At 44.5% G+C, this 57671-nt stretch carries 50 protein-coding genes, 1 other RNA gene and 1 riboswitch (1 of these 52 running past the window's edge); of the genes, 22 read left to right on the top strand and 29 right to left on the bottom strand.

The genetic code is table 11. The features are described 5' to 3' along the window. From csdE to AB4180_RS11040, 4 genes are all read right to left on the bottom strand, one after another. Positions 1–149: the start of a cysteine desulfurase sulfur acceptor subunit CsdE gene (gene csdE / locus AB4180_RS11055; RefSeq protein ID WP_009848361.1), read on the bottom strand. 280 nt of this gene lie to the left of the window's left edge; the window shows 149 of its 429 coding nt (coding positions 1–149); it begins with the start codon at positions 147–149; its stop codon lies beyond the left edge, outside the window. A 37-nt stretch (positions 150–186) separates the two neighbouring features. Then, on the bottom strand, positions 187–996 hold the full coding sequence (tcdA, locus tag AB4180_RS11050) for a tRNA cyclic N6-threonylcarbamoyladenosine(37) synthase TcdA (RefSeq protein ID WP_102250040.1): 810 nt from the start codon (positions 994–996) through the stop codon (positions 187–189). Between the two features lie 113 nt (positions 997–1109). After that, complete coding sequence (mltA, locus tag AB4180_RS11045; RefSeq protein WP_009848359.1) at positions 1110–2222, bottom strand: murein transglycosylase A; 1113 nt, start codon at positions 2220–2222, stop codon at positions 1110–1112. Between the two features lie 81 nt (positions 2223–2303). Further along, complete coding sequence (locus tag AB4180_RS11040; protein ID WP_102250039.1) at positions 2304–2777, bottom strand: DUF2850 domain-containing protein; 474 nt, start codon at positions 2775–2777, stop codon at positions 2304–2306. Positions 2778–2938: 161 nt separating this feature from the next. Between AB4180_RS11040 and argA the strand changes: the two genes are divergently transcribed. Both argA and AB4180_RS11030 read left to right on the top strand, forming a co-directional pair. Continuing rightward, positions 2939–4276, top strand: a complete 1338-nt coding sequence (gene argA, locus AB4180_RS11035; protein ID WP_012603356.1) for an amino-acid N-acetyltransferase — start codon at positions 2939–2941, stop codon at positions 4274–4276. A gap of 278 nt (positions 4277–4554) precedes the next feature. Then, complete coding sequence (locus tag AB4180_RS11030) at positions 4555–4746, top strand: hypothetical protein (protein ID WP_008223046.1); 192 nt, start codon at positions 4555–4557, stop codon at positions 4744–4746. A 101-nt stretch (positions 4747–4847) separates the two neighbouring features. Here AB4180_RS11030 and recD read toward each other — a convergent pair whose 3' ends face one another. From recD to AB4180_RS11010, 4 genes are all read right to left on the bottom strand, one after another. Then, positions 4848–7073 (bottom strand): exodeoxyribonuclease V subunit alpha, encoded by a 2226-nt coding sequence (gene recD / locus AB4180_RS11025; protein WP_102250038.1) that lies wholly within the window; start codon positions 7071–7073, stop codon positions 4848–4850. Further along, positions 7073–10747, bottom strand: coding sequence for an exodeoxyribonuclease V subunit beta (gene recB / locus AB4180_RS11020; RefSeq protein ID WP_102250037.1), 3675 nt, complete (start codon positions 10745–10747; stop codon positions 7073–7075). Before recB ends, recD begins: the two co-directional genes overlap by 1 nt. A 423-nt stretch (positions 10748–11170) precedes the next feature. Further along, positions 11171–14647, bottom strand: coding sequence for an exodeoxyribonuclease V subunit gamma (gene recC, locus AB4180_RS11015; protein WP_102250036.1), 3477 nt, complete (start codon positions 14645–14647; stop codon positions 11171–11173). Between the two features lie 127 nt (positions 14648–14774). Then, on the bottom strand, positions 14775–15770 hold the full coding sequence (locus AB4180_RS11010; protein WP_198592265.1) for a TDT family transporter: 996 nt from the start codon (positions 15768–15770) through the stop codon (positions 14775–14777). Between the two features lie 161 nt (positions 15771–15931). Here AB4180_RS11010 and AB4180_RS11005 point away from each other — a divergent pair, with 161 nt between their 5' ends. The 6 genes from AB4180_RS11005 to dapD all read left to right on the top strand — a co-directional run bounded on the left by AB4180_RS11005 (position 15932) and on the right by dapD (position 21515). After that, on the top strand, positions 15932–16828 hold the full coding sequence (locus AB4180_RS11005) for a LysR family transcriptional regulator (protein ID WP_004735186.1): 897 nt from the start codon (positions 15932–15934) through the stop codon (positions 16826–16828). Positions 16829–16917: 89 nt separating this feature from the next. Beyond that, positions 16918–17211, top strand: a complete 294-nt coding sequence (locus tag AB4180_RS11000) for a YebG family protein (RefSeq protein ID WP_004735185.1) — start codon at positions 16918–16920, stop codon at positions 17209–17211. A 153-nt stretch (positions 17212–17364) separates the two neighbouring features. Further along, a riboswitch (Fluoride riboswitch) is annotated at positions 17365–17448 on the top strand. A gap of 194 nt (positions 17449–17642) precedes the next feature. Further along, a complete protein-coding gene (locus tag AB4180_RS10995; RefSeq protein ID WP_102250034.1) occupies positions 17643–18335 on the top strand; it encodes an iron-sulfur cluster assembly scaffold protein in 693 nt (230 codons plus the stop codon). 23 nt (positions 18336–18358) lie between these two features. Next, positions 18359–19348, top strand: coding sequence for a GGGtGRT protein (locus tag AB4180_RS10990; RefSeq protein WP_102250033.1), 990 nt, complete (start codon positions 18359–18361; stop codon positions 19346–19348). A 229-nt stretch (positions 19349–19577) separates the two neighbouring features. Beyond that, positions 19578–20219, top strand: a complete 642-nt coding sequence (locus AB4180_RS10985) for a MarC family protein (protein WP_009848347.1) — start codon at positions 19578–19580, stop codon at positions 20217–20219. Between the two features lie 264 nt (positions 20220–20483). Beyond that, entirely contained in the window at positions 20484–21515 is a 1032-nt protein-coding gene (gene dapD, locus AB4180_RS10980) for a 2,3,4,5-tetrahydropyridine-2,6-dicarboxylate N-succinyltransferase (RefSeq protein WP_009848346.1), read from the top strand. 98 nt (positions 21516–21613) lie between these two features. Here the strand turns inward: dapD and AB4180_RS10975 are convergent, their stop codons facing one another. Together AB4180_RS10975 and purL are read right to left on the bottom strand one after the other, a co-directional pair. Next, complete coding sequence (locus AB4180_RS10975; protein ID WP_041472747.1) at positions 21614–22147, bottom strand: DUF3332 domain-containing protein; 534 nt, start codon at positions 22145–22147, stop codon at positions 21614–21616. Between the two features lie 252 nt (positions 22148–22399). Next, positions 22400–26296, bottom strand: a complete 3897-nt coding sequence (purL, locus tag AB4180_RS10970) for a phosphoribosylformylglycinamidine synthase (protein ID WP_102250032.1) — start codon at positions 26294–26296, stop codon at positions 22400–22402. Between the two features lie 329 nt (positions 26297–26625). On the opposite strand from purL, the gene mltF reads away from it, so the two are divergent. Further along, positions 26626–28194, top strand: a complete 1569-nt coding sequence (gene mltF / locus AB4180_RS10965) for a membrane-bound lytic murein transglycosylase MltF (RefSeq protein ID WP_041472746.1) — start codon at positions 26626–26628, stop codon at positions 28192–28194. Positions 28195–28486: 292 nt separating this feature from the next. Further along, on the top strand, positions 28487–28621 hold the full coding sequence (locus tag AB4180_RS10960) for a hypothetical protein (protein ID WP_009848341.1): 135 nt from the start codon (positions 28487–28489) through the stop codon (positions 28619–28621). A 61-nt stretch (positions 28622–28682) separates the two neighbouring features. On the opposite strand, the gene tadA is transcribed toward AB4180_RS10960, so the two are convergent. The 7 genes from tadA to AB4180_RS10925 form a co-directional block, all read right to left on the bottom strand. Next, on the bottom strand, positions 28683–29321 hold the full coding sequence (gene tadA / locus AB4180_RS10955; RefSeq protein ID WP_009848340.1) for a tRNA adenosine(34) deaminase TadA: 639 nt from the start codon (positions 29319–29321) through the stop codon (positions 28683–28685). 76 nt (positions 29322–29397) lie between these two features. Then, on the bottom strand, positions 29398–30687 hold the full coding sequence (locus tag AB4180_RS10950) for a hemolysin family protein (RefSeq protein ID WP_009848339.1): 1290 nt from the start codon (positions 30685–30687) through the stop codon (positions 29398–29400). A 230-nt stretch (positions 30688–30917) separates the two neighbouring features. Next, complete coding sequence (locus AB4180_RS10945; protein WP_012603342.1) at positions 30918–32480, bottom strand: AbgT family transporter; 1563 nt, start codon at positions 32478–32480, stop codon at positions 30918–30920. Positions 32481–32777: 297 nt separating this feature from the next. Continuing rightward, positions 32778–33227 carry a prepilin-type N-terminal cleavage/methylation domain-containing protein gene (locus AB4180_RS10940; RefSeq protein WP_102250031.1) on the bottom strand — a complete coding sequence of 150 codons (450 nt, stop codon included), beginning with the start codon at positions 33225–33227 and terminating at the stop codon, positions 32778–32780. Next, the gene (locus AB4180_RS10935) at positions 33217–34527 is read right to left on the bottom strand and encodes a hypothetical protein (protein WP_102250030.1); all 1311 of its coding nucleotides are present in this window, start codon (positions 34525–34527) and stop codon (positions 33217–33219) included. The genes AB4180_RS10940 and AB4180_RS10935 overlap by 11 nt, the downstream gene beginning before the upstream one ends. Next, entirely contained in the window at positions 34524–35156 is a 633-nt protein-coding gene (locus AB4180_RS10930) for a PilW family protein (protein WP_012603338.1), read from the bottom strand. The genes AB4180_RS10935 and AB4180_RS10930 overlap by 4 nt, the downstream gene beginning before the upstream one ends. Continuing rightward, positions 35137–35643, bottom strand: coding sequence for a GspH/FimT family pseudopilin (locus tag AB4180_RS10925; RefSeq protein ID WP_017098042.1), 507 nt, complete (start codon positions 35641–35643; stop codon positions 35137–35139). Before AB4180_RS10925 ends, AB4180_RS10930 begins: the two co-directional genes overlap by 20 nt. 51 nt (positions 35644–35694) lie before the next feature. Here AB4180_RS10925 and AB4180_RS10920 point away from each other — a divergent pair, with 51 nt between their 5' ends. Beyond that, complete coding sequence (locus AB4180_RS10920) at positions 35695–36177, top strand: type IV pilin protein (protein WP_009848333.1); 483 nt, start codon at positions 35695–35697, stop codon at positions 36175–36177. Between the two features lie 216 nt (positions 36178–36393). Here the strand turns inward: AB4180_RS10920 and dnaJ are convergent, their stop codons facing one another. The 4 genes from dnaJ to grpE form a co-directional block, all read right to left on the bottom strand. Beyond that, entirely contained in the window at positions 36394–37539 is a 1146-nt protein-coding gene (dnaJ, locus tag AB4180_RS10915; protein WP_102250029.1) for a molecular chaperone DnaJ, read from the bottom strand. Between the two features lie 306 nt (positions 37540–37845). Beyond that, positions 37846–39759 (bottom strand): molecular chaperone DnaK, encoded by a 1914-nt coding sequence (gene dnaK / locus AB4180_RS10910; RefSeq protein ID WP_009848331.1) that lies wholly within the window; start codon positions 39757–39759, stop codon positions 37846–37848. 337 nt (positions 39760–40096) lie between these two features. After that, complete coding sequence (locus AB4180_RS10905) at positions 40097–41371, bottom strand: dicarboxylate/amino acid:cation symporter (RefSeq protein ID WP_009848330.1); 1275 nt, start codon at positions 41369–41371, stop codon at positions 40097–40099. Between the two features lie 388 nt (positions 41372–41759). After that, on the bottom strand, positions 41760–42341 hold the full coding sequence (gene grpE, locus AB4180_RS10900; protein ID WP_009848329.1) for a nucleotide exchange factor GrpE: 582 nt from the start codon (positions 42339–42341) through the stop codon (positions 41760–41762). Between the two features lie 143 nt (positions 42342–42484). On the opposite strand from grpE, the gene nadK reads away from it, so the two are divergent. The 3 genes from nadK to bamE all read left to right on the top strand — a co-directional run bounded on the left by nadK (position 42485) and on the right by bamE (position 45854). Continuing rightward, the gene (nadK, locus tag AB4180_RS10895) at positions 42485–43369 is read left to right on the top strand and encodes an NAD(+) kinase (RefSeq protein ID WP_009848328.1); all 885 of its coding nucleotides are present in this window, start codon (positions 42485–42487) and stop codon (positions 43367–43369) included. A gap of 293 nt (positions 43370–43662) precedes the next feature. Further along, positions 43663–45327: a DNA repair protein RecN gene (recN, locus tag AB4180_RS10890; protein ID WP_102250028.1), complete on the top strand. Its 1665-nt coding sequence runs from the start codon at positions 43663–43665 to the stop codon at positions 45325–45327. Positions 45328–45494: 167 nt separating this feature from the next. Continuing rightward, positions 45495–45854, top strand: coding sequence for an outer membrane protein assembly factor BamE (gene bamE / locus AB4180_RS10885; RefSeq protein WP_009848326.1), 360 nt, complete (start codon positions 45495–45497; stop codon positions 45852–45854). A gap of 156 nt (positions 45855–46010) precedes the next feature. On the opposite strand, the gene AB4180_RS10880 is transcribed toward bamE, so the two are convergent. Together AB4180_RS10880 and AB4180_RS10875 are read right to left on the bottom strand one after the other, a co-directional pair. Then, positions 46011–46322 carry an RnfH family protein gene (locus tag AB4180_RS10880; RefSeq protein WP_009848325.1) on the bottom strand — a complete coding sequence of 104 codons (312 nt, stop codon included), beginning with the start codon at positions 46320–46322 and terminating at the stop codon, positions 46011–46013. A gap of 3 nt (positions 46323–46325) precedes the next feature. Further along, positions 46326–46754 (bottom strand): SRPBCC family protein, encoded by a 429-nt coding sequence (locus AB4180_RS10875; protein WP_004735157.1) that lies wholly within the window; start codon positions 46752–46754, stop codon positions 46326–46328. 119 nt (positions 46755–46873) lie between these two features. On the opposite strand from AB4180_RS10875, the gene smpB reads away from it, so the two are divergent. The 3 genes from smpB (at position 46874) to AB4180_RS10860 (ending at position 49210) form a co-directional block, all read left to right on the top strand. Beyond that, on the top strand, positions 46874–47359 hold the full coding sequence (gene smpB, locus AB4180_RS10870) for an SsrA-binding protein SmpB (RefSeq protein ID WP_004735156.1): 486 nt from the start codon (positions 46874–46876) through the stop codon (positions 47357–47359). 66 nt (positions 47360–47425) lie between these two features. Further along, positions 47426–47792, top strand: a transfer-messenger RNA (tmRNA) gene (gene ssrA, locus AB4180_RS10865). Positions 47793–47968: 176 nt separating this feature from the next. Beyond that, complete coding sequence (locus AB4180_RS10860; RefSeq protein WP_102250027.1) at positions 47969–49210, top strand: integrase domain-containing protein; 1242 nt, start codon at positions 47969–47971, stop codon at positions 49208–49210. 98 nt (positions 49211–49308) lie between these two features. On the opposite strand, the gene AB4180_RS10855 is transcribed toward AB4180_RS10860, so the two are convergent. Next, positions 49309–50031, bottom strand: a complete 723-nt coding sequence (locus AB4180_RS10855) for a hypothetical protein (protein ID WP_102250026.1) — start codon at positions 50029–50031, stop codon at positions 49309–49311. A gap of 434 nt (positions 50032–50465) precedes the next feature. Here AB4180_RS10855 and AB4180_RS10850 point away from each other — a divergent pair, with 434 nt between their 5' ends. Next, positions 50466–51950 (top strand): hypothetical protein, encoded by a 1485-nt coding sequence (locus AB4180_RS10850; RefSeq protein ID WP_102250025.1) that lies wholly within the window; start codon positions 50466–50468, stop codon positions 51948–51950. 575 nt (positions 51951–52525) lie between these two features. Next, the gene (locus AB4180_RS10845; RefSeq protein WP_102250024.1) at positions 52526–52789 is read left to right on the top strand and encodes an AlpA family transcriptional regulator; all 264 of its coding nucleotides are present in this window, start codon (positions 52526–52528) and stop codon (positions 52787–52789) included. Between the two features lie 44 nt (positions 52790–52833). Here AB4180_RS10845 and AB4180_RS10840 read toward each other — a convergent pair whose 3' ends face one another. The 5 genes from AB4180_RS10840 to radC all read right to left on the bottom strand — a co-directional run bounded on the left by AB4180_RS10840 (position 52834) and on the right by radC (position 55790). Next, entirely contained in the window at positions 52834–53121 is a 288-nt protein-coding gene (locus AB4180_RS10840; protein WP_102250023.1) for a hypothetical protein, read from the bottom strand. A gap of 379 nt (positions 53122–53500) precedes the next feature. Next, the gene (locus tag AB4180_RS10835; protein WP_241909274.1) at positions 53501–54274 is read right to left on the bottom strand and encodes a hypothetical protein; all 774 of its coding nucleotides are present in this window, start codon (positions 54272–54274) and stop codon (positions 53501–53503) included. Between the two features lie 82 nt (positions 54275–54356). Then, positions 54357–54803 (bottom strand): DUF2787 domain-containing protein, encoded by a 447-nt coding sequence (locus tag AB4180_RS10830; protein ID WP_102250021.1) that lies wholly within the window; start codon positions 54801–54803, stop codon positions 54357–54359. Positions 54804–54897: 94 nt separating this feature from the next. Beyond that, positions 54898–55329 carry a DUF2787 family protein gene (locus AB4180_RS10825; protein ID WP_017100148.1) on the bottom strand — a complete coding sequence of 144 codons (432 nt, stop codon included), beginning with the start codon at positions 55327–55329 and terminating at the stop codon, positions 54898–54900. Then, the gene (radC, locus tag AB4180_RS10820) at positions 55326–55790 is read right to left on the bottom strand and encodes a DNA repair protein RadC (RefSeq protein WP_102250020.1); all 465 of its coding nucleotides are present in this window, start codon (positions 55788–55790) and stop codon (positions 55326–55328) included. The genes AB4180_RS10825 and radC overlap by 4 nt, the downstream gene beginning before the upstream one ends. Positions 55791–55952: 162 nt before the next feature. Here radC and AB4180_RS10815 point away from each other — a divergent pair, with 162 nt between their 5' ends. The 3 genes from AB4180_RS10815 (at position 55953) to AB4180_RS10805 (ending at position 57186) form a co-directional block, all read left to right on the top strand. Beyond that, a complete protein-coding gene (locus AB4180_RS10815) occupies positions 55953–56222 on the top strand; it encodes an AlpA family transcriptional regulator (RefSeq protein ID WP_017081608.1) in 270 nt (89 codons plus the stop codon). After that, a complete protein-coding gene (locus AB4180_RS10810; RefSeq protein WP_102250019.1) occupies positions 56212–56868 on the top strand; it encodes an inovirus-type Gp2 protein in 657 nt (218 codons plus the stop codon). The genes AB4180_RS10815 and AB4180_RS10810 overlap by 11 nt, the downstream gene beginning before the upstream one ends. A gap of 153 nt (positions 56869–57021) precedes the next feature. Continuing rightward, positions 57022–57186, top strand: a complete 165-nt coding sequence (locus AB4180_RS10805) for an AlpA family transcriptional regulator (RefSeq protein ID WP_102250018.1) — start codon at positions 57022–57024, stop codon at positions 57184–57186. The last annotated feature ends 485 nt before the right edge of the window (positions 57187–57671 follow it).

Genomic DNA, 57671 nt, shown 5'->3' with positions numbered 1-57671 from the left:
TTCAGTTCATCAGGCATGCTAGGCAGTTTCTTACCCCACTGAATCACCTGGCGATAACGATCTTCCCAGCCGCTGAAAGTCTGCATTTTTGCGACAATATCATCACTGGTAATTTCTTTGCCGAATGGAAAGCTTGGGAATGTGGTCATTTTAATATCCAGTCGATTGTTAATTGAGAAGAAGACGTTACTTAGCGTGCTTTTGAACGATCTTTTCTACGATACGTGAAACCGCCACAAAACCAAAGGTAGCCGTGACAACCGTTGCTGCACCAAAACCCGTCGCACAGTCCATGCGTTTTGGACCTTCCGCTGTCGCTTTCGCAGCACATACACTGCCGTCAGCTTGTGGGTACTTAAGTTGCTCAGTCGAGAACACACAATCGATACCAAACTTACGCGCAGGATTCTTAGGGAAATTATGATGACGACGCAATGTGTCTTTCAATTTCTTCGCTAACGGATCTTGAATCGTCTTAGTCAGATCAGCCACTTTAATTTGAGTCGGGTCAACTTGCCCACCCGCGCCACCCGTAGTGATCACTTTGATTTTGTTGCTACGGCAATACGCCAACAACGAAGCCTTAGCTTTCATGCTATCAATCGCATCGAGCACAAAGTCGAACTCTTTCGATAGGTATTCAGCCTGATTATCTGGCCCGATAAAGTCATCAATCAGGTTCACTTTACACTCAGGGTTAATCAGCTTAACGCGCTCTGCCATCACTTCGATTTTGCTCTTGCCAACCGTACCCGACATAGCGTGGATCTGACGGTTGATGTTCGTCACGCACACATCATCCATATCGATCAATGTCAGCTCACCTAAACCAGTACGAGCAAGCGCTTCAACCGCCCATGAACCGACACCGCCAATACCGATCACACACACGTGTGCAGCTCTAAGTATATCTACTTCACTATTGCCATACAGGCGACGAGTGCCACCAAATCGTTGGTCATAGTTTTCTGAAGCTGGAGTGGTCAATTCACGCATTGTTGCCGCCAATTTATTTCTGAGAAAAAGAAAAGAGTGCGTTTTATACGCACTCTTGAATTAAAAGTCTAGGGGATTAGCGATTCGCTTTCAATGCCCCATTTTATTGTTGTTTACTCGACCTTTTCAGGAGGCAAAGCCCAAGGCGCTTCGGTTGCGCTGCCATCTAGACCTAGCTTCCACACCCGACCAAAATGCTTGTAATGACCCGCTTCAGTTCCTGCTCGTGGGCCCATACCATGGTAGAGGTCCAAATGATTTTGCTTAACCGCACCACCGGTATCTAAAACCAATAGTAGTCTTAGTTGGTGCGCGCCGCTCCAAGTACCATCAGCATTCAGTAACGGAACCTCAGCCAGGATAGGTGTTCCCATTGGTAAGATAGAGCGATCGCCCGCTACCGCCGCCATCGGTAATAGAGGAATGCCAGCGCTACCCATTACGGATAGATCATCTCTCGCGCTAAAGAAGACGAAAGATGGGTTTTGCTCAAGCAGCTCTTTTACCACTTCAGGATCGTTCGCCAATACCCACTCTTTGATAGCTTTCAATGACATTTTTTCTCGTGGCACTAAACCTCGTTCGATCAAAACACGACCAATACTCACGTAAGCTTTATTGTTCTTACCCGCGTATGCAAAATACTGCAGCGTGTCATCATCTCCGAAATGCACAAAGCCGCTGCCCTGTACTTCCATCATAAATGGGTCGATACGGTTTGCTGAATAACCTAATTCAAGACCTTGGCCTTCTAATGCACCGTTGTAGATCTCTTCGCGTGTTGGACACTCTTTATCACACTCTGGAAGCCCATAAACAGGGAATCGGTATTCTTCGTTTGCTTCATGTCGTAGTTCCATTACAGGAGAAAAGTAACCCGTGAATAAAACATTACCTTGTTTATCACCACCACCTAATTGAGCAGTTTGAACGCCAAAATTAGCGAGTTCACTCGGCTCTCCACTCAGCACCGCCCATTCATTGAGTTGCTGATAAAGCGGCTCATAGATTTTAGCCATCGAAGGGGATTTAGAAACCACCATCTCAGCTTGCTCTGCAAATGCGGTGAAGTCTCTTGGTTTATTAGATTCAACCAAATCGACCTTATTTAAGGTTCGGGGAAATTCACCGTCAAGGTGTTGTTGGGCAAGATCAGTGGGTTGAGCACAGCCAAATAAGAAAGAGGCAGCAACAAGGGGAAGCCATTTTTTAATCACAAGAGTCATCCTAAATATTCTATGCATCGAGGATGACAAAAACGATCAGATAACACAATCTTAGATTGTAAATGTTTACAGTAAGATAACCTATCGAACTGAGTTATCGATATAACCTTTAAGGCGAAAGACTGGATTATAGTGATTATCCGATACAAGCATCATTTCTGTCTTATCAGAATTCGTTAGGCGAAAGCGATACGCTTTATTGCCTGCCTTATATTCGAAGTACTTACCATCAAAGTCAAAATGAGTCGATACAACCGAGCCACGTACTGACACACCATTATCATTCAATACAAACTCGTCCGCAGCATAACGAGCGACATCTTGCTCTACCCAAGTGCCATATAGCAGTGTCTCTGGTGTCACCGCATCTTGTACTCGAGAAAACACATCGGCGAACAAGGAAGCGACGGCAAACGAACCCACCAAAGCTAAAACCATTAAACTGCGTTCAATGAGCTTACGTCTCAATTTAGGTTTGTTGCGCTGCTCTGCTCCACTGTAGAGACCTTTTGCGATCTCATCAATCTTACTCTTTCTTACTGGATTTTTTTGCATTCGTTTACGACTCATAAGGATGCTGTACGCATTGTACACTGAGACAGTTTATAAAACGAAGCCTAGATGAGAATAGTTTGCGCTTGATTCCAAAAAGTTGTTGTTCAGATTTGAATTTAAATGCTAAATTATCGAATAAATAAACAAGAAAGGCTTATTCTGTGAAATTAAGAAGTACGGCGCTAGTCAAAGGCTTTAGGCAATCGACCCCTTATGTAAATGCTCACCGTGGTAAAACCATGGTGATTATGTTGGGAGGTGAAGCCGTTGCCGATAGAAACTTTGGTAACATTATTAGTGATATAGCCCTGCTTCATAGCCTTGGGGTTAAGATTGTTCTCGTTCATGGGGCAAGACCACAAATCAACCAACTGTTAGAGAAGCAAGACTGCCATACGCCTTACCATAAAAATATTAGAGTCACAGATGAATATTCTTTAGGTGTTGCAATGCAGGCGGCTGGACAACTGCAACTTGCGATCACCGCTCGCCTTTCAATGAGTTTGAACAACACCCCAATGGCAGGAACTCAACTCAATGTGATGAGTGGTAACTTCATTACCGCTCAACCCTTAGGCGTCGATGATGGTACGGATTACTGCCACAGCGGACGCATTCGTCGAATAGACATCGAAGGGATCAATCGCACCCTTGACCAAGGTTCCATCGTCCTTCTTGGGCCTATTGCCAGTTCAGTCACCGGCGAAAGCTTTAACCTGCTTTCGGAAGAGGTCGCAACTCAAGTGGCCATTCGTTTGAAAGCCGACAAACTGATTGGCTTTTGTTCTGAGCAAGGGGTGACTGACGAAAGCGGTAATGTACTCGCCGAACTCTTCCCTAAAGACGCCAAGCAAATTCTTGAACGCTTAACGGAATCCCAGAACCCCGCCGAAGACATGAGCACCGGAACACTGCGCTTCTTGAAAGGAGCGATCTCCGCTTGCCGAGCAGGCGTGCCTCGTTGTCACTTGATCAGCTACAAAGTCGATGGCGCATTGATCCAAGAGCTATTCTCTTTTGATGGTATTGGAACCCAAGTGGTCATGGCGAGTGCCGAACAAGTCAGACAAGCTCAGATTGATGACATCGGTGGTATCTTTGACCTCATTCGTCCTCTTGAAGAACAAGGCATTCTTGTTCGTCGCTCAAGAGAGCAGTTAGAACAAGAAGTCCATCGTTTTACCATCATCGAAAAAGACGGTCTGATCATTGGTTGCGCTGCGCTATACGCTTATCCAGAAGATCACATGGCAGAGATGGCCTGTGTCGCCATTCACCCAGACTACCGAGATGGCAACCGTGGGCAGATACTGCTGGATTACATGCGTCATCAGTCCAAATCTCGTGATATCGACCAGATCTTTGTTCTTACCACACACAGCCTTCATTGGTTCCGTGAACAGGGTTTTTATGAGATTGCTGTTGATGAATTACCAATGGAAAAACAAGGTCTGTACAACTATCAAAGGAATTCCAAGATCTTAGCGTTAAACGTGTAAATTAAATTTGGAGTAAAACCTCACTTTAATAAGGAATCTATTGCAAATGTAATCGTTTTTCATGTGAGATTTATTAAATATGCACTTTCATTCACAGTTGTAATTGTATAGAATTTGCACGCTTTATGAATATCGACAAGCGTTTTTATTGGAATGCCGCCGAATGTTTAATCTATGACATTTAGGAGGTCACTGCACGGATTGCTATACCCGTTAACGATCAGCATGCTAGTAGTCAGTCTGCTCGTTAATATAAACAGCAAAAGAGCAACATTGATATGAGAACCATTGTTTGTAACTCGCTGCAAAGTTTTTGGGATATGGCTGATAACCAATTCTTAGAAGGGTTAGACGTACACTGCGTGTTCCCTGTGAGCGAGAACCTAAAAGAGTTTATTTTGAATTGCCAAGCAAAGTACAAAATAAACCATATATCGTTTACTCGAGCGTTTTTAGGCACGGATTCCTAATAACGTTCAGAGCAACCACGGATGGTTGCTTTGTGTATACGATTTACCCTGCTATTTCGTAGCTTTACTTCCAGTAACACCTCCACTAAAACCACTGACTGTCAGTTAGTTAATCGACTTCCTAAACCACTCACTCGCTCTGTTTTTACCTTAATACCACGCTTCAAGACATTGGTATCACTGAACATCATCAGTCGTTTCTTAGCACGCGTGATACCCGTATAGATAAGTTCTCGCGTTAAAATAGGGCTGAAGTCTGGCGGTAAGATCATTAAGGTCAGATCAAATTCACTGCCTTGAGATTTGTGTATCGTCATTGCATACGCGGTTTCATGATCAGGCACTCGACTTGGTAGTACAGCTTTTACACTGCCATCGGGCAACTCAAAATACACCTTCAATCGAGGGGCAGAGTTATCTTCAGTTGAAGAAGAACTATTTACATCAGCTTCGAGCATACAGATGCCAATATCACCATTGTATAAACCTAAGCCATGATCATTGCGCGTTACCATTACTGGTCGCCCGTGATACCACAATTCATCGTTGTGCGGATTCACCAAGCGTCTTGCGGCAAGTGCCCTTTCGATTCTGTGGTTGAGGCCTTTAACACCAAAGTCACCTTCACGAATGGAACACAGCAACCGACACTGGCTGAACAAATCGAGTACCGATTTGGCTCTCGCTTCTTGCGTTTCTAGCTCTTCCAATGGCACATTCATTCGGTTCAGATACGCACCATACTCATTGACTAAAGTACGTAGCATCAAATTATAGCTGTCACTCGACAGAGGGTGATTTTCAATATCACCAAACCCTTTGCTGAACACTTGATCTACTTGATTCGCAGAGCCGTTATTGATCGCCTTTGCCAACTGTCCGATACCTGAACGTGCATCAAAACGGTAACTCTTCTGCAGCATACACAAACTATCTGCAATCGCAGGAGGGTTAGCCGATCCTGTTTTGACCTGTCTGGGTTTAGCTATCGCATCAAAGCCTGTCATTTCCGCAATCAAGTTACCTTGCGCTGTGCTGTAGCCTGTTGAATTAAACGAGCAGATATCACCCAACACGGCACCAGCTTCTACTGAAGCGAGCTGGTCTTTATCACCAAGCAGAATCAACCTTGCGTGTTCAGGGAGTGCATCCACCAGCTTATACATCATGGATAAGTCGACCATCGATGCTTCATCCACCACCAAGATATCAAGGTGAAGTGGATTACGTCGGTTGTGTCTAAACTCCGCTCGATTGGGGATCGCACCAAGTAATCGGTGCAAAGTGCTCGATTCCGTCGGTATGTTGGCCTTTACTTCAGGCGCCAGAGGTAATTGTTCAATCGCTTTACCAATCGACTCAGTTAAACGCGCCGCCGCTTTACCTGTCGGAGCCACCAGCTTGATCGTCGGTATTTTACCTTGGCTGAGTGATTGCTCGACCATCGCCGACAGCAACTTAGTTACCGTGGTCGTTTTACCGGTACCCGGCCCACCAGAAATCACCGCGAAGCGACGACTTAACGCCACCGCTGCCGCTACTTTTTGCCAGTTCAAACATGCTGATAACGGTACCAAGGCGTCTAGAACATCTAGGTCTGTCACTTGCTTAGCTTGTACGATCACTTGATCAATTGCGCCCCAATCCAAAGCCTGTTCATCGACGATATCTAGATGGTCACACACTAACTGCTGACGTAATACCTGAGAGGTTTGTTGGTTTGCTTCAGCCTTGGTTAAGGCATTAAACAGGAAGTGATAACTGCGTGCAAAAAGCTGATTGAGCGTCTCAGTCAGTGCTTTTTTCTGCTCAATATTGAACTCTACTGGCTTACTTAAACGGTTTAGAGTTTCAGCCAACACAACTTCGTAGTTCCAATAACGCTGTAAGTAGACACGCTGCCCATCAAACATCAGCGGCTTAACGCAGTCATTAGTTGTTCCAACTAGGTTAGATGATTGCAGAACCGTCACCCAATCAATACCCAACAGTTTTTGGTTCAATTGCAGTGCCGTTTCACCGTACAAACCAAGCAACTGGGCTAGATCTGTCGTTTGTTCAGGGCCTGCCTTATGCTGCTGTATAAGCTGAGTACAAATATGCCCCTTACCTAATTCATGGCTTACAACGCCAGCTAGAAACCCGATCTCTTGAGAATGACTCGTCGCTTGCTGAGCAATAAAACGGGCAAATTGATAATCCAACTGACGAATTGAACCTTTGTCCGCTAGGAACTTGAGTACATTCATGAGCTGCTCAGGGATAAGTGAAACTGGCTTTAGCGTGTTCGCAGCTTCTGTACTGGTATTAGTGGTCGTTGTTGTCATTATAAAAGCCCCATCTGTCCAGTTTCATTGTCATTCAATTGTGCTGAACGTCTGTCTATCACTTTACCGTCAATCAATTGATCCATTTCATCGAGCAAAGCCAATGTAGGTTTCGCCGAGAAAATACCTTGTTGAGATTGGCCGTCCATTCCTCTTAAAAACAAGTAATAGACCCCACCAAAGTGCTGATCATAGCTGTAATCCGCAACGCGGCTGCGTAAGAAGCGGTGCAATGCCAACGCATAGATTTGATATTGCAGATCATAACGGTGGTCGGCCATCGCCGATTTCAATGCCTCACCATGGTAGACGGCAACATCATCACCTAAATGATTCGATTTCCAGTCGAGCACATAGTATTTACCTTGGTGCTCGAACACTAAATCGATGAAGCCTTTCAGCATGCCTTGTACTGTTTGGAAACCTAAGTCGCCCGCTTTAGCCGATAACGGATCATGATATTGAATGGTTTGATTCAGCTCAGATGCGGCCAACACTTCGATCGGCAACAAGAACTCCATTTCGACTAATCGTTGAGTCGAGTCTTTCTCACTCAGCTTTAGATTTTTGCCATCCAATGCGGTATTAAGAACGGTATCGACCAGTTGTTGAAGCACAGGTAGCCACTCTAACTCGTATTGCTCTGACTCTAATAAGTGAGTAATTACTTGCGTGTTATGTTCGCTGGTTGCTGGCTCAGTAAATTCAACATCCTCAAATAAGGTGTGCAAGAAAGTACCAGGGCGAGCGCCACGAGGGAACGTGAATATAGAACGTTCAGGTTCAATCAATTCCGACTCGTCTTGTTCATCAGCCGAATCAATATCAAAACCTGACACCTCAATCGTCGCATCATGGTTTGCGCCGTGACTGCCTTGTTTTACAAGCCCCGAGTAACTGGTGATTCGCCAAGCTCGGTCAATTGAAGCTTTAAGTTCACTAGCCTGTAAGTCGTCACTCACTTGCTCTGTTTGTACAAACACTTGCTCGTGAGCGGTTGGTGTTTCAGACAGTAATACGCTTGAATTCTTACTCTCAATCGCTGACAAAGCTTGATTCAACTCAGCGATGCCTTGCTCTTGTCCGTTTTGAACCAAGTAGCCCATCGCACTCAAATGCACGCCCGTCGGTTCTTTGGTTGAACGCCCTTTACGCAGTGGCGCCATGCCAATGAAACAACCGTAAACGGCACGAGTCAGCGCTACATAAATCAAGCGTAGGTCTTCCGCCAGTCGCTCTTTATCGGCTTGTGCTAAGGCACTGTCACTGCCTGTGATATCAAGTACTGTGGTATCTGAATCATGGTCGTAGAACTTACCTTCACTCGCTTCACGATAGCTTGCCACGAACGGCAAGAATACTAAGTCATATTCCAAACCTTTCGATTTATGAATAGTAACAATTTGAACTAAGTTTCTTTCTGATTCAAGGCGTTGAATGTCGTCTTCACTGCCACCTAAACCATTTTGCGCATCTGATATCGCTTCTGCTAGCCAACGTAACAAGCCATAGTCACTGTCGAGCTCCTGCCTAGCTTGTTGCAACAGTTCGCCAATGTGCATCAAATCAGTGAGTGAGCGCTCACCATTTTCTTCTTCTAGTAAGCGTTCCGCGAGGTGCCTTTTACTGATCACGCTGCGAAGCATTGGTAATACGCCACGTTGCAGCCACAACTTACGATATTCTCGGAATTCGTTAACGACATTTTCCCAAACCACTTCATCGTTGTTGAGTTCATCCAATGATGCGGCATCCAAAGCAAACAACTCTGAGGCTAAACTCGCGCGCAACGCACGGTCATTTTCAGGCGTCAACACCGCCTGCAATAGGCGCTGAATATCTTGCGCGACCAAGCTGGTGAACACGCTATCTCGGTTAGACAAATACACGCTCGCAATGCCTTGTTCCGACAACGCATTTTTAATTAGGCGACCTTCACTACCGGTTCGAACCAAAACAGCAATATCACCTGCATTCACGGCATGTTGTTTTTTACCGTTATCAAAATAAGCCTGCTCGTTTTGAGAAGCGGTCAGAATGGTTTGAATTTGACTCGCGGTCGCCTCGGCCATGGCCTTGTGATATTCGCCTTTTGGTAGTGGCTTATCTTCCGCTTCTTGTAGCCAAAAGGTGAGCGCGTGCTGAGTTTCACCATTCATCACCCATTGGCGTTTGTCGGCCGATGGACTCGCAGCAACAGGCAAAAATGGAATGTCTTGGTCGTAGATAAACGGGCTATCCGAATTCATAAACACTTGGTTTACCGCGCTGACCATATCAGCACTCGAACGCCAGTTAGTGCCTAACGTATAGTGAGCACTAACTTGGTTTCTTGCTTTAATGTAGGTAAAGATATCCGCGCCACGGAAGCCATAGATAGCCTGCTTCGGGTCGCCGATCATAAACAGGCCACATTGCGGATTTTCTAAATAGATTCGGCTAAAAATACTGTATTGCAGCGGATCGGTATCTTGGAATTCATCGATCATCGCCACTGGGTATAAGGTTCGAATTCTCTCCACCAGCAAGGATTGCTCATCCACATCAATTGACGCGGATAACTGAGTCAGCAAATCATCAAACGATAACCACTGCTTTTGTTGTTTAGCTTTGGCTAACATGGTTCGACAATGAGTAATCGCATGTGCCAACAAAGGGGCTTTCAGGTCTGCAGGAGAACTTAAGAAGTCCTCAATCGCTTCGAAAACGGCGTGCTGAGGTGCCGTGCCTTTCGGTGTTTTTTCAATTAACGTGGCTTGAGAGAACTTCTCTAGTTTATCTGGAAACTGGTAATCATGAGTGTCGCTCTGCGCCCATGCTGTGACGGCTTCTAACCAAGTCGGTAAAGACTTCTTGGTGTAGCTACGCTTGTTCACATCTGAACCTGAAATCAAAGCCAAAAAGTCCGCTTCAGATTCACACCACAACGCCTTAAGTTGCTTCACTTTATCTAGGTTTTGATTGTGCAGAGTTTGCAAGTCACCCGACATTGCTTCCACAGTTAGCTTTAGTGGAGAACCCGTCAGGTAGCGATTTACGTCAGCCAATAACGAAGCGGGAGAGCCCCAAATATTTCGCACTTCACCCGCCAGTTGAATTGGCAGCGGGTAAAACTGCTTACGCCAATAGTCGGCGACCACTTGTGCTTTTAGGTGGCTTTCATCGGTCACAAATTCATTATCAAAACGGCTTCCTGACTCGAAGGCATTTTGAGTCAACATACGCTGACAGAAACCGTGAATGGTGTATACCGCCGCCTCATCCATTTGTCTTTCAGCGTTAAGCAAAGTTTTCGCAGCACCAGCATGATCATCAATGGCTTGTAACAAAGGAGCAATCACTGGATCGTCACTTTGCCCACGTGCAAACGCGATACGTGCATCATGGATTCGAGCACGGATACGATCTCGCAGCTCTGCCGTTGCCGCTTCAGTAAAGGTCACCACCAGAATTTGGTCTACGGTCAATTCCTCTTGGTGTCGAGTGGCTTCAGTCAGCTCACCTTGTTGAGCGGCCGTGCCGTGCCCGAGCAGTAGGCGCAAGTACAAGCCAGCGATGGTAAATGTTTTACCCGTACCCGCTGATGCTTCAATTAAACGCGCGCCATGAAGTGGAAACGTCATGGTATCGAGTGTCTGTGGAGTGATTACCTGAACACTGCTTGTGGTCGTCATGCCTTACTGCCTTTTGATAGATGAGTCTGTTAAAAATGTGACTATTGCTACAAATGTGACCTAGCGTGGAAAACGTCATTCAATTTACGTCCTACGCTAATTTGTTAATAGTTAGTGCGATCTCTCTCACGGATCAATTCAGATCGCCTCGCTACTATGCGCCCACGAGTTCAGGAGCGCGTACGAGTTTTGTACTTTACGGCGTTACTTTGAACCACAGAATAATGGTCCCTCTGACCTGTGGCCGTACAGCGAACGCCCTACACTAATAATGATTTACTGGCGGCCACTTTATTTCCTGTACCTTGCTTCACTTCGATTCCCTTCACCTTGAAAGCAAGCACCCCAAATGCTGACCAGCGACTCTCTTTCGTCTTCTATTAATTCAGCGCGCACGCTATTGATCTTGTCGATCGCAGCCACTTACTCCTGCTCTTCCAGATCGGCAGCAGCCAACCTTGCCGCCTGTAGCACAAGCGTTGAATACATACGCGACTCAGTAGCCAGTTCATCATCCCACTTAGACCAAATACGTGAGATGTAGGTGTCTCTGCCCTCGCCCGTGAAGGCGAAGCTGTCATTAAAGGTATCGGCCATTTTCTTGAGCGACTTTTCTTCGTCATCGACCCATTTCCCACGACTAAAGCCCGCTTCAACACCAGCTAATGCGGTTTTCGGGAAGTAAGGCAATGGCGCTGTCATGCCTTGATAAAACAATCGTACTAACTCAGCCAACAAGCTCTTCGCCTGCTGTGCATCGCCGATAGGTTGTAGCGTTTGGTGAACAACGCCCTCTTTTCTGTCGTAGCCAATAATATGGGTCGTTTTTCCGTGCCCCATAACAGCGCAGGATAGATGATCAATCCACGCAGCCAAGTAATCTTGAGAGCGTATTTTGCCGCTACGGAAACGCACTAGACCTGATTGATAGTTTTGAGTTAACCACCCCATCAAGCGAACAGGCTTACCTTTGCCTAACACGTCAAACTCGATATTCACTTCGAGATCTTGCTGCGGTGATCCGCTCACAAATCTAATCTCTTTGGCTAAGTCTTCCGCTTGGACACGATTGGTTTCAAATTCGATATCACCAAAGGCGCCAACCGGTAATCGGCCCTGTGCTTTTTGCTCAGAGACAAACTGTCGCACCGCTTCATCTGCACCTTCAGGATGGTCCAACAACACTTGCAGCAGAGCATCTTTAAGCTGGAAGCTCTCTAGTCCATTGAGTACGAATGGCTCATCGTCTTCCATTACAGGAAGTGGCGGTTCAAACACCACTTTTAGGCGGCGATTAAAGAAGTATTGCACTGGCAAACGCCAAAAACGCTGTAACTCAACCAAGTCGAGTTCTAACGGGTACGTCGCACCCAACAAATAATCATCCAATGCACGATTGAATTCACCACTGCGTTCACCGGAACGGTTAGCCGCAGGAAGCCACTCTTTGGCGTAACTCAGCACATGGCTCGCATCACCTTGAGTAAAAGCTGCTGGGCTAAACGGTGTCATGGTGTGTTCAAAACTTATCGCTTGAGTCAGGTTGATGCCTGAATCATCACTTGGTAAGGCTTGGTCGTCACTCAAACAGTAGTTCTGTTGGCAGTATTCAATCAACTCTGAAACGAGCACCGACGGCACTCGCTCGGTATTATCTTGAATTGAACGGCCGACATAACTGATGTACAAGCATTCTTGCGCCGACAACATCGCCTCTAAGAATAGATAGCGGTCATCATCACGACGAGAACGATCCCCTGGTCGTGTGCGTCCGTTCATTAGATCAAAACCTTCTGGTGGCATTGAGCGAGGGTAAACCCCGTCATTCATACCTAATAGACAAACGGTTTTGAACGGAATAGAACGCATCGGCATCAGGGTACAAAAGTTAACTTGCCCCGCTAAGAAACGCTGACTAATACGCGCACCAGATAACTTATTATTGAGGTACTGGTAGATAATGCTTGGCGACAACTCTTGTTCGTACAAGGCATCATCAAGCTGTTCATTCAGTTGTGAAAGTGCATCACGAATCGACTTAAGTACTACCTCGCCTTCCAGCTCAACCGCAAAGAAATCATCAATCATTTGCAGCAAGGTTTCACGCCACATATCGATAGATTGGGTTTCAGTTAAGCGTTGACGGTAATGGGCGATACGATCGATAAAGTGCGCTAACTTACCAGCAAGTTCGGCGTTAATACCCTGAACTTCGTTATAAGCGGCAATTGGAGAGTGTTCAGTTTCAAACAAACCTGCAGAGTCTGACATCGCATAACCCAGTAGCATTCGCTGGATACCAAAGAGCCAAGTATTTTGCTCGGTCGCAGGTAGATCAAATTCTGTCGCCGTTGAAGCATCGACACCCCAACGAATACCCGCTTCTTCAACCCATTGCTTACCTTGCTCGAATTGAAACTCGTCAATACCAAAGCGTGCCATCATCGCAGGAATTTCTAACAGCTCTAGCAACTCAGAGGCTAAACAGCGCGTGTTCGGTAGCGCGACTAACTGCATGAAAGCGGTCAGAATTGGGCTTTCTTGGTCTGCGGTTCTATCAGAGATCGAGTAAGGGATATAACGCTCACCTGGAGCATTACCAAATACCGCCTGAATCGCTGGGCTATAAGCATTAATGTCAGACACCATCACGATGATATCGCGTGGTTTTAATGTCGGATTGGCATCAAACATCGCCAACAGCTGATCATGAAGGACTTCAACCTCACGCATTGGGCTGTGACACGCATGTACGGTTAGAGAGCGATCGCCAAGTTCAACCACCTGTTTATGGTTGCTGGAATCTAAGATGTGGTCGTCTTGATGCTCTTCTAGCTGGAGAATATCGGCTTGCAGTTGATGCAGTAGGTTATCCCTCTCAACATCAATAAAGAACTCATGCTCTTCGCTGTCTGATTGGGATAGTAAAAACAGGTTATCTCTGCCCAGCTTACCCATAGACGCAAGTAAACTATTACCCACGGCTTGGCTGGTGTGTAGTTCATCTTCAACGTTGGCTTCAATGCCATCTTTCAATGGTGATACTTCGCCTTCTAGTTGAGGCAAACCATCAACCAACGCAAACTGCTTACGACGCTGGGCTTCAACTCTTGCCAAATATTTACGGTCTCGAATATCGCCCCAGTAATGTTGGCAAGGGTTGGTGAACATCAAGTGCACATCAATCTGCTCACCCAAAGCTTTCAACGCATCCATGTAACGAGGAGGCAACGAAGAAATACCAAACACAAATAAGCGTTTCGGCAGATGTTGCAATTGACCTTGTTGATTGGCTAGCGCTTCAATGAAGTCGTGGTACAAATTGCCACGGTGGTATTTTGATTGGCCTTGAGACAGAGTTTGCTCATAGAGTGCTTGCCACAAGATCGGTTGCCAAGGGTGCTCTTGCTGCCCTTCATCATCGACCAATTCAGCAACGGGCTCTCCTGCTTCCCACATCGCCATCCATTCAGGCCGATACACCAAATAGCCATCGAAGATATCGGCAATTTTCTCTGCCAATTGGTACAACTTAGAATCATCTTCGTCATTTTCAAGATAGCGTTGCAGAGGTAAGAAATCAGGGTGGCCAAGCTTAGCGGGTAGCAAACTCATCAACTTCCACGTCATCGCTTCTTTGTTAAAAGCACTGCGTTTAGGAACATCAGGAAGCACTTGGGTAAACATATCCCAAATGAAGGTTGCTGGAAGAGGAAAGTCTATATTTGCTGCTACACCAAACTCTTTGGCGAGTTCCATCTTAAGCCATTGAGACATACCTGGGCTCTGAACCAAGATCTGCTCTTTTTCGAAAGGATTGGCCAAAGGGTCACTTTTAATTAAGTGAACGAGAAGGATTTTTAAAGTATCGACTTTATTGGAATGGTAAACAGTAAACAAAGTGCACTCACGCTAATCTTGCCACAATATAAAGCCAGATTAGCATAAGTGCCGTGTTTGGATTAGGAATATAAGCTTATGAAATACTGAAAACTTAAGGTCCGTTTATCTTTTGAACTATTGCTTCTTACAATCTACTGCCTACCGCACTTAGAACACGGTGAGGTTTGTAATTCATGTAATAACGAACCGCCACATAACCCACTACAAACGTTGCCACAATCAATTCTAGATACGCTAGGTTGAACACTTGATCCACATAGTGAGCTTCCACACCAACAGTTTGCATCCAAGCCGCCAATTTGAATAGCGCCGTTGCACCAATCACAATTGGGAATGTAAACGCCGCATAGCCCGGGCTGAATGGCAGACGAAGTAGTTTGAAAAACGCGATATAGATAATAAAGGTCATCAACACCGCGATACCAAATAGTAACCCAATGATCACTGGCGAAGGATTTGCCGTCACCGTTAGATAACCCGCTAAAGATAGACTTGCTGGTGCCGCCATAATCGCAATGGTTGGTTTTGCTGCGTCAGGCACTTCATGAGAGAAGATCAAACGGTAAATCATGAGAGGTAACATTACCGCATAAACCAATAAGCCAAAGACTAAAGTCGCGTGAGCAACGGGTTCTAAGATCGGGTTACCTGAAAAAGAAACGTCTGCCACGATAATACCGATTGGTGGCACAAACCAGCTTGGCACCATGTGGTGAATCTCAAAGTTTTTAGCTCTGTGGTACAAGAAACTCACCAAGAACACGACATGCAAAGCTACCGAAGCGAGCCACACCGCTTCTTGTAAGAATTGAGAGATTGGAGCCAACGAAGCAGACACCACCATGCACCCCATCGCAAATGTGGGTACCACACTACCGACAACAGGGTGAGCAAGGTCTTCACGTAATAAGTGGCCATGAATCAAAAATTTCACAGCTAAAACAAGAAGCAATACAGCCGCAATACCAGCACTGACCCACTGCACTAAACCCGGTGTGTGCAAAATACCTTGTGCGACTAAAACACCATCCCAACACCAGCCTAAACTTGCAATTGCGAGTGCTAACCCAGCCATGGGTGTTGGAGCTCCTGTTAATCTATATTTAATACGTTGAATCATGTCAGCCTCTCTTAAACTTAATTCACTAAACTTGTGAACTCATCAGCTTGTTGAAGCCATAATACGCTTGCGCTTCGTTAAACAATATCCAATTATATATAACAAGCGTTCATTAATACTGAACGACATCTTTCCACCAGCAGCGCAAAACTAGGAACCTGATGGCTAATATTTCAATCAAACAACTCAAAGTGTTCGTCACTATTACCCAGCATTCGACGCTTACCGCCGCATCAGAAGCGCTATTTCTGTCTAAGGCCGCTGTCAGCATGGCGCTAGGCGAAATGGAGAAACAACTCGGTCACTCTCTATTTGACCGGGTTAATAACCGATTAATTCTCAATCAAGAAGGACAAAAGCTTCTTCCTTTGGCGGATGAGATATTACATCGTGCTGCTGGTATTGATGTTTTGTTCCGTGACGACCAGCCTTTAAGTGGCAATCTAAAGGTCGGTGCGAGTGACACAATTGGTAATCAGGTCGCACCGTTTATTCTGTCTGGCTTTCGTGAACGAACTCAACATCAGGATCAAAGCTTGTTCATTTCAAACAGTGCGCTGATCTGCCAAAAGTTGGTGGATTATGAACTTGATATCGCGCTAATTGAAGGAAAAACATTACACCCTGAACTCATTTCGAGTCAGTTTAGCAGCGATGAAATGTGTATTATTGTTAGTAATCAACATCCTCTCGTTTCAAAAGAAAAAGTGACTTTAAGCGATTTAGAAGATAGTCACTGGATTCTACGTGAATCAGGCTCAGGGACTCGCGAGTTTTTCCTTCGTGCCGTCGCACCGCGTATCGAACACTGGTATGAATCCTTTGAACTCAACACCACCGAGGCGATCATCAATTCAGTTTCTGCCAATCTTGGATTCGCGTGTTTATCACGACTGGCGGCGCAACGAGCAATTGACTCAGGCCGAGTGAAAGCACTCGATGTCCCACTCGACATGAAACGACGTTTCTGGATGCTGGTACACAAAGACAAATACCAGAGCCCGCTGCTGAAATCTTTCATGAGTTATTGTGAAGACTGGGCTACACATCAAGATTGAGGCCGCATTGTTAGGGCTCCAACTGGACTTTTAACATCAGAAACTGTATAAAAAGCCAGTAAAATTTTATCAAACTTAGAGGATTAACCATGGCTGTTATCGTCAAGTACGTGGTCGAACGCAACGGAGAAGAGAAAATGACTTTTACCTCTAAAGCCGAAGCTGACGCATACGACAAAATGCTGGATATGGCTGATGAGCTTTTTGAACTATTAAGCAAAAGCGATTTAGTTGAAGATGAAGGCAAACAAGAAGAGCTTGCTATGTACCTAGCGAAGAACAAAGAAGAAGTTCTTTACGCATTAGGTGCTAAGCGTAAACCAGCTCCGAAAAAAGAAAAGAAGCTTGAAGCTGTTGAAGACGCAGAAGAAGATGCCGCTTAATTAGCTGAAGTTTTCTAAAAACGTCAATAATGTCTCTAATCAGAGCTCGTTATTGGCGTTTTTTTATACTTATCGAAATATAATGAACTCTGTTTATAGTCGAAATCGCTCTAAACATTCGCTTGCACAAAAGTGTGATTAAGATCTAATCTATAGCCATCAGGTGATGGGGTTCCACCTAAGCTTTTGCTTCAACCGCCCGTTCTTTTGAACCGTGCTAATGACTCCTACAGAATCGAAAACAGGTAATACTGTTGGATGTATCGCTACTCCTCCATTTTGGAATGGACTTAGTCTATTAAGACCGAGCTTCATGACACCTTTGGATGATCGATACTCAAGATCTGTAGTGAATTAGCCGCACCTCTTCCAACACGTCCTGTTTTCTCAACGCCCTAGGTCTTAAATGGCTCTATCAGTGAGAAAACATTATGCACTACTCTTCAGAAATTCAATCAATGTGCCCTATTCAAAGGGGTGATCTTCACACTTCAGCGCCAATTCCAGTTGAAGGCGCCATGGTTAGCCCAAAAGATGTCATCGCTATTTCTGGTTTAAGCCATGGCGTAGGCACTTGTGCACCACAACAAGGTGCAGCAAAACTAACGCTGAACGTAAAAAACGGCATCATCGAAGAAGCGCTAATCGAAACGATTGGTTGTTCAGGCATGACTCAAGCAGCCGCGATGGCAGCCGAAATCCTCACAGGAAGAACCATTCTTGAAGCTCTGAATACTGACTTGGTGTGTGATGCAATCAACGTAGCGATGCGTGAAATCTTTCTGCAATTCGTTTACGGTCGAACTCAATCCGCATTCTCTGAAGGCGGCCTAGAAATTGGCGCAGCATTGGAAGACTTAGGTCAAACACAACGTAGCCAAGTAGGCACCAGCTATTCAACTTCAGCGAAAGGCGTTCGTTACCTAGAGCTTGCAGAAGGCTACGTGACCAAGCTTGCACTTGATGACCATAGCGAAGTGATTGGCTACGAATATCTCAACCTCGGCAAAATGATGAAGGCGATTAACCAAGGCGTGTCAGCCAATGAAGCAGCAGACCTTGCTATGGGAACCTACGGTCGCTTCGATGAAGCTGTAACCACCATTAACCCACGCCAACACTAATTTTGCCAATTTAGAGGAAAGATATGATGAACACTCAATTTAATGAATCGGTAACTCGCGTATTGGCAGAAATGAACTTCGACTCTTTAGAGCAAGCGAACCAATACTGCAAAGCCCACAACGTTGATCCAAAAGCCTTGGTGATGGACACCCAGCCTATCGCTTTTGAAAGCGCTGCCGATGCTTATATCCTTGGTTCAGCACTGGCGCTATTTCGCAAAGCCACCAGCGCAGAACAAGCAGCGAATATCATTGGTGAAGGCCTTCAAGCATTCACCAAACCCGGCAGTGTTGCTGAGCAACGCCAGGTCGGTATTGGCCACGGTGCATTGGCTGCACGTCTTCTCAATGAAGAGAGTCACTGCTTTGCTTTCCTTGCGGGCCATGAATCTTTTGCTGCTGCAGAAGGTGCGATTAAAATCGCACTCAACGTCAACAAATCACGTCAAAACCCATTGAAAGTGATCTTAAATGGTCTAGGTAAAGATGCGGCTTATCTCATCTCTCGTATCAACGGCTTCACTTACGTGCGCACTCAATACGATTACCAAACAGGTGAGCTTCTTGAAACCGAACGTCGCCGCTTCTCACAAGGCCCTCGCGGAGAGATCTTGTGTTACGGCGCTGATGATGTACGTGAAGGTGTGGCAATCATGCACCGAGAAGAAGTGGATGTAAGTATTACGGGTAACTCAACGAACCCAACGCGCTTCCAACACCCTGTAGCAGGTATCTACAAAGCAGAACGTACTCGCCAAGGTTTGCCTTACTTCTCAGTTGCTTCAGGCGGCGGTACAGGTAGAACATTGCACCCAGATAACGTGGCAGCAGGCCCTGCGTCTTACGGCATGACAGATACTATGGGTAGAATGCACGCTGATGCTCAGTTCGCAGGTAGCTCTTCTGTTCCGGCTCACGTTGCAATGATGGGCTTCATCGGTATGGGTAACAATCCAATGGTCGGTGCGACGGTTGCATTGGCTGTAGCAGTAAGCGAATCTCAAAACGCATAACGACAACGTTGAGCGCCACGATCTATCCATAGAATAGAGTCAGTTAACTGAGAAACAAGCAATAACAGACGACCAAAACTCTACACCTATCACTAAAACCAAACAGCCAGCCTTATGCTGGCTGTTTTTTATTCACACTTGCTCTACTATCTATTTCTAATAATTATTTGTATCTAAGATTAAATACACAAACTATTTGTATTTAACTGCATCTTTTCAAAGGAATAATATGAAAGAGCTCATCATTCATACCATTACCGTGTTCATGGGCTTTTTTGCCATCATGAACCCAATAGCTAATACGCCAATTTTTCTTGGATTAACCGGTGACAATGACAGGGAAACCGTTAAATCTATCGCTTTCCGTTCAGTGTTTATCGCATTCATCATCGTCAGTACTTTTGCACTCTCTGGCAAACTGATCTTTGACCTATTTGGTATCACACTTTACGCACTTCGAATCACAGGCGGCATTTTGGTCTTTTTGATTGGCTTCCACATGCTGCAAGGCGATTCAACACACGCCAAAGCAAAAGAGAAAGTGAACTCAGACGCCCAGAAAGACGCAGCTCTAAGTATCGCCGTCTCACCACTTGCAATGCCAATTCTCGCTGGCCCCGGCACCATTGCCACTGCGATGAACTTTGCCAGTACCGAGGGGGTCTATGAAACCATCATAACCATCGTCGCTTTCGGCCTACTATGTACCCTAACCTATGTCTTATTTGTATTCGGCGAGCGATTTGTTAAAGCTGTCGGACCAAGTGCATTGAACGTGATAACCCGAATGATGGGTTTAATACTCGCCGTTATCGGTATGCAGATGTTGATTGAAGGGATTGAGCAGGCTTATAAAGCGCTATTTATCTAAAGAGTGTTGTTCATTTAAAGAACGTTGGTTATCTAACTTTGATATCAAATTTTGTTGAATTGCATCATTTTCTCATTGCAGAAAACTATCTCCAGAAAGACAAGCAATATCATTTTACAGACTTTATCCCGATGCGCCCTTTCATAACGAGGGCGCTCTCTTTATGATGAACGCAATTAAATTAACTTTGCTAACGGCAGCACTTGTTATTCGAGCCGCTGTTATGAAATAGCAAAATCAAGACTCAACACATGGAGATTCAACATGGCTTACTTTTCACTAGCCTTCGGTACGGCAACCAAAAACCGCGACAATAAAATCATTGAAGCGTTCTTCCCTAACCCACTTCTAAACCCAAGCGACGCTCTTGTTGCGGCTGTTGGTGAAGTTGCAGGTTACACTGAAGGCAACCAAGCTATCGAAATCTCTGCTGCACAAAGCGCTGAACTAGCGAAAGCATTCGCAGCAAACGACGATGCAGCAAACGCATCTTTCGCAGAAAAAGCAGCAGCATCTGAGCAACCTCTTGTTCTTGTTGTTCTTGCGACTGACGAGAAGCCAGCATCAGTTGCTGAAGGCTTCCTTAAGCTGCAACTGATCTCTAACCGCCTAGTTCAACCACACGGTACGGTACTAGACGGTATCTTCGGTCTACTGCACAACATCGCATGGACTAACGAAGGCCCTATCGATCTTCCTGAGCTGGCTGAGCGTCAAATCGAAGCTCGCCTAGCGGGTCGCGCTCTGTCTGTAGATTGCGTAGACAAGTTCCCTAAAATGGTAGATTACGTGGTACCAACAGGTATTCGTATTGCTGACACTTCTCGTGTTCGTCTTGGCGCACACGTAGGCGAAGGCACAACAGTAATGCACGAAGGTTTCATCAACTTCAATGCGGGTACTACTGGCGTAAGCATGGTTGAAGGTCGTATCTCTGCGGGTGTTGTTGTGGGTAACGGTTCAGACATCGGCGGCGGCGCTTCTATCATGGGTACTCTGTCGGGTGGCGGTACTATGGTTATCTCTATCGGCGAAAACTGCCTACTAGGCGCAAATGCGGGTCTTGGCTTCCCAATGGGCGATCGTTGTACGGTTGAGTCTGGTCTTTACGTGACTGCGGGTACTAAGGTTCGCATGTTAGACAAAGAAGGCAACGAAGTAGAAATCATTAAAGCTCGTGACCTTGCTGGCGTTTCTGATCTTCTGTTCCGTCGCAACTCGATCACTGGTCAAATCGAATGTCTAGCGAACAAGTCAGCTGTTGAACTGAACAGCGAGCTACACAGCAACAACTAATCTAAGCTTTAGATGCTAAATTACTAGATACTAAAAAACACGAAGCCGCTGGGGTTAAATCCAGCGGCTTTTCTTTTATCTATATAAAACGGAAAGCGTTACACTTTCTCGGCAGCTAACTGCTCAAGCGCTTGAATAGAGGTTTCTGATACTAACGTACCATCCATGTAGTAACTGACCTTGTCGCCATCACGAACCCCCGTCAAAACGGCTTTCTGACCATCATTGTAGGTGATGTCCATACGAATCGTATTCTCATCGATTTGTTTCATCTCACCCCATTCGATCTGACGATTATTAAAGCCAAGTGGGGCTTCTTTTAGTGAATCGTCTAGGCTGTCGTTCACATCAATCATGGTATCGACTTTACTATCGAAGATATGAGGCGCGCCTGTGAGTGGGTTTTTCCCCGCCCAGAATTCGATCGAGTTAAACACGATGTAATCGGCTGCGAATGTTAAAGCGTAAACGGGAGCAAGCAAGAAGTTGACCCCAGCACGAGCGTAACGGTTATCTACAACCTCAACGTTGAACTTCATTAATTTCCCAGTAACGGCATTACTACCGACACACCCAGCTAACGACATGACAATCGCTGCCACTGCAACTGCTTTTGTGATTGTTGTTTTCATAGATCCCTCTTATGCCACGATGATTGATTCGGTTTTTGCATAGCCAAACAGCAGTCTTCCTGTTCACGTACAGAAATTCATGGCCTAACAAATTGATTCCATAACATTTAGCGTAGTGGAGTTTTTTAGAACAGCAAACTGCAAACGTTAATTGTTTCGCTCTGGTTCCTAAAGAGTTGCCAATAAAAAAGCGCAGACCTTTCAGTCTGCGCTTTTATTAGTTTTTAAAACTATTCGGTTTTGTGAACCAGATTAACCCACATTCTTACGTGCGTTTTGGAACATACGCATCCAAGCGCCATTCTCGCCCCAACCTTCTGGAGACCAAGAGTTAGCAACCGTACGGAATACACGCTCTGGGTGAGGCATCATAATAGTTACGCGACCATCAGTAGTCGTTAGACCTGTGATAGCGTTTGGCGAACCGTTCGGGTTATTCGGGTATTGCTGCGTTTGGTTACCGTTGTTATCAACGTAACGTAGAGCAACCGTACCTGAATTTTCAATCGCGTTTAGGTGGTCGTTGTCACGTACTTCTACGCGGCCTTCACCGTGAGAAACAGCGATTGGCATACGAGAGCCTTCCATGCCATTGAAGAATACAGAATCTGACTTCTGAACTTCGACTAGGCTGAAACGTGCTTCAAAACGCTCAGATTCGTTGCGAACGAAACGTGGCCAGTACTCAGCACCAGGGATTAGCTCGCGCAGGTTAGACAGCATCTGACAACCGTTACACACACCTAGAGAGAAGGTATCTTCACGCTTGAAGAAGTTTTCAAACTGGTCACGAGTAGAGTCGTTAAACAGAACCGACTTAGCCCAACCTTCACCAGCGCCTAGTACATCACCGTAAGAGAAGCCACCACAAGCCACAAGGCCGTTGTACTCTTCTAGTACCGCTTGACCCGTTAGGATGTCGCTCATGTGAATATCAGTTGCTTCGAAGCCTGCACGGTCAAATGCGGCTGCCATTTCAACGTGAGAGTTAACACCCTGCTCACGTAGAATCGCCATTTTAGGCTTAGCGCCCGTGTTGATGTAAGGAGCAGCAATGTCTTCATTTACGTCGAAGCTTAGTTTCACGTTCAGACCTGGGTCTGAGTTGTCTTTCTTCGCTTCGTGCTCTTGGTCTGCACAGATTGGGTTATCACGTAGACCTTGCATCTTGTGCGTAGTTTCAGCCCAAATAGTACGTAGTTCAGTACGGTTACGCTCAATCACAACCGACTCACCAGACTTAATCACTAGCTCATCAGATGCCTCAACAGAACCAATTACGTGTGAACACGCTTCTAGACCGTTTGCTGCAAGAGTAGAAAGAACAGCGTCTAGGTCGTCGTTGCGAACTTGGATTACCGCACCTAACTCTTCATTGAAGAGTGCTGCTAGTGTGTCTTCGCCTAAAGCTTCAATGTTTGCATTAACACCACAGTGACCTGCGAATGCCATTTCAGCAAGAGTTACGAATAGACCACCGTCGCCTTTATCGTGGTAAGCCACAACTTGGTCGTTAGCCACAAGAGCTTGAACACCTTCGTAGAAACCTTTTAGTTGCGCTGCGTTGTCTACGTCTGCTGGCTTGTCACCAAGCTGCTTGTAAACTTGCGCCAGTGCCGTTGCACCTAGACGGTTTTTGCCGTTACCTAGGTCGATAAGAACTAGTGAAGTATCACCTTTGTCAGTGCGAAGCTGAGGCGTAATCGTCTTACGAACATCTTCAACACGCGCAAACGCAGTGATAACAAGAGATAGCGGAGACGTTACTTCTTTCTGCTCGCCATTCTCTTCCCACTTAGTCTTCATCGACATTGAGTCTTTACCCACAGGGATAGTTAGACCCAGTGCCGGACATAGCTCTTCACCCACGGCTTTAACCGCTTCGTAAAGACCTGCATCTTCACCTGGGTGACCAGCTGGAGACATCCAGTTAGCTGACAATTTAATGTGTTTGATATCGCCGATGTTCGTCGCTGCGATGTTAGTGATTGCTTCACCAACCGCTAGACGAGCTGACGCGCCAAAGTCTAGAAGAGCTACTGGCGTACGCTCACCAAGAGACATAGCCTCACCATGGTAAGAGTCGTAGCTTGCTGCTGTTACTGCGCAGTTTGCTACAGGAACCTGCCATGGGCCAACCATTTGGTCACGAGCCACAAGGCCGGTTACCGAGCGGTCACCGATAGTGATAAGGAATGTTTTCTCTGCCACTGTTGGTAGGCGAAGAATACGGTCAACCGCTTCGTTTAGTTCGATACCAGAACGGTCAATCGCTGGGTTGTTTGCTTTTAGCGTTTTCGCGTCACGGTGCATCTTAGGCGTTTTACCTAATAGGATGTCCATTGGCATATCGATTGGCGTGTTGTCGAAGTGTGAATCTTCTAATTTAAGATCACGTTCTTCAGTTGCTTTACCAACCACTGCGTACGGTGCACGTTCACGCTTACAAATCGCATCGAACGTTGCCATGTCTTTATCAGCAACCGCCATTACATAACGCTCTTGAGATTCGTTACACCAGATCTCAAGTGGGCTCATGCCCGGCTCATCATTTGGCACGTCACGTAGGTTAAAGATACCGCCACGCTCGCCATCGTCGACTAGCTCAGGAAGTGCATTAGAGATACCGCCCGCGCCTACATCGTGGATGAATGCGATCGGGTTCGCATCACCAAGCTGCCAACAACGGTCGATAACTTCCTGACAACGACGCTCCATCTCTGGGTTTTCACGTTGTACAGAAGCAAAATCTAAGTCTTCAGAAGAAGAACCAGAATCCATTGAAGATGCAGCACCGCCACCAAGGCCGATGTTCATCGCAGGACCACCAAGAACGATCAGGCTTGCACCTACTGGGATCTCTTTCTTCTGAACGTGATCATCACGAATGTTACCAAGACCACCAGCCAGCATGATTGGTTTGTGGTAACCACGTACTTCTTCACCTGCGTGAGAGTTTACTTTCTCTTCGTAAGTACGGAAGTAACCTAACAGGTTTGGACGACCAAATTCGTTGTTGAATGCTGCGCCACCAAGAGGACCTTCAAGCATGATATCCAGAGCAGTAACGATACGGCTTGGCTTACCAAAGTCAGTTTCCCAAGGTTGAACGAAGTTCGGGATCTTAAGGTTAGATACAGAGAAAGCAACCAGGCCCGCTTTTGGCTTACCGCCAATACCAGTTGCGCCTTCATCGCGGATTTCACCGCCTGAACCTGTTGATGCACCCGGCCATGGAGAGATTGCCGTTGGGTGGTTGTGCGTTTCAACTTTCATCAAGATATGTGTTTTTTCTTGGTGGTAGTTGTACTGGCGAGTTTCTGGATCTGGGAAGAAACGACCCACTTCAGAACCTGTCATTACCGCTGCGTTATCTTTATAAGCAGACAGAACGTGCTCTGGTGTCGTTTCAAAGGTGTTCTTAATCATCTTGAACAATGATTTTTCTTGCTTAACGCCATCGATAGTCCAATCAGCGTTAAAGATCTTGTGACGACAGTGCTCTGAGTTCGCTTGTGCAAACATCATTAGTTCGATGTCAGTCGGGTTACGACCTAGCTTCTCGGTGAAGCTTTCAAGAAGGTAATCGATCTCATCTTCTGCAAGTGCAAGACCTAGGGTAACGTTTGCTTTTTCAAGCGCTTTACGTCCGCCAGTTAATAGGTCAACTTCCGCATAAGGAGCAGGCTCAGCCACGGTAAATAGTGCCGCCGCTGATTCGAAGTCAGTGAAAACCACTTCCATCATACGGTCGTGCAGGATTGCTTTCAGCTCAACAAGTTGAAGCTCAGAAAGTTCAGCAGAGGTTTCAATGTAGAAAGCAGTACCGCGCTCTAGACGTGACACTTTAGCCAGTCCACAGTTGTGTGCGATATCTGTTGATTTTGAAGACCAAGGCGAGATAGTGCCCGGGCGTGGCGTTGCAAGCAGCAGTAAACCTTCAGGTTCATGCTCTTCAATCGTTGGACCGTAAGTCAGTAGCTTTTCTAGCTTCTCAACTTCAGACTCATCTAGGTCTGCCGTTAGATCAGCAAAGTGGGCAAACTCAGCGTAAATACCTGTTACAGGTAAGCTTAATTCACGACAAAGCTCTAAAAGCTTGTTAACACGAAACTCAGATAGAGCTGGGGAGCCACGCAAAATTCTCATGTGCTTAGGTCTCTTATGCAGTTGATTAAGGTAGTATTGGAATAAATTCAGTGGGTTATAGGAACAACCTAACTGTTTTCTTCGAAGCTATTCCCGAAGGTTGCCAAACCTATGCCGATTCCACCTCTTCAATGCGAGCGCATTATAAAGCATTTCTTTTTGTGACGTAACACCAAAAGCAACCGTTTGCGTTATTTTTTTTATCTTTATGCATAAATGGTACTTTTGCTGCATTTATCAGCACTTTTACAACTGTTTAAATAAACCTGCTTTGCCAGCCTTGCGGGGTTTGGTATAAAGGGGCTTCCACTTTTCGAGATTTCATTTTGATGCCTAAATTTACGCTCATCTTTTCGTCTAAGTTCCTTCTGCTTGCCATTGCCCTAGTAGGGTTGGCTGGATGCCAGATTGAGTCAGAACCTAAAAGTGTCCTTGAGCAGATACGAGAGCGAGGCGTTCTTCGCGTCGGCACCCTAAATAACCAACTCTCTTATTACATTGGTCCCGATGGCCCTGCTGGTTTGGATTACGAGTTAGCTCGTGAATTTGCGCAGGAACTTGGTGTACAGCTTGAGATTAAACCCGCTTACCGTTTATCCGGCCTCTTTCCAGCCTTAAAGAAAGGCGAGATCGATCTTATCGCGACAGGGTTAACGCAAAACAATAACCTGACACGCGCTTATCGCGCCGCGCCCGCCTATTACTATGTAAGCCAGCAAGTGGTGTATAAAAAAGGACAGTGGCGCCCAAGAAACCTTCAACAACTGATCAAGTTCGAGAATAAGCGTCAGGCTGATTTCGTAAAAGCACAAACTGAATCAGAAGAGCCGGCATCTACCGAAACATTGACGCCATCTTTGGTGGTAGTGAAGGACTCACATTTTGAGCCAACGCTAAAACAGATCCAGAACAAGCACGATGACTTTATCTACGATGCAATAGGTAATGCTGACATCAATGACCTGCTAAAAGAAGTGTCGACTGGTGAACGCTTGTTTACGGTAGCAGACTCGATTGAGTTGTCACTCGCACAGCGTTTGTACCCAGACGTCGCTTTGGCATTTGAGCTGACAGAAGACCAACCTATCTCTTGGTATTTACAGAAGTCTGAAGATGAAAGCCTTTATGCATTACTGATTGAGTTCTTTGGTAACCTAAAACAGTCTGGTGAACTGGCTTCACTGGAAGAAAAATACATCGGCCATATCGGCACTTTTGATTACGTTGATACTCGTGCATTTATCCGCGCATTGGATAGCAAGCTGCCAAAATGGTCGCCGCTATTTCAGAAATATTCTCAAGAATTTGACTGGCGCTTGATTGCCGCTTTAGCATACCAAGAGTCACACTGGAATCCTGTCGCACGCTCTCCAACCGGTGTTCGAGGCATGATGATGTTGACGCTACCAACCGCGAAGAGCGTTGGTGTAACCAATCGTCTCGATCCGAAACAGTCGGTACAAGGCGGTGTTGAATACCTGCGTCGTATCGTGAATCGAGTACCAGATTCAATCACCCAACACGAGAAGATCTGGTTTGCGCTTGCCTCATATAACGTAGGTTACGGGCACATGATGGATGCTCGTCGCTTAACCAAAGCACAAGGCGGTGATCCTGATGCTTGGGGTGATGTGAAAGACAGGCTTCCTCTGCTAAGACAGAAGAAGTACTACAGCAAAACTCGTTACGGGTATGCGCGTGGTGATGAAGCAAGGAATTACGTTGAGAACATTCGCCGTTATTATCAGAGCATTATTGGCCATGTAAATAAGCGTAATAAAGAGGAAGAAGCGAGCCTTGAAGGTTTGGTCGTTATCCCACCTCTAGAGGTATCAGATGCTGAATCAACAATCAGTGAAACTGAATCCGCAGTGAACGACGCTGAGTCTTCCAAATAAAAGAAAAAGAGCAATGCCATTTAGCATTGCTCTTTTTTATTGCATCACGATAAATGACCAAAACAAACAAAACGCCTGCGATATCCAGAGTGTCATATTGCAGTAACAATCGAACTTTATAACGTCACACCATAAGCGACATAATGCTCTGTTGCATTCAGCTCTTAGCCATCACGATAGTGGTTCAGAAAGCCAACGCTAAGTTCGTGGCAAAGCTTATAAGCAAATAACCACTATAATTAAAACTGAAGTCATACTTACAAAGCCAGACGACAAATAGGAAATCGTTGAAATGATGAAGAACAAACTGAAATCGAAACGCCTTGATAAGACCGTTGCTGCCAACCGTCGTAAGCGTATGCTTTCAAATAATAAGAAGAAGATCATTTGGCGCAACCGTGCTTTCATGCAGATGATTACTGAGTAAAAGTAATGACCAACTAAGTTTGCTTGGCACTCTTATGATTGAGAGTGCCGAAAGATCGCTGCTATTTTTTGTTACAGACCTTGTTCTTGTTACTGACCTTATTCTTATTACTTGCCTTGTCAGATTCTAAACGCTGCTCTTCCTGCAAACGCTCAAGCTTTCGCTTCTCTTTGATCTCTTTTCTACGGCGCTTAAAAAACGCCTGTAATTGTTCACGACACTCTTCCTCTAACAAACCATGCTCAACATCGGCATAGTGGTATGAGGCTTGGCTTTCAAAGAGATTCAATACCGTACCCGCCGCACCCGCTTTTAAGTCTGGAGCACCAAACACAATGCGCTTTACTCGGCTGTGTAATAAGGCACCCGCGCACATTGGGCAAGGTTCTAAGGTGACATACAAGGTGGTATCAAGTAAGCGATAGTTTTCCAAGGCTTGACCTGCTTTACGCAAGGTTTCGATTTCTGCATGTGCGGTTGCATCGTGGCAGCCAATCGAGCGGTTCCATCCTTCAGAGATAACCTCCCCATCTTTCACTAGAACAGCACCAACGGGAACCTCTCCCTCTTTTTCTGCTTGCTTAGCGACCTCGATGGCGCGTCGCATGAAGATTTCATCTTGAGGGCTGAATTGATGGTCTAACAAAGGGAGCTCCAGAAAACAAAGGATAAAAACGAAAATAGGTATGCGGTGAAGCATACCTAATCTTCGTGATAATGAACAATAAAGAGATAAGAGGCAATGAACAATCGCCGCTTACTGATTAGGCGGATCGCTAGCTATTGGCGCCTTCTATGTCATCGGCTATTTGCGTCGCTTTGATACTCACAATTCGATTGTTCTCAACAGAGATAACTTCAAACTGCCACTGCTGGTATTGAACAACTTCACCGGCATCAGGTAAGCGCCCTATTAACCAAGTCACTAGGCCATTCAACGTTTGGAAGCTCTCGCTTTCACCCTCAAAATCCGACAGCTCTAAGCGGTTTTTCAGTTCACTGATAGGAATCAATCCATCCACCAGCAATCCATCTTCCACTTGCTCTGTCCATAGGTCATTGGGGTTATTGGATAGCTCACCGGCAATCGCTTCAAGAATATCGTAATGAGTCACAAGGCCTTGAACATCGCCATATTCATCAACAATGAATGCCATCTCTGTACCCGACTCTTTAAAATAGCCAAGTAGACGTAAAGCCTTCATCGATTCAGGAACATAGATCGGAGAGCGAGATAGCCCCATGATCACTTGAATGTTTAAATTGCCCGCCTGATTCAATAAGGCTTTGGCTGACACCGTACCGACCACTTTATTGAGGTGGTCTTGGCACAATGGAAACACACTATGCTTTGAACTGCGCAGCTTTTTAAATATCTGCTCAACCGGTTGGCTAATATCCAGAAAGTCGACGTCTCGACGTGGCGTCATCAACGAGCTCACCAAACGGTCATCAAGCTGTAAGATATTGCGAATCATCTCTTGCTCGCCACGTTCAATCACACCAGATTCCGAGCCTTCTTTCACGAGTGCATGAATATCATCTTCCGTCACACTGTCTTCTTCGCCACCACGTCCCATTAACTTGAGAATACCTTCCGTAGAAGCAGACAACGCAAACACAAACGGCGTCGCAATTTTAGATAACCAGAAGATAGGCAGCGCGACTAGCACAGCAATGTTTTCAGCTTGAGATTGAGCAAAACGTTTTGGCACTAGCTCACCTACAACAATCGCGAAGTAAGTAATACCCACAACGACTACCGTGGTAGACAGGATATTCGCTTGTGTTGGATCGAGTCCCCACAGTTCAAGTTGAACGGCCAGTGGAGCAGAAAGCGTCGCCTCACCCACAATACCGCTGAGTAGGCCGATTACCGTAATACCGATTTGAATGGTTGAAAGGAAGCGGGTTGGATTTTCTTTGAGCTCAAGAGCAACCTGAGCGGAGCGATGTTTTTCGGCTAAGCGTTTCAGCCGACTATTCTTTGCTGCTACCAGTGCAATCTCTGACATGGCAAACAGACCATTTAAAACAATTAACCCTACTAAAAGCAGAATCTTCATGTGGCTTGGATTTCCTAAATTTACCGGCCAACAATTAGCCGTAATCCGGAGTATAAGCTGAGTGCCTTTATTTTGAATATAAAAAGTTTTGGATATAGAAAGTTTGGGATATAAAAAGTCTTGGCTATAAAAATCTTGGATAAAAAAACAGAAAAAAATAGCAAAAAAAAGCCCGCACATTTCGGTGCGGGCTTAGCAATGAATAAAGCTTAATTTTGCTTAGTTCAATCTTACATTGTGTAAGTGTAAGGAGCTTGGATACCTAGCGGGATACCAAGAGCCCAGTAACCTAGCAAGAAGATAGACCAACCGATTAGCATAGCAATCGAGAATGGCATCATTAGAGAAGCTAGAGTACCGATACCTGTCGACTTAACGTAACGTTGACAGTAAACAACAACCAGTGGGAAGAACACCATCAGTGGAGAGATGATGTTAGACACTGAATCGCCTACACGGTAAGCCGCTTGAGATAGCTCAGGAGAGATACCCACAACCATTAACATAGGAACTAAGATAGGACCAATAAGAGCCCACTTAGCTGAAGCTGAACCTACAAGAAGGTTAACTGAAGCCGTTAGTAGAATCATACCAACAACCGTTGCTTCACCAGGAAGATCCATTGCTTTCAAGCCTTCAGCACCGTAAAGCGCCAGCATAGTACCGATGTTTGATTGAGCAAATGCTGATAGGAACTGAGCACAGAAGAACGACATTACAATGTATGCGCCCATCGTTGCCATCGTCTCAGACATTGCTTTGATAACATCATTACTATTCTTGAAGGTACCCGCTACACGGCCGTAGACGATACCCGGAATAATAAACAGGATGAAGATCAGAGGAACGATAGACTTCATTACTGGTGCTGAGAACGCCGTTAGTTCGCCTTCTGGTGAACGAAGTGCTGAGTTTTCAGGCATTAGAGCCGCGATAAGCAGACCAATACCGGCAACCATTGCCCAACCAGCGAATTTGAATGCTTTAGATTCAATGGCTGTAAACGTACCTAGATCAGGTGCTTGTTCTGCATCTTCATCGACAGGCGTATTGGCAAGACGAGGCTCGATGATTTTCTCTGTAACGTACCAACCAATTGCCACAATTAGAATTGAAGACAAACCAGTAAAGAAGATGTTCGCTAGAGGGTTGATCACGTATGCAGGGTCAAGAACGTTTGCCGCTGTTTGAGTGAAACCTGCTAGTAGCGGATCAATACCTGAAGGAATGAAGTTCGCTGAGAAACCACCTGATACACCAGCAAACGCTGCTGCAATACCCGCTAGAGGGTGACGACCCGCTGCGTGGAAGATGATACCGCCAAGAGGGATTACTAGAACGTAACCTGCATCTGCTGCTGTGTGAGACACGATAGCAACAAGAATTAGCATTGGCGTTAGCAACTTAGCTGGCGTGAAGTTAAGCATCTTCTTAAGGCCAGTCGTAATGAAGCCTGAAGAGTCAGCAACGCCAACACCTAGCATAGCAACAAGTACGATGCCTAGCGGTGCGAAGCCTGTGAACGTGGTAACCATATTCGCTAGGAAGCTAGCAAGCGCTTCACCAGTAAGTAGGTTGTTTACTTCAAGAGCAGCACCCGTTTGAGGGTTGATTAAGTCGAATGAAAGATTCGATAAAAGTGCAGATGCTACCCATACAATAACTAGAGCCCAGAAGAACAGAATTGCTGGATCTGGAATTTTGTTGCCGGCGCGTTCAATGAAGTTTAGAAAGCGGTCCATACCACTGATCTTCTCAGTCGATGGTGCTTTTTTTACGGCTTGGTTACTCATTGTAACTCCATATGTGATGTTGTTTGTTTAGGCCTAATATAAGTTTTGACCATGGCCTATTGGTACAGCACATATTCTATTAAAGTCGCTGTTAAAAAGCACAAGGTTCCACATCATTTTCCATAAATGGAGACATATTTTGCAAAAATACTGTACAACAGCAACAATATAAAAACACAAAAAACACCATTCCATATACAGAGTTTTAACTGGCACGTAAACAATGTCCGAGGAGTGAAAACTATCAGTAAAGGAGAAGCGTAGGGCTTGGCATGCAGTAAACGTTTGCTTAATAGATCAATCAAACTCACTGTATTTGGAGAGCATAGTTTCGAGGTGAATGCTTTGCGCACGGTTCATGCGATCTCGCCATGCAACAGTCACCGTAATGTTTTTCAAAGCGTGAGACAAGGCACCACTGGCATTTGTCACCTCACAGCTCATCGTATACCCAGAGCCCGACAAACCAGATAAAGGATCCGAACTTGTCGCATTGCGACAGTAGTCCGCTTGATTGAGATCCGTAAAAAGGATTAACCCTACAGCTCCCCCCACATCCGATACACGAGTTCGATAATACTCCATCTGCCTTTCAGCAAAATGAAGCGCTTCTACACTGTGCAACGCGTAATCCGATTTTTGTTCTGCATAGACCTGTAGCTTAACCAACCCTAGCGAAGCGATACCGATCAATAGAAAAGAGATCAGGACCTCTATCAAGCTAAAACCGGAATGTTTATAAGTCATTCCATGATCCCTTTTTCCATTTGGCTTTCAAAGGAACACTATGGGGGTTGTATTCACCTGTGTAATCTAAGTTAATCGAACCTTGAATTGTCGATAACCCGCCAACTGAATCAAAGAACATCCCTCCCTTGGGAAAAAAAGAAGCAAATCCAATATAAACCGAATTGTTCTGCACTAAGCCGGCGATAGGTATCGTATTTGGAACTTTGGCCCATAAGCCGCTCAATAGGTCCGTATCAACATCAGGGGAGGCTGGTTCGTCGTATATGCTCATATCATTTAGGTGATAAAAGGAACCATCAAACACACTTGCATTACCGTTCGCAACGATGCCATCTTGAATCACTAATGAACGTGGAGTAATAACACCGGGGATAGGTTCTACCACATTAATTGGTGGGTGATAGACCACGCAATCACCGATCACCCACACCTTATCTTTGCCACTAGTAAAGGCGTTATTAATCGCTTGGCTACACTTATTACCTTGATACTTCCCGTTGAATAAATCAATGTGCTTGGGGGGAGATACAGTCCTGTCAATGAGGTCAATCACATGATAATCACGCTTAATCTGGTCAATATTTTCTGGCGTTTTAGATACCCCAAAGTAATTAGAGAAAGTATCGATGGCTGGGTCAAATTTGAAATCTGATTGAAAAGCATTTGAAGGCAATGACCCAACTGAATCAATGGTTGCATTGCGGTTAATATCGGTTGTCGGTTGGCAAGACTCAAAGGTAGGAAAAGGAGGGAGACCGCCCGTAGGTGTGATTGTCTTCAGACGCCCGCCGCCTTGGTTTTTATAGATCACACTATCTAAGAACCGAACAGACACACATTCGTTAATACCACCGACCGCAGTAAGACTAATATCTGGGGTAATATCGATATTGTGATCAGAAATAAACTCCAAACTCGAATTGGTTTGCATCGCCCCTAGCCCCGACGAATTGTTAAAACTTATCTCTTTGTTCAGAGATAAATAGTGAGCACTCGACACCAATATATTCGGTGTTAGGTTATCTGATTTCAACGTAAGGACTTTCGACTGCTGACAGTGATTCATTAAATCATTGGGAATTGCCGTGAGATCATTTTCAGCTATATAGGTAAAACCACACTCCAACCCAGCCTCGGCGTTCCAATGAGCTTTGCGGACTTGAACTTCATTCTGCGCGACCTTAATTTGATGAAAAACGCTGCGATAGGTGCCCAAAGTAACAATTAAAGCACTCAACACTAAAACAGATGTGATTAACAACGTAGCCACTCCAGCTTGCTGCTTTACCGAGGTCATTGCCAATTCCTTTGCTTAACGGTTATAGCGACGCCTTTAGAGATCCCAGCACTCGGAATTGACGCAACAATATTCAAATCAGTGAGCGTAGTGCTCACCCCATTTTTGCTCAACACTTGTGAGGATATTGATAAATCGTCGACGGAAATAATGCTATCGTCGAAAAGTGAGTAGCATGAGGTAACTTGATCATGGGCTAAAATGTTCCCTGGAGTAAGAACGCCCTTTTCACAAACTTTCAATCGAGTCCCCTCCTTTTTATACACGATATTCCTGTAATTTTTTCCGTCAGTTGATCCCTCTTTCAAATAGACGAACCCCACCTCAACACCACCGCTAACATGAATCGTATTAACGGCATTTAATAGCTTCAGGGACTCTCCATTTGAACCATCGTAGCCTGCTCGTTGAATATCTTCTTTCATTACCTGCATCGTGCTCGTAAGGTTTTGCAGCAGCAATAGCTCAATGCCTTTGTCTTTGGCTATTCTGTGCCCCGTCATAAATACGCTGCCGATAATAGCAATCGCGAATACACCAATAACGGAGGTGACCATCAGTTCAATGAGAGATGCGCCCTTTTGCTTTCGCAAGCTTCTGCTGCGGGCCTTAGCAAGCATAGTAACCATACTGAGCGCCTGATTCGCCGCACACTTTAATTCGCCCCGGAGGGCTAGATAGTTTAATCAAAAGCCGGTCGGTTGAAGCTCTTTTAGGAGCCAAGTAAATCGTACCTCTGGCAGGCCTTCCTCTTACACTTTCAAAGCTGATTTTTGAGCCTGTATAGTTATGAGAAAACGATAAATCTCGAAACGGTTCTCCCGACAACATCAGCAATGTATCACCAGACAGATCTTCCGTAGGCTTCAACCATACTGTCCACTCCCCCGTAGATTGCTCTTCATTTTTAGCCGTCGAGAAATGTACCCAGAGTTTTTGATTTCTTTTCACAGACTCAGACTTTGCCTGTACTAAGAAACCATTCAACTCCCCAGCAAGGCGCTGTATCTTGACTGTTTGGGTGACTGAACTAAAACTCGGAGCAGCCGTCGCTACCAATATCGACAGTATCGACACCGTTATTAACAGCTCTAATAAAGTAAACCCGCGAGTCATTTCCCAAATTCCTATGTAATCAGGTGCGTAAGCATATTTAATCTTGCACCGATGCTACCACCCGAGAAAAATGGACAGGGTTATGAAAGGAAACTACTCGTGAAGATTCGAATAAAAAGATGTAACAACAACAATTTAAGTATGAAAGGAATGACACTGATCGAATTATTGATCGCTGTTGCCATTGTAGGAGTACTCAGTGCAATAGCTTATCCAAGCTACACAAGCCATGTTTTAAAATCGCATCGGATGACAGCGATAGGAGATATGGCAAAAATTCAACTTGAACTTGAGAGTGCTTACGCCGGAAATTATGCCACGGCTGCTGGAAACATAGTTTCTGGAGGGACGTGCTCGTTTTGCGATACCGATACAAGCAGGTATACACTAACAATTTCGGCTAGCAGTACCTCATACTCCATTCAAGCTGAACCACACGCACCACAGACAAATGATGACTGCTTAGACTCACCGACTGATATTCTGGAGTTACATCACTCAGGTGTTTCAGAGCCTCAAGCGTGTTGGAAGTAACAAGAGGAGACACTAAAGCCTCTAGGGGGTGATCTGAAAAATTTCGATTATTTTTGCTATGAGCTTCTTTTATACCAATCAAAAAACACAAATCTATAGACACAAAAAAACCTGCTACATGAGCAGGCTTTTCTACTTTTATCATTAAATTGAAGTATCAATAATTTAAAGATCAACAACTTAACGTGTCAATAACCTATTTATCTAATCAGTTGATTACTTAGTTAGGTCATCAAAGAAGTTTTTCACGCCGCTGAAGAAACCTTCAGATTTTGGCTTGTGCTTGCTTGCAGCTTCACCACAACATGTTTCTTCAAATTCACGCAGTAGTTCTTTTTGACGAGAGCTTAGCTTAACCGGTGTTTCAACCACTAGCTTAACGATTAGGTCACCCACACCGCCGCCACGAACGCCTTTCACACCTTTGCCACGCATACGGAACATACGGCCCGTTTGTGTCTCTTCAGGTACTTTAAGGTTTACACGGCCATCTAATGTAGGAACTTCAACTTCACCGCCTAGCGCTGCCATTGTGAAGCTAACTGGCACTTCACAGTAAAGGTTGTTGCCGTCACGCTCAAAGATGTTGTGCTCTTTTACGTGTACTTGTACGTACAAGTCGCCAGCTGGAGCGCCGTGCTCTCCTGCTTCGCCTTCGCCAGATAGACGAATGCGATCACCAGTATCAACACCTGCTGGGATCTTAACGTTAAGCGTTTTCGTCTTCTGTTTGCGACCTTGACCATGACATGAGTTACATGGGTCTTTGATGATCTTGCCTTTACCGTTACAAGTAGGACAAGTCTGTTGAACCGCAAAGAAACCTTGGCGCATTTGTACCTGGCCGTGGCCATGACAAGTACCACACGTTTGTGCAGAAGAACCCGCTTTCGCGCCGCTACCATCACAAATGTCACATTCAACAAGTGTTGGTACTTCAATCTCTTTAGATACACCACGAACGGCTTCTTCTAGAGAAAGCTCCATGTTGTAACGCAAATCAGAACCACGTTGAGCACGCGCTTGACCGCCGCCACGACGACCGCCGCCGAAGATATCGCCAAATACGTCACCGAAGATATCGCCGAAGTCACCTTGGCCACCGCCGCCGTAACCGCCGCCACCCATGCCACCTTGTTCAAAAGCTGCGTGGCCGTATTGGTCGTAAGCTGCTTTCTTTTGAGCATCGGTTAGGATCTCGTACGCTACTTTTACTTCTTTAAATTTGTCTGCTGCGCTGTCATCACCCTGGTTACGGTCTGGGTGGAATTTCATCGCTAAGCGTTTGTACGCTTTTTTAATATCGCGCTCTGATGCATCGCGGCTTACGCCTAATACTTCGTAAAAATCACGTTTTGACATGTTCTAGGTCACCAAAATAATTGCTACTGCCGAATGTTCACTTCAGCAGTCTGTGTATCAATCTAGATAAAAGTTCTGCCGGCTGAAACGCCGAATAAAGCTATTATCTAGATCGACAAGTCTAAATACAAATTTACGGGCGTGAGAGTTACCTCTGACGCCCGTATCTTTAGAAATCGAAAAACGACTTTTTCTAAGCTAAAACACGTTAGTTCAAGGAGAAGGCACGGACTTTCTTAACCAACCAAAAGGCAAGTGTAAGTGAGTACCTTCGACGCAGAAATCACGTGTTATAGCGACGAAAAATTATTTTTTGTCTTCTTTAACTTCTTCAAACTCTGCGTCAACAACATCGTCGTCTTGCTTAGGTTGTTCACCAGCGTCAGCACCAGCTTGTTCAGCTTGAGCTTTCTGTTGAGCAATTTCCATTAGCTTTTGAGCTGCTTGCATAAGTTCTTGAACTTTAGCGTCGATAGCTTCTTTGTCGTCACCAGACTTAACTGATTCTAGAGCTTCGATAGCTGCTTCGATTTTAGCTTTCTCGTCTGCAGGTAGAGCTTCACCAGCTTCTTCTACTTGCTTCTTAGTGCCGTGAATCATTTGATCAGCTTGGTTACGTGCAGTTACTAGCTCTTCGAACTTCTTGTCAGCTTCTTTGTTAGCTTCTGCTTCTTGAACCATTGCTTCGATCTCTTCCTCAGACAAACCGCCTGATGCTTGGATAGTGATCTTCTGCTCTTTACCTGTCGCTTTATCTTTAGCAGATACGTTCAGGATACCATCAGCATCTAGGTCGAATGTTACTTCAACTTGTGGCATGCCACGTGGTGCTGGTTGGATACCTTCTAGGTTGAACTGACCAAGAGACTTGTTGTAAGTCGCTTGCTTACGCTCACCTTGAAGAACGTGGATAGTTACTGCGCTTTGGTTGTCTTCAGCTGTAGAGAACACTTGATCCGCTTTAGTAGGGATAGTTGTGTTTTTCTCGATAAGCTTAGTCATTACGCCGCCCATCGTTTCGATACCGAAAGATAGAGGAGTAACGTCTAGAAGAAGAACGTCTTTAACTTCACCAGCTAGTACACCACCTTGAACAGCAGCACCCATTGCAACAGCTTCGTCAGGGTTCACGTCTTTACGTGGCTCTTTACCGAAGAATTCAGTTACTTTAGCTTGAACCATAGGCATACGAGTCTGACCACCTACTAGGATAACGTCAGTGATTTCGCCTACAGATAGGTCAGCATCTGCTAGAGCAACTTTTAGTGGCTCAAGAGAACGTTGAACTAGGTCTTCAACTAGAGACTCAAGCTTCGCGCGAGTCACTTTGATGTTCATGTGCTTAGGACCAGTCGCATCAGCAGTAACGTAAGGTAGGTTTACGTCAGTTTGAGTAGTAGAAGAAAGCTCGATTTTCGCTTTTTCTGCTGCTTCTTTAACACGCTGCATTGCTAGTGGATCAGCTTTAAGGTCGATACCTTGCTCTTTCTTGAACTCATCTACTAGGTAGTTGATCATGCGGTTATCGAAATCTTCACCACCAAGGTGAGTATCACCGTTAGTTGAAAGAACTTCGAAAGTCTTCTCGCCTTCTACTTCATCGATTTCGATGATAGAGATATCGAATGTACCACCACCAAGGTCGTATACAGCGATAGTGCGATCACCACCTTGCTTGTCTAGACCGTAAGCCAGAGCAGCAGCAGTAGGTTCGTTGATAATACGTTTAACATCTAGACCAGCGATACGGCCAGCATCTTTCGTTGCTTGACGTTGAGCATCGTTGAAGTAAGCAGGAACAGTTACTACTGCGCCAGTTACTTCTTCGCCTAGGAAGTCTTCAGCTGTTTTCTTCATTTTCTTAAGAACTTCAGCAGATACTTGAGGAGCAGCCATTTTTTGGCCTTGCGCTTCAACCCATGCATCACCGTTATCAGCTTTAACAATGTTAAAAGGCATGATTTCGATATCGCGTTGAACTTCTTCATCTTCAAAACGACGGCCGATTAGACGCTTAATCGCGTATAGCGTGTTTTGAGGGTTAGTAACAGCTTGACGTTTCGCAGGTTGACCAACTAGCGTCTCGCCTTCAGTGTATGCGATTACCGATGCTGTTGTGCGTTCGCCTTCAGCATTTTCTAATACGCGTGGTTTGTCACCGTCAAGAACAGCAACACAAGAGTTAGTAGTACCTAAATCAATACCAATGATTCGACCCATCAGGCTTTCTCCGAATAAATTCTATTTAGTTTTTTGCTATACCCACTATGTGGGGGGTAGTAATCAGGGATTCAACCCTAATACACAAATTTAAGTGCAAATGTAATTTGCTTTCGTATGCACCATAGATAAGGGCTCACGAATCCTTTTCAAGGGGGATACTGGATTTTTTCACATTTATTTTGATAAAAGGAATGGTTAGACACGAATACATATCATTACCTTCACATAAGCCCAGTAACTGGGGTTATCACCCAATAAAAAACGGAGCCACTTAGGCTCCGTTTGTCTATTCAGGCTTTCCACTTAGATTTCATCTATAGAGGAAAATCTCTGATTACGCTTCTGCTTTCTTTAGCTCAGCTTCTTCGTTTGTTTCAACGCCGATTTCGCCTTCAGACTTAGCAACGATAGTGTTAACCGCTGTATCACCTACTACGTTAGAAGAAGTACAGAACATATCGTTGATACGGTCTACCGCAGCAATGATAGCTAGACCTTCTGGTGGTAAACCTAGTTGATGCAATAGAACACCTACCATTACAACACCACCACCTGGAACACCACCCGCACCGATAGACAGTAGCAAGATAGTTAGACCCAGAGTAAAGATGTCAGCCGTGTTGATTGGTTGACCGAATGCGTTTGCTACGAACATTGTCGCTAGTGCTATGTAGATAGAGACACCAGACATGTTCATTGTCGCACCCAGTGGTACACCGAAGCCTGCCACAGATCTTGATACACCAAGCTTTTCAGTTAGAGTGCGCATTGTTACTGGGATAGTCGCGTTCGAACTTGCCGTCGATAGTGAGAAAAGGATTTGCTCACGAGTTGCACGTAGAAATTGCTTAGGCGTAATACCTGTCGCGATACCAACCATCATTGGGTAGAAGAAGAAAATCCAGAACACTAGCATCGCAACAACAAGCGCTACATAGCCAGCTACAGACATAAGTGTCTCAGCGTTCAGTGTCGCACCTAGTTGAATCATCAGAGCGAATACACCAAATGGCGCCAAGCTCATTACTAGGCCGATAAGCTTCATCATGATTTCGTTAGCCATCTTGAACGTTTTGATCGCTGGACCGCCACGTGAATCAAGAGCCTGAATAGCAAGACCAGTCAAAATTGCCATGAAGATGATCTGTAGCATGTCGCCGCTTGCAAACGCCTGAACTGGGTTGCTAGGAACGATGTTCACAACAAGAGAGAAGATATCTGGAGTTTCAGTTGTTGTTAGTTGAACTGTCTCAGAGATCGTTCCGGCTAAATCTGCACCAGCACCCGGTTGGAAAATAAGGCCAACAGTTAGGGCTGCAGAAATCGCGATGATGGTGTTGATAATGTAAAGAGCAAAAGTTTTACCACCTAGGCGACCGAAAGAACGGATGTCTTTCAATTCAACAATTCCGCAAACGATAGATACGTATACCAGTGGAACAACCAATAGTTTGATCAAAGAGACAAACATACCACCGACACCTTCTGCTAGACCTAGCAGGTAAGTATCAAATACTGCAATACCGTTGAATAGGTACTGAATAGCAGTACCAATAAGTAGGCCGGCAAACAAGCCTACAAAAATCTTACTTGAGAGCGATTTATCCATCGTTCTTCTCCAGTTTGTTGTGTTTGAAATTTGTACTTTTATAGTTATATATGCGAGTTAAATCGCTATATCGCAGTGGATTTTACATACAAAGATAACAATTAAAAGTATTTATTTACAAAAACATTACAAGTGTGACATCAAAACATTTCTTTATTAACAACTAGTTTCATAATATAAAACTCTAAATCATTGTTCTGGGTAATATAAAAGGAACAACATTCTTAATGCGGTTTTGGTGACTATTTACGTGGGGTCTCAAGTTATAGGCACAAAAAAAGAGAGGCATATGCCTCTCTTTTCATTTTACGTAAACCAGTGATTTATTTTGTCGCGGCGACTTACTCAGTCAATGCGCGACTCAATCACTTGGCAGCGTAACACGTCATTACTTAGCAACCATAACCATCGCAGGGCGAACCACACGACCGTTTAACTCGTAACCTTTTTGCATTACGAACATAACCGTGTTTGATTCGTGATCTGGACTTTCTTGGATAGACATCGCTTGGTGGAATTCAGGGTTGAACACTTCACCTTCAGGGTTGATCTCTTTAAGACCAAACTTAGCAACTGTGTCTACGAACGTTTTGTGCGTTAGCTCAACACCTTCAAACAGTGGCTTAACCACTTCGTTTTCAGCATCTGCCGCTTGCATTGCACGCTCTAGGTTGTCGATGACAGGAAGTAGACCTTCAGCAAACTTGTTCAAAGCGAATTTACGCGCTTTATCAATTTCTTGCTCGCTACGGCGACGCATGTTTTCAACTTCAGCTTTTGCGCGAAGAACAGAATCTTGCTGCTCTTTCACTTTAGATTCGCTAGAAAGTAGTGCAGCTTCTAGTTGAGCGATTTTTGCTTCTTGCTCATCAACAGACTCTTCATTTAGCTCAGCTTCTTCAACTTTCTCAGCTTCAGCAATGATTTGATCTAGCTCTTCTTCCGTTACTTTGTTTTCTTCGTTGCTCATGATCTCTCCAGAATTCGTTTTCAATGCAAGTGACAGGTGTGTTTGCACCCCAAATTGATATAAAACACTCGCATAGACGTTCAACTTGCCTTTATTATGGGGATGAAGAATTTTGATTCAAGCCTAATTCGTTTGGAAACGTTATGAAAAAGCCATTTGAAGTCATCGCCATTATTGGTAAACCTCGAGATCAGCAAGCAATTCAGACTCATAGAGAGCTCTATCAGTGGTTAAGTACTGAGGGTTATCAAGTGTTTGTGGATGACAGACTCGCTACAATTTTAGACGATATCCCACAAGAACATTTTTCTAGCCTAATTGAATTAGGTAAACGCGCCGATCTCGCCATTGTGGTGGGTGGTGACGGAAATATGCTCGGTGCCGCTAGAATCTTGTCACGTTTCGATATTTCAGTGATTGGCGTAAACCGAGGTAACCTAGGTTTCCTTACCGATCTTAATCCTGAAAACTTCCAGAGTGCGCTTACTGATGTACTCAAGGGTGAATTCATGGAAGAAGAGCGCTTCTTACTTGAAACGGAAATTCATCGTCATGGCCAAATAAAAAGCCACAACGCCGCACTCAACGAAGCAGTACTTCACCCCGGTCAAGTCGCACATATGATCGAGTTCGAAGTGTATATCGATGACAGCTTCGCCTTCTCACAGCGTTCTGATGGCTTGATCGTCTCAACACCGACAGGTTCAACCGCCTATTCACTTTCTGGTGGTGGTCCTATCCTGTCATCAAGCTTAAATGCAATTTCATTAGTACCGATGTTCCCGCACACCCTTTCAAGCCGCCCACTTGTGGTGGATGGAAAGCGTCGTATCAAGCTGATCGTATCGCCTGATAACCGCGGAACTCAGGAAGTCAGTTGCGATGGTCAAATCTCGCTACCGGTTTCCCCTGGCGATGAGATCCACATTTACCAAAGCCCGAATGTGCTCAAGCTGATCCACCCTAAAGACTACAACTACTACCATGTTCTACGTAACAAACTAGGCTGGTCGAGTAAGTTGTTCTAAAAGAATAAAAGCTCCAGAAGTAACCGAATTATGAAAGGCTGACGACATTCGTCAGCCTTTTTTATTGCCCATAGAAAGCCCGTCGGCTCTAGCTTCTCTGCAATTCCTTATACCTCCACTCCCGACAGGGAGGAACAACTGAATTGGGAATCTACTGCGGTTTCAGTGATCTACAGACAACCTCAATTCTGAGATCTGTCGCATAAAAATTTCACCCACCGACTTTACTGTATAAAGAAACAGTATATACTGAGCTTATATACAGTATTGTTCAGTTATACAGGTAAATAAAAATGCTGGCTCATCTAAGTGTTAATAATTTCGCTATTGTTAAGTCTTTACAGCTAGAACTCTCTAAAGGCATGACAACAATCACCGGAGAAACTGGTGCGGGTAAATCTATCGCTATCGACGCTTTAGGCTTGTGTCTTGGAGGAAGATCTGATGCAGGAATGGTTCGACAAGGTGAAGAAAAAACCGAAGTCAGTGCCGCTTTTTTACTTGAGAACAATCTGCATGCTACCCGCTGGTTAGAAGACAATGAACTGCTTGATGGCGGTGAATGCATCTTACGCAGAACCATCTCTAAAGAAGGTCGCTCTCGCGCATTCATCAACGGCAGTCCCGTGCCTCTTTCACAATTAAAATCGCTTGGACAGCTGTTGATCAACATTCATGGTCAGCACGCGCACCATCAGTTGATGAAAAGCGATTACCAAATGGCCATGCTTGATCAATACGCAGGTCACTTGAACTTATTGAAATCGACACGTAATGCTTACCAAGCCTGGCGACAAGCCGATAACCACTTGAAAGAGTTACGTGAAAATAGCCAGCAAAACCAAGCTCAAAAACAACTTCTTGAATACCAAATCAAAGAGTTAAATGAGCTGTCTATTGGGGAGGAAGAATATGAAGACCTCGAACAAGAGCATAAGCGCCTCTCCAATAGCGGAGAACTGGCCACAACCTGCCAACAAGCTATCGAGCTTATTTATGAAGGCGAAGAAGTTAATGCGCTTGGTATTCTGCAATCGGCCAATAACTCCTTAATTCAGTTAGCGGAGCTAGATGAAAGATTGGCTGAGTTACCAAACTTATTGTCTGAAGCCATTATTCAGATAGAAGAAACCAATAACGAGTTAAGAACATACCTAGATAGCATTGATGTCGATCCAGGTCGTATGGCTTACGTTGAAGAGCGCTTCTCAAAAGTAATGTCGATGTCTCGTAAACATCACGTGTTGCCAGAAGAGCTTTATAAGCACCATCAAGACTTATTACAACAAGTTGAAGCGCTTGATTGCTCTGATGAAAAGTTGGAAGAATTGGCAAACGAGGTAGAAAACCAGTACCAGTCGTTCGTGGCTAAATCAGAGAAGCTTCATAAATCTCGAACTCGTTACGCAAAAGAACTCAACAAGCTGATCACGCAAAGCATGCATGAACTGAGCATGGAAAAAGCGCAGTTTGCCATTGAAGTAAACAACACCAACACACACTCTTCTCCATTAGGTATGGATAACGTGACCTTCATTGTTTCGACCAACCCAGGTCAACCAATGCAGCCCATTGCTAAAGTGGCTTCTGGTGGCGAGTTATCACGAATCTCACTAGCGATTCAGGTGATCACAGCGCAAAAAGTGGATACACCAAGCCTGATTTTCGATGAAGTCGATGTGGGTATCAGTGGACCAACCGCTGCGGTTGTCGGAAAAATGCTTCGAAAACTGGGCGAATCTACGCAAGTGATGTGTGTGACACATTTACCTCAAGTTGCCGGTTGCGGTCACCAACAGCTGTTTGTTGCGAAGAACACGAAATCAGGTAAAACCGAGACTCAAATGCACACGCTTGATGAACAACAACGCGTTTCAGAGCTTGCTCGACTGCTTGGTGGCAGCCAAATTACCGAATCGACGCTTGCCAACGCAAAAGAGTTATTAATCGCAGCATAGGTTACATATTCAGCAACTTTCTGATAATTTACCGAAAATTCTTGGCAATTTTGCAACTTAATTCAAAATTGCCAGTCATAACAAGCTCAAAGCGCAAGGAGCTTTTTACTTCTTGCTGGAGCTTGTTTATTATCAGGCAGTATTTTAGCGAAGAAAGATCTCAAACTATGCGAATTAAAAAGTGGTTAGTTGCAGTTCCACTTGCACTAACAATGTTGACCGGTTGCTCTCTACTAGAGAAGTTGGTTTATCGAATTGACATCAATCAGGGTAACTATGTTGAACAAGAAGCTGTCGACCAGCTCAAGTTTGGCATGACAAAAACACAAGTTCGTTACGTTATGGGCTCACCTATGCTTATCGAAAATGGCTATCCAGATACGTGGTACTACATTTACCACCACCAAAAAGGCCATAACGACCCTATCCAGAAAAACCTTGTCGTGAACTTTGATGCCACTGGCACTCTAGTAACGATCAATGGTGATTTTGAAGCCAGTGATGAGTTCTTCGAAAGCCTTCGCTAGCTTTCCAGTCGACAAGGTATGAATCGCAAAAGCCTGCTCACTTCACACGAGCAGGCTTTTTAATATCTGCTAACAAATTAGCTGCGTGTCTAACCAACAAGCACAAAAAAGCTCGCCAACATTGCGAGCTCTCTTCTTAGTCGAATTTTTTTAGCACTACGATTTAGCTGCGGCTGCTTTCGCTTGCTCAGCACGCTTACGGCGGATCTCTTTTGGATCGGCTAACAGTGCTCGGTAGATTTCGATACGATCTTTATCGCGAACCGTCGCATCTAGCTTAACGTTGCGGCTGAATACGCCAACCTTGTTTTTTGCTAAGTCGATCTCTGGGTACAATTCCAAAACGCCAGACTGCGCAATGATCTCTTCAACGGTCGCGTGCTTGTTTACTACTAAAGTAAACACACGCTGTTCATGCGGAAGTGCAAACACAACCTCAACGTGGATCATATCCGATTCAATAGTCATGGCTTAGTAGACCTGTTTCGCGCGTTGAGTAAAAGCACTGACCATATTACTCGTCAGCTCATTGAAAACCTTACCAAATGCCATTTCAATCATTCGGCTAGAGAATTCAAACTCTAACTTAAGCTCAACCTTACACGCTTGCTCATCGAGCGGAGTAAAATACCAACCGCCCTGTAGCTTTTTAAACGGGCCGTCCACCAGCTCCATCAAGATCTCAGCGCCATCCGCTAAGCGGTTCGATGTGGTAAATGTTTTACTGATACCCGCTTTAGAGACATCAACCGAAGCCACCATCGTTGAATCTGAAGATTCGATCACACGTGAACCAGAACACCCTGGCAAAAACTCGTGATAACGAGCAACATCATTGACCAAGCTGAACATCTGGTCGGCACTAAACGACACTAATGCTGAACGAGTAACCTTTGGCATATAGACTCCTGTTAAAGACAGCGTTACATTAACACAAACTGCAATTTTAATTGTATTGGGCCAGAGCGCAAATAAAAAGGATTCCCCAACTAGGGTGCAATCCGTATAATGAGGCCATTATGGCAAAGAATAAATCAAAATCAAAAGCCGGTAGTAATACCATTGCGCTTAATAAGAAAGCTCGCCACGAATATTTCATCGATGATGAGATAGAAGCGGGGCTTGAGCTACAAGGCTGGGAAGTAAAATCCCTACGTGAAGGCAAAACCAATATCGCAGAAAGCTACGTCTACATCCGAGACGGCGAAGCATTCATCAGTGGTATGACGATCACTCCGCTAACTCAAGCGAGTACTCATATCGTGGCGAACCCAACACGCATCCGTAAACTACTAATGTCGAGAAAAGAACTCGATAACCTTATCGGTCGTATTAACCGTGAAGGCATGACACTTGTCGCAACCGCGCTTTATTGGTCTCGCTCTTGGGCGAAGATTAAAGTTGGCGTAGCGAAAGGTAAAAAGCTGCACGATAAACGTACTGATATGAAAGAAAAAGATTGGGCGAGAGATAAAGCACGGATTATGAAGAGTAATTTGCGTTAATTTTAAGCACTTAAACGCACAGTGCTAGACAGGCAAAGCTTTTCTGGTACTATGCAAATAACACTTGGGGCTGATTTAGGATTCGACAGGAATTTTGAAGTCTGAGGTGCATGCCGTGGGGCGGTTGGCCACGTTAAAAGCCGCAAAAAAATAGTCGCAAACGACGAAAACTACGCACTAGCAGCTTAATAACCTGCTCAGAGCTCTCTTACCCTAGCTTCCGCTCGTAAGACGGGGACCAATAAGAGATCAAACCCAAACTAGCTAGCGCGGATTCTCCCACCTGAGAGGAAAAGCGCGAATAACAATTCAGGTTAGCCTTTAACTAGCGTGTCGGTTCGCAGGTTGCTGGTGAAATTAAAGATCGACTAAGCATGTAGTACCAATGATGAATGATTTTTGGACGCGGGTTCAACTCCCGCCAGCTCCACCAATTCAACATTTAAAGACGTCTTCGGACGTCTTTTTTTGTATCTAAACCCTCTAAAAATCAACAACCTACATCCAGCAGCGTCTTTTCACGTCTTGTAGAAGCTCAAACTTCATTTACCCAAAGTGTTACCCAATGTAGAATTACCTAAAGTATTGGGTAAATGGGTAGGTTCTGAAATGACAAAGATTACAGGTAAGATAACGGACGCTAAACTCAAGAACGCAAAGCCAAAGACTGGTGAATACATAATTTCAGTAGGAGATGGCTTACAGTTACGCGTGTTGCCTAATGGCACAAAATCATGGCGTATGATCTACAAAAGCCCAGAAACCGGTAAGCAAACCAAAATGAGTTTGGGAACCTATCCCGTATTAGACTTATCCGATGCTAAAGAGATTAACTTTGAACACCGTAAGCTAATCGCAAAGGGGATAGACCCCAAAACTAAGAAAGCACAGGAGAAAGAAGAACAGAAAGTCTTAACTGAACATGTATTCATTAACATCGCTACTGAATGGTTTAAACTAAAGAAAACGCAAGTCACACCCAACTATGCCGATGACATCTGGCGATCATTAGAGAGAAACATATTTCCTACCCTAGCTCAAACTCCCATTAGCCACATTACTGCTCCGATGGTAATTGAATTGCTTCGCCCTATAGAAGCCAAAGGTAGCTTGGAAACAATTAAACGCCTCTGTCAACGTATGAATGAGATTATGGGGTACGCGGTGAACTCTGGAGTCATTCATTCAAACCCCTTAACAAACATCAAAGCCGTTTTCCAAAAGCCCGAAAAGCAACACATGAAGGCGATTGCTCCTCAAGAGCTCCCTGTGCTTATGAAAAGCATTGCTAATGCCAGCATAAAAAAAACCACTCGTTGTTTATTAGAATGGCAGTTGCACACTATGACCCGCCCAGCGGAAGCAAGCAATGCTCGTTGGGCAGAGTTAGATTTAGAACATGCAATATGGGTGATTCCTGCTGAACGGATGAAAAAGAGAAAAGAGCACCGTGTGCCTTTGACTCCTCAGATGATTTTGATATTGGAAACGATGAAACCTATTAGTGGACATCGGGAGTTCATCTTCCCTTCTGATAAAGACCCCAAAAAACCATGTCATAGCCAAACAGCTAATGCAGCATTAAAGCGTATGGGATTTGCTGGGCGCCTTGTTTCTCACGGTCTACGCTCTATCGCTAGCACAACGCTTAATGAGCAAGGGTTTGATTATGATGTTATTGAGGCTTGCCTTGCTCATGTTGATAAAAACCAGATACGCGGTGCATACAACCGTACGGACTATCTAGAACGTAGACGTAAAGTAATGTGCTGGTGGAGTGAGCATATTGAACAAAGTAGCCAAGGAAGTTATAGCGTCACTGGCACGGCTAATATCAAGCTTGCAGGGTAGATTCTTTTAACCTCACGACCACTTATCAGGCTTTGTCGGAGGGTTAAGGTTGAGGCTAAAACTGACACTTGTTAGCTTAGAGCGTTACCTGTCAATTTTTACGGTAAGGGGGCGCTGAGTTCGTCTTGCGCTGCGTTCTCTAGTTGTTTGTTCTTATCAGTTAATTCTAAAAGTTGATCTTTCAATTCTTCGATCTCATTTTCAAGTGAGCTAATCTTTTGCGCTTTTTCTTTGATGGTTGCTAGTGCTTTTTTTTGCTTATCTTTGTGCTCTTTTTCCTGTTTCTTTTTCTGAGTTTCTAGCTCTTGTGTAAGTAGCTTAGCTTGCTCCTTTACCACATCGTCAGAAAAGATGGTAGAAAGGAAGTCAACGTTAACGTGGCCAAAATGTTCGCCTTTCTTTAACTGCCTTTTGAGTTCTCTCTGGACTCTTTCAATACCCTCAGCATTCACTAGTAAATCTTCTATTACTTGGCTAAAACTAGATTTTTTTTGTCTTGCCAGTTTCTCCAGTTCTTTTCGTGCAGCGAGAGAGATAGAGTACGCCCCTTCAGAAACTTTCTTGGACGTACGGTTTTTTTCTCTTTTCTCCCACCGCTTCCATGCAGCCTTCATGTTCCGAAGAGCTTCGCGTGTATCCGCATTCTCTGGAAGCTCATAGGCTGCTTTTATAAACTCCCCTACTGGGTCTATGAACCCTTCGATGTCTGCCTTATTACTCCCCCAATTCTTTGCTTTTAGGTAAGTACAGATCCAACTTGCCTGCTCTGGATTTTTTGGGTCTATCCAATCCAGTCTTTTGATCATTTTGCTATTGGTCATGTGAATACCTAGTTTAGTTATTGAATGGAATACTGTTCAGTCATAAGTCGATTTTTTACGTAATTGGTCTTTCAAAAGTGGCCTAATGTGTTCAAGTTCTGGTTCTTCAAACAGAAACGTCGACGGTTATTCTTAGATATAGTCCACCAGCCATAGTCCTAGTAATTCATCCCTCACTGCGATCCAGTTTAACCGTTTTTCCATCTCAAGATTTCACTTCGGCTCTAACACTATGTACCGATGTTTACTCTGTATCTGAAACAAAGTAATCCTCTTAAGGACTAAATTCAAACTGAATCATAAATAAACATTCGAACATATTTGATTACACGGGTTTAAACTTATCAATAAACATGAAATAAAACACGTTACAATTTGTTATATATACCCTATATTACATCCTCAATCATCCATATTTACAGTGGTTAAAGTGAATGAAATCAGAAGAAATTTATTTACTATTATGTCTTATTAAAAAGTATGGACTTGACAGTGAATTTAGTAAGAAAATAATTGAGATATCAGAAGAATTTGGTGTGAGTACCAACACGGTTTCATCTCTATTTTCAGCCTTGAAAGCTAGCCAGTGCATCAAGATTAGAGAGCTGTACGCACTAAAAGGACGTGGCAAAAGCTGCTACGAGTTGACCGATAAAGTACTTCTCATTCATGATGATATCGGGATACTTCCAGAGGTTATGGCTACCCAAAATCCAGCGATAATACGGCTGTTAGAAAACGACCTCTCAAAGCTAATTAAGGGAACTCGGTCACCAATAAACGGCAGTGACGGCATCAAAAAACGCCAACCGTTCCGAGCATCTAATCGTTTATTTCTGACTTTGTTACTGCTGCATAGCAATGATCTAGGAGTCATCGAAGAGATAAGCTCCACGCAGATCCGTAAGATGATGGGCAACATCAGTGCGGAGCGTTTTAAATCTCAATTGAACACTCTCAAAAAACTAGGTTTGGTGAAGTGTCATATTGCAGGCATGACCGGGAAGGAGTTATTTGGACGTACGAAAGGAAGTTATTACTTAAACATTGACCATCCTTTTCTTAAAGACAGCTTTGAGAACGTAAGCTCGCTTCTTTTGGATTTCAACGATGTTACCTATAACTATAACGAAAGCACTGAGGTAACGTGTTTAATTGAGGCATATAGATATACACGGGATATTGACAGAAAGACAACTCACCGAGGCAAGCTTAAATATTATCAGTGGTCTAGGGTTATGGGAGAGAGCGGAGTTGGGGGCATAGTTGGTTTCCCTATCCAGTCTGTGATTCATTTTTTCCGCAACCCAATATTTCATGACCATTTGCACCAGTGGGTTTGTCAGGTGGCTTCTGAGCTCATGCTACACTCTTTCAATAGTATTGGTGACCTCCAAGTTAATCAATGTAGCGAAAGGCTTACTCAGTTGCTCTCCCTCTCGAAATCAGTTCCTCTTACCAAACAGCAGCAAGTAATAGATGCACTGCCACCACTTCAACGAACAAAACGACTTTTGGATGACTCACTCTTCTTAAACGATGTACTGAGCATTGATGATAAAGTGCAAGGTAGTTCCCTTTTATACTGGCAACACATCGTTTTAACCCGATTAATCTTAACGCTTGGGTTCAACATGGCTGAACGCTACAAAAAACTACTTAAGCTAAGTGGTCTGGGAGAGCAGCGCATCAATAAATGTGTTGTTATTCCTGTCGCAGTTTTTGAAGAGTTCTGTTTTCAGTACATACTCCAGTTCATACTTGAAAGTGGAAACCAGAAGAACACCAAACTACTGGTAGATAAAGATGAAGAAGTCACTTTGCTCATTGCAGATAGAGCCCAAGACGTTGAACCGAAGATAGCAATCCAAGATATAGAGCAAATCTTTGTCCCTAAGTCTGAGCCTCAACAGAGTTAAATAAAAAAAATACTCATCTCACCCCTATTGTATAGAGAGTGTCTTCATCAGCATGATGCTCTTACCTAGCAGGCATGACTGAAGAGATTCAGTTGTGTCTGCTGGATTAAGTGAGTAGAGAAGACTGGGTAGGATTTATAATGCTTAGAGGAGCATGTAATGCGACAACATTATAAATCTTTTTCTTTTCTTCTTTTTCTAAAGAACTACTCACCCAAGAAGAGTCCTCAAGACTCTGATACTAACCAATGTCAGTAACAATCAATTCAATACTATTCTGTCTAGACAGGACGATGTAACTTAGCTTCATTCATCATCTTTACTCAATGGATACACTCTCACTCTGTGGATAGGTTCGTTACTGTGTACGCTGATTACAGTGATTCAAGTAAAAGCAATGTGTTGGGCTCAATAGGCAGGCAACACCCAAGTGTAGGCTGTGGTGGTATAGCTTCTAATCTGAAATAAACTCAGTGGTTGTTCCTTATTGTATGAGACTACTTGATTCCCTATGGGGCTAGATATCTTGGCATCCAAGGAAGTCATTACTTTTACAACAACAAGATACAGAGGTCATGATGAGATTGATTCGAATGCGTGAAGTACTTGATAAAACAGGGTTGAGCAAGGCAACGTTATATCGTTTAATTGCTGCTGGTGAGTTTCCTGCGAGTATCCAACTATCTTCTCGTGCTGTCGGATGGGAGGAGTCGTTGGTGGATGAGTTCTTAATGAAAAAAGTTAGTCAGAGCAACTTCAAACGAGAGCAAGCTGAAATGAAGAAAAGTCCTCACTACGTTCCCCCAGAGAGAAGAGTTAGTCCCTACTTACGATACTAAGACAAAAAAAAGGAGCGTCATGCTCCTTTCTGATAATCAACAGACTACAAGCCTAAGGCTTTCGCTGTCTGTTTGTATTCTTGTTCGATTTGAGATTCCACTAGCTCTCGTCTTGCTTCAATAGGTGCTCTATCTGAGATGGCCTGTGCGCGTGATTCGAGCTGCTTCAGTTCATTCTGTTTCCAGTGATTGAGAGATTGTTGGATCTGCTCAGGTGTCAGGGTGGCTTTAATCGATTCGACACTGAGTGCATCAATAGCACTGGCAGCACTTACGTTCATTGAAAGGGTTAAAGCGGCTAGTGTGATAACTTTAGTAATGATTGATTTCATGATGATTCTCCAATTGAGATGTGTGTATTAATTAGGTAAAACTCAACGAAGTGACGACTGGTGGGGTAAACGCAAATGGTCGAAAAACAGGGTTTTCTTTAATAATATGCGTCTCAGATGAGGTTGTTTCGACTAGGCCATACTAAGGGGGCGGCCGTCCCCCTTAACACTGCTCGTCTTAGCTAAAGACGGTTGATGGCGCAGCCACTCATAAAGCACAGTTCTGCCTTGCACACTAACCTAATGGAGTTGATGTAAGATTAGTGCCCCATACTTTACTTTGATTGCGCTATGGCTCAATGGAACATGAAAGGGAGTAAGTGCCCTGTAGGTTCCATTGAATTTGTGAAACAGAAGTAAGGTATCACTGCTTGCGTCACTATCTGTCCGATGCAATCAACTGAGTGATATTGGTTGTTTGTAGAGCCGAACGCTGAGGCTCTGACTTGAGTTGATATTGTTGTAAGTGAAAATCTGACGGGTAATCAAAGTAGAAGGTCAGTACTTTCAGCTTAGCAATACAGGTTAAAGGAAGGTCGTCGTAATCGTTGAATGTGTTTTGGTAGACGAGATAAAGCTCACTTGTGGTGGTCGTAATACCAACAGGTGAAACTTGCTCTATCTGCTCACCGGATTTAAGGGTAAGCGTGATTTGCTTTTGATGAACCAGTGCCACTGAAATGGGTTCGAAAAACTCCCCTAGCAGGTCGGGTGCGTTTAGTTCATCTATCGCAGCATGTGCTTTGCTTGTGTCTCCTTGTGGTGGTTTCATTCCTGTGTAGGAGCGTGGCTGAGCTCGTAACAGGCTGAATGTAAAATCAATGGCGTACTCTAAGGATGATGGAAGTTGCTGACTAAGGGTTGCTTTAGCAAGCTGTAGTAAGACAAGATCCCTAGCGCTTAAGGTTGGTTGGCTGTACATTCCGCGACTGTAACCGAAAGGTTTACTTCGAGTGTCTTTGTCGACATCAAAATAATCGACAATGACATCAAGATTACGCTGTACGCTTCTGATGCCTCGGTACATTCCTGCATCGGCTAACTCAGCCTGAAGCTGCTTAGCCGTCACCTTTCGACCTTGTGGTATGCGTCGATACAACTCAAACACCAATGATAATTGCTCTGTGGTACTGGCTTTATCCCTTGTTGTCATTGTTAGGTCACTGCTGGTGGCTGATTGATAGAATGGCAATCATCCTAGCGATGGGTACGTCACTATCTGGCCGATAGCGTCTTTAGCTCATCGATATTTTAATCTCGTCATAGGCTCCCATTTGTAAGTAAGCGAGAAAGTTACCTTCCCAGAGAGAGTAGAACTCCACAATGGCTTGGTTGTGACAGCTTTGCCATCCCATAGGGGCAATGAGCGCTTGTCCGTTAGCGACATCAAAATCGACATTACGCTCAAGTTCTGGGTAGATGTTGCCTTGGTAAGCGAAGTCAGTGAGATATTGGATTTGATACTGACTCTCATCTTCTTTCAGTAACATGATTTCGACAGGATGATACCCTCCCGCTTCAGCACTGTAAGTGGTATCTCGAAAGTTAATGGTGAGGCTTTCACCGTCCTTCTTGGTTGGGTTCTGTTTCCAGAATGTCTCCATCTTGCTTTTCAACAAACTCTTAAGCTTCTGAGAGACTGGTGAGTATGGCGCTGTGATTGTTAATGTTTGAGATTTCATAGGTTTTCCTTTCAATCGTTTTGGTCAGGTCAATGATATGTACCTGAGTTTGATTTGAATCGAATGTGGTGGGGGATGCTTGAAGTGACAACGACTAGAATTGACTGACGACCGTTAACGTCTGTGTATCGAACTGTGATGCCTTTAGGTGATTGGTGAACGCCTTAAGCCAGCTAATGAAGAGCGACTGCACCTCAGGCCGATTGAGCTCACATCGTTGGATGTCAGGTTGGTAGAACCATTGATGCTTGAAGTTGAAATACAAAGCCACATCAACACTCTCAGCTTCTGGTGTCGGGTAATCAAAAGAAGCGATGAATCGCACTTCCCAAGGCTCATTAGTGTTAGCTCGTTCAAGCTGTACCTCAATCGGTTGTATCCCGCTTCGGTTGCGATAGAAGCTTGCGACCTTGAGATTAAGCGCCACTCGTTTTGTTTCGGTGGGGATGTCATATTGCTCAATCAATAGCTCGACAAGCTGGTGGAACAAGTCGAGTTTGAAATTACGTTTGATACTACGATTCATAGCCAACCTCTCTCAGCAAAAGAGACACAATCACTGCCCACCACAATGTGGTCGAGTACTCGCACATCAACCAGTGCTAAAGCATCCTTTAAACGCTCTGTAATGCGTCTATCAGCTTGTGATGGGTTGGAGTCACCCGATGGATGGTTATGAGCAAAAATCACTGCTGAGGCGTTTCTCTCAAGTACCAGCTTCACCACTTCTCGTGGATACACTGAAGCACTGTCCACCGTGCCAAAGAACAACTCATTGAATTCAATCAACTGATGTTGGTTGTTGAGTAACATTACCCCAAAGACTTCTCTCTCATATTCTCCTAGCTTGCAGCGTAGAAAGGCTTTCGTGTCATTCGGACGTGTAAAGGCATCCCCGCTGACCAATCGACTCTCTAAGATCTCGACGGCTTTCTCTAATATCTGGTGCTCCGTAACGGGAGCGCTGAAAGTATATAGCGTTTCCATATCTTCTCCTTGTATCAATAAATGCAGTGCTCAAGGGAATGATATAGATGTGAATAATTCTTCAATCGAATCCAAATCCACTATGAGACCGACTGAGACTTGTTGAGATAAAAAATACAGACCTGCGTCTTTGTTTGAGTGATACCAACAAAGGCAATAAACATGAACCCAAACCATTCAAACACTGAACACCCGAATCGCTTGATAAGACTTAAAGAAGTGATTCATATCAGCGGTCTTTCCAGAGCGTCGATATACAGCTTTATGGAGGAAAATACTTTTCCTCAATCCGTGTCCCTAGGCGCAAGAGCCATTGGTTGGCGATATCAAGATATCCAAAATTGGATACTAGAAAAGATACAAGAGCGAGATGAGAAGTTAATCAAGCAGGCTGAGTTGAAAGCAAAGCAGGAGAAACGTTATGGTCGATAATACGATTGAGAATGAATGTTTCCGTGAGTACCAAATCGATACGGTGGATGGGGGGCTTTCGCTGCCACTGATAGAAAAACTCTATTTTGCTTATCGAAGTGTCTTAAGTCGTTTTGGTCACAGTTATGTATTTCGGTTTCGGCTAGGCATACCCAGAAAGTACAACCATCAAGCCAAGACGTTATTTAATCAGTGGTTTTATCGATTCTGCCATTACAGACAGAAGGATAAGATTAGCGTGATATGGAAAAAGGAAATATCTGACACTGGCGCAATCAGCTACCGCTTCACGATGTTTTTAGATGCAGCTTCCTACCAACCGATGGCAAATGAATACCAAATCAGAAAAAAACTGACGAAAGACATTACGCGAACGTGGGCAACGACCACACAGACAAGCCAATACGACATCAGTGAACTTTGCTCCTTTCTTACTCAACCCCTGATTGAACTCAATAAAGACCATGAGGATTTTGACCACCAACACCGCTGCTTGTTCTTCGTACTAAGCAGACAAGCCAAACTCAGCACAAATCATGATATTGACGTTCAAAGCACGATAGGTTCATTTGTCAGTAAATCTAAAAAGAAAGGAAGGCAGCCGAGAAAGCCGAGAGAAAAAAGGTCAAAGAAAAGACAACCATAATCCGCGAGGCCACCAGCACAAGTATGATTGATGTTACGGGCTGGAAGGTAAACCAATAACGGGATGTCCTATATCTACAGGCTGATATTAGGTTAGGGAAATTTTTACACTTCAACTCTATCTCATGAGTGATAACCATAGAGGAAGAATTTCATGAGATTAGTTCGTTTAAAAGAAGTGATAGAAAGAGTGCAGTTAAGTAAGTCGACCATCTACAAAATGATGGCTAACGGGGAGTTCCCACGCAATGTCTCGCTTGGAGAGCGAGCCTCAGCATGGGTTGAGCATGAGTTGGATGAATGGATTGAGAGCAGATAGTAGCAATGACATGAGCCAGCAGCGAATGCTGCTGGCTTTATGCCCTTTTAGAGAAGGGGTTTGAGTCGGAGGCGTCTTGTTTCATTGGGCTAGAATAAAGTTATCTAAGTTGCTTCGGGATAAGAGCCCTTTAGTGCGACTACTCAAAAAAGTTTCTGCCCCAAAAATTGGTTTCGCCAAAAAGTCTACATTCAAATGCGAGTGGATTTTGACCAAATAGAACTAATCTGACACCCAAAGCTCACAAAGAACAAAAAAATGGGGGGCAGAGTGCAGTTCTTAGCTCAAATGAATTTGCTAATTTTTGCCCAGTCAATCGCTTTGAAAGCGTCACAAACTTACAAGGCGTTATGGAAGTAATATCGCCTTGATCAAGTGTCTAAAAACTTCGCTAAGAGCGTTTGAGGGCTGTTTCTGATAGCAAACTCGCGCATTTACCATAATAGGAATAATGACTACAGGACATGTAGGCGCAAAGTTGTAAT

The organism is Vibrio sp. 10N.286.49.C3 (assembly GCF_041469545.1).
Lineage (GTDB): Bacteria > Pseudomonadota > Gammaproteobacteria > Enterobacterales > Vibrionaceae > Vibrio > Vibrio tasmaniensis_A.
Note: the sequence above shows the minus strand (reverse complement) of the source record. Positions and strands in the feature narration are given on the sequence as shown.

Excerpts from the sequence above, each read along its gene's own strand:
- tcdA (WP_102250040.1), bottom strand. The coding sequence starts at position 996 with ATGCGTGAATTGACCACTCCAGCTTCAGAAAACTATGACCAACGATTT.
- mltA (WP_009848359.1), bottom strand. The coding sequence starts at position 2,222 with ATGACTCTTGTGATTAAAAAATGGCTTCCCCTTGTTGCTGCCTCTTTC.
- AB4180_RS11040 (WP_102250039.1), bottom strand. The coding sequence starts at position 2,777 with ATGCAAAAAAATCCAGTAAGAAAGAGTAAGATTGATGAGATCGCAAAA.
- AB4180_RS11030 (WP_008223046.1), top strand. The coding sequence starts at position 4,555 with ATGAGAACCATTGTTTGTAACTCGCTGCAAAGTTTTTGGGATATGGCT.
- recD (WP_102250038.1), bottom strand. The coding sequence starts at position 7,073 with ATGACAACAACGACCACTAATACCAGTACAGAAGCTGCGAACACGCTA.
- recB (WP_102250037.1), bottom strand. The coding sequence starts at position 10,747 with ATGACGACCACAAGCAGTGTTCAGGTAATCACTCCACAGACACTCGAT.
- AB4180_RS11010 (WP_198592265.1), bottom strand. The coding sequence starts at position 15,770 with ATGATTCAACGTATTAAATATAGATTAACAGGAGCTCCAACACCCATG.
- AB4180_RS11005 (WP_004735186.1), top strand. The coding sequence starts at position 15,932 with ATGGCTAATATTTCAATCAAACAACTCAAAGTGTTCGTCACTATTACC.
- AB4180_RS11000 (WP_004735185.1), top strand. The coding sequence starts at position 16,918 with ATGGCTGTTATCGTCAAGTACGTGGTCGAACGCAACGGAGAAGAGAAA.
- AB4180_RS10995 (WP_102250034.1), top strand. The coding sequence starts at position 17,643 with ATGCACTACTCTTCAGAAATTCAATCAATGTGCCCTATTCAAAGGGGT.
- AB4180_RS10990 (WP_102250033.1), top strand. The coding sequence starts at position 18,359 with ATGATGAACACTCAATTTAATGAATCGGTAACTCGCGTATTGGCAGAA.
- AB4180_RS10985 (WP_009848347.1), top strand. The coding sequence starts at position 19,578 with ATGAAAGAGCTCATCATTCATACCATTACCGTGTTCATGGGCTTTTTT.
- dapD (WP_009848346.1), top strand. The coding sequence starts at position 20,484 with ATGGCTTACTTTTCACTAGCCTTCGGTACGGCAACCAAAAACCGCGAC.
- AB4180_RS10975 (WP_041472747.1), bottom strand. The coding sequence starts at position 22,147 with ATGAAAACAACAATCACAAAAGCAGTTGCAGTGGCAGCGATTGTCATG.
- purL (WP_102250032.1), bottom strand. The coding sequence starts at position 26,296 with ATGAGAATTTTGCGTGGCTCCCCAGCTCTATCTGAGTTTCGTGTTAAC.
- mltF (WP_041472746.1), top strand. The coding sequence starts at position 26,626 with ATGCCTAAATTTACGCTCATCTTTTCGTCTAAGTTCCTTCTGCTTGCC.
- AB4180_RS10960 (WP_009848341.1), top strand. The coding sequence starts at position 28,487 with ATGATGAAGAACAAACTGAAATCGAAACGCCTTGATAAGACCGTTGCT.
- tadA (WP_009848340.1), bottom strand. The coding sequence starts at position 29,321 with ATGCTTCACCGCATACCTATTTTCGTTTTTATCCTTTGTTTTCTGGAG.
- AB4180_RS10950 (WP_009848339.1), bottom strand. The coding sequence starts at position 30,687 with ATGAAGATTCTGCTTTTAGTAGGGTTAATTGTTTTAAATGGTCTGTTT.
- AB4180_RS10945 (WP_012603342.1), bottom strand. The coding sequence starts at position 32,480 with ATGAGTAACCAAGCCGTAAAAAAAGCACCATCGACTGAGAAGATCAGT.
- AB4180_RS10940 (WP_102250031.1), bottom strand. The coding sequence starts at position 33,227 with ATGACTTATAAACATTCCGGTTTTAGCTTGATAGAGGTCCTGATCTCT.
- AB4180_RS10935 (WP_102250030.1), bottom strand. The coding sequence starts at position 34,527 with ATGACCTCGGTAAAGCAGCAAGCTGGAGTGGCTACGTTGTTAATCACA.
- AB4180_RS10930 (WP_012603338.1), bottom strand. The coding sequence starts at position 35,156 with ATGGTTACTATGCTTGCTAAGGCCCGCAGCAGAAGCTTGCGAAAGCAA.
- AB4180_RS10925 (WP_017098042.1), bottom strand. The coding sequence starts at position 35,643 with ATGACTCGCGGGTTTACTTTATTAGAGCTGTTAATAACGGTGTCGATA.
- AB4180_RS10920 (WP_009848333.1), top strand. The coding sequence starts at position 35,695 with ATGCTACCACCCGAGAAAAATGGACAGGGTTATGAAAGGAAACTACTC.
- dnaJ (WP_102250029.1), bottom strand. The coding sequence starts at position 37,539 with ATGTCAAAACGTGATTTTTACGAAGTATTAGGCGTAAGCCGCGATGCA.
- dnaK (WP_009848331.1), bottom strand. The coding sequence starts at position 39,759 with ATGGGTCGAATCATTGGTATTGATTTAGGTACTACTAACTCTTGTGTT.
- AB4180_RS10905 (WP_009848330.1), bottom strand. The coding sequence starts at position 41,371 with ATGGATAAATCGCTCTCAAGTAAGATTTTTGTAGGCTTGTTTGCCGGC.
- grpE (WP_009848329.1), bottom strand. The coding sequence starts at position 42,341 with ATGAGCAACGAAGAAAACAAAGTAACGGAAGAAGAGCTAGATCAAATC.
- nadK (WP_009848328.1), top strand. The coding sequence starts at position 42,485 with ATGAAAAAGCCATTTGAAGTCATCGCCATTATTGGTAAACCTCGAGAT.
- recN (WP_102250028.1), top strand. The coding sequence starts at position 43,663 with ATGCTGGCTCATCTAAGTGTTAATAATTTCGCTATTGTTAAGTCTTTA.
- bamE (WP_009848326.1), top strand. The coding sequence starts at position 45,495 with ATGCGAATTAAAAAGTGGTTAGTTGCAGTTCCACTTGCACTAACAATG.
- AB4180_RS10880 (WP_009848325.1), bottom strand. The coding sequence starts at position 46,322 with ATGACTATTGAATCGGATATGATCCACGTTGAGGTTGTGTTTGCACTT.
- AB4180_RS10875 (WP_004735157.1), bottom strand. The coding sequence starts at position 46,754 with ATGCCAAAGGTTACTCGTTCAGCATTAGTGTCGTTTAGTGCCGACCAG.
- smpB (WP_004735156.1), top strand. The coding sequence starts at position 46,874 with ATGGCAAAGAATAAATCAAAATCAAAAGCCGGTAGTAATACCATTGCG.
- AB4180_RS10860 (WP_102250027.1), top strand. The coding sequence starts at position 47,969 with ATGACAAAGATTACAGGTAAGATAACGGACGCTAAACTCAAGAACGCA.
- AB4180_RS10855 (WP_102250026.1), bottom strand. The coding sequence starts at position 50,031 with ATGACCAATAGCAAAATGATCAAAAGACTGGATTGGATAGACCCAAAA.
- AB4180_RS10850 (WP_102250025.1), top strand. The coding sequence starts at position 50,466 with ATGAAATCAGAAGAAATTTATTTACTATTATGTCTTATTAAAAAGTAT.
- AB4180_RS10845 (WP_102250024.1), top strand. The coding sequence starts at position 52,526 with ATGATGAGATTGATTCGAATGCGTGAAGTACTTGATAAAACAGGGTTG.
- AB4180_RS10840 (WP_102250023.1), bottom strand. The coding sequence starts at position 53,121 with ATGAAATCAATCATTACTAAAGTTATCACACTAGCCGCTTTAACCCTT.
- AB4180_RS10835 (WP_241909274.1), bottom strand. The coding sequence starts at position 54,274 with ATGACAACAAGGGATAAAGCCAGTACCACAGAGCAATTATCATTGGTG.
- AB4180_RS10830 (WP_102250021.1), bottom strand. The coding sequence starts at position 54,803 with ATGAAATCTCAAACATTAACAATCACAGCGCCATACTCACCAGTCTCT.
- AB4180_RS10825 (WP_017100148.1), bottom strand. The coding sequence starts at position 55,329 with ATGAATCGTAGTATCAAACGTAATTTCAAACTCGACTTGTTCCACCAG.
- radC (WP_102250020.1), bottom strand. The coding sequence starts at position 55,790 with ATGGAAACGCTATATACTTTCAGCGCTCCCGTTACGGAGCACCAGATA.
- AB4180_RS10815 (WP_017081608.1), top strand. The coding sequence starts at position 55,953 with ATGAACCCAAACCATTCAAACACTGAACACCCGAATCGCTTGATAAGA.
- AB4180_RS10810 (WP_102250019.1), top strand. The coding sequence starts at position 56,212 with ATGGTCGATAATACGATTGAGAATGAATGTTTCCGTGAGTACCAAATC.
- AB4180_RS10805 (WP_102250018.1), top strand. The coding sequence starts at position 57,022 with ATGAGATTAGTTCGTTTAAAAGAAGTGATAGAAAGAGTGCAGTTAAGT.